At 59.3% G+C, this 57,671-nt stretch carries 46 protein-coding genes and 8 pseudogenes (1 of these 54 running past the window's edge); 29 read left to right on the forward strand and 25 right to left on the reverse strand.

All coding sequences use genetic code 11. From position 1 onward, the window contains the following. Positions 1-530: 530 nt before the first annotated feature. Complete coding sequence (locus HGP16_RS29515; RefSeq protein ID WP_168843510.1) at positions 531-1,871, forward strand: hypothetical protein; 1,341 nt, start codon at positions 531-533, stop codon at positions 1,869-1,871. Between the two features lie 444 nt (positions 1,872-2,315). On the opposite strand, the gene HGP16_RS29520 is transcribed toward HGP16_RS29515, so the two are convergent. The 7 genes from HGP16_RS29520 to HGP16_RS29550 all read right to left on the reverse strand — a co-directional run bounded on the left by HGP16_RS29520 (position 2,316) and on the right by HGP16_RS29550 (position 8,899). Next, a complete protein-coding gene (locus HGP16_RS29520) occupies positions 2,316-2,789 on the reverse strand; it encodes a MarR family winged helix-turn-helix transcriptional regulator (protein ID WP_168843511.1) in 474 nt (157 codons plus the stop codon). 161 nt (positions 2,790-2,950) lie between these two features. Beyond that, positions 2,951-4,264 carry an MFS transporter gene (locus tag HGP16_RS29525; protein ID WP_168843512.1) on the reverse strand — a complete coding sequence of 438 codons (1,314 nt, stop codon included), beginning with the start codon at positions 4,262-4,264 and terminating at the stop codon, positions 2,951-2,953. A gap of 151 nt (positions 4,265-4,415) precedes the next feature. Beyond that, positions 4,416-5,447, reverse strand: coding sequence for a leucyl aminopeptidase (locus HGP16_RS29530; RefSeq protein ID WP_168843513.1), 1,032 nt, complete (start codon positions 5,445-5,447; stop codon positions 4,416-4,418). 42 nt (positions 5,448-5,489) lie between these two features. Then, complete coding sequence (locus HGP16_RS29535; protein ID WP_168843514.1) at positions 5,490-6,131, reverse strand: N-carbamoylsarcosine amidohydrolase; 642 nt, start codon at positions 6,129-6,131, stop codon at positions 5,490-5,492. A gap of 11 nt (positions 6,132-6,142) precedes the next feature. Next, positions 6,143-6,895, reverse strand: a complete 753-nt coding sequence (locus HGP16_RS29540) for an Asp/Glu racemase (RefSeq protein ID WP_168843515.1) — start codon at positions 6,893-6,895, stop codon at positions 6,143-6,145. 70 nt (positions 6,896-6,965) lie between these two features. Then, complete coding sequence (locus HGP16_RS29545) at positions 6,966-7,766, reverse strand: alpha/beta fold hydrolase (RefSeq protein WP_168843516.1); 801 nt, start codon at positions 7,764-7,766, stop codon at positions 6,966-6,968. Next, positions 7,763-8,899, reverse strand: a complete 1,137-nt coding sequence (locus HGP16_RS29550) for an FAD-dependent monooxygenase (protein ID WP_168843517.1) — start codon at positions 8,897-8,899, stop codon at positions 7,763-7,765. The genes HGP16_RS29545 and HGP16_RS29550 overlap by 4 nt, the downstream gene beginning before the upstream one ends. 227 nt (positions 8,900-9,126) lie before the next feature. Here HGP16_RS29550 and HGP16_RS34480 point away from each other — a divergent pair, with 227 nt between their 5' ends. The 12 genes from HGP16_RS34480 to HGP16_RS29605 all read left to right on the forward strand — a co-directional run bounded on the left by HGP16_RS34480 (position 9,127) and on the right by HGP16_RS29605 (position 25,986). Next, positions 9,127-9,258: a hypothetical protein gene (locus HGP16_RS34480; protein ID WP_281408279.1), complete on the forward strand. Its 132-nt coding sequence runs from the start codon at positions 9,127-9,129 to the stop codon at positions 9,256-9,258. Further along, complete coding sequence (locus HGP16_RS29555; protein WP_168843518.1) at positions 9,255-9,779, forward strand: (2Fe-2S)-binding protein; 525 nt, start codon at positions 9,255-9,257, stop codon at positions 9,777-9,779. Before HGP16_RS34480 ends, HGP16_RS29555 begins: the two co-directional genes overlap by 4 nt. Then, positions 9,776-13,324, forward strand: coding sequence for a molybdopterin cofactor-binding domain-containing protein (locus HGP16_RS29560; RefSeq protein ID WP_168843519.1), 3,549 nt, complete (start codon positions 9,776-9,778; stop codon positions 13,322-13,324). The genes HGP16_RS29555 and HGP16_RS29560 overlap by 4 nt, the downstream gene beginning before the upstream one ends. A gap of 10 nt (positions 13,325-13,334) precedes the next feature. Beyond that, a complete protein-coding gene (locus HGP16_RS29565; RefSeq protein WP_168843520.1) occupies positions 13,335-16,022 on the forward strand; it encodes a carbohydrate-binding protein in 2,688 nt (895 codons plus the stop codon). Positions 16,023-16,027: 5 nt separating this feature from the next. Then, a complete protein-coding gene (locus HGP16_RS29570) occupies positions 16,028-18,256 on the forward strand; it encodes an MGH1-like glycoside hydrolase domain-containing protein (RefSeq protein ID WP_168843521.1) in 2,229 nt (742 codons plus the stop codon). Between the two features lie 374 nt (positions 18,257-18,630). Continuing rightward, entirely contained in the window at positions 18,631-19,707 is a 1,077-nt protein-coding gene (locus HGP16_RS29575) for a PotD/PotF family extracellular solute-binding protein (RefSeq protein ID WP_168843522.1), read from the forward strand. Further along, positions 19,697-20,611, forward strand: coding sequence for an ABC transporter permease (locus tag HGP16_RS29580; RefSeq protein ID WP_168843523.1), 915 nt, complete (start codon positions 19,697-19,699; stop codon positions 20,609-20,611). The genes HGP16_RS29575 and HGP16_RS29580 overlap by 11 nt, the downstream gene beginning before the upstream one ends. A gap of 15 nt (positions 20,612-20,626) precedes the next feature. After that, the gene (locus HGP16_RS29585) at positions 20,627-21,406 is read left to right on the forward strand and encodes an ABC transporter permease (protein WP_168843524.1); all 780 of its coding nucleotides are present in this window, start codon (positions 20,627-20,629) and stop codon (positions 21,404-21,406) included. Next, positions 21,393-22,442: an ABC transporter ATP-binding protein gene (locus HGP16_RS29590; RefSeq protein ID WP_168843525.1), complete on the forward strand. Its 1,050-nt coding sequence runs from the start codon at positions 21,393-21,395 to the stop codon at positions 22,440-22,442. The genes HGP16_RS29585 and HGP16_RS29590 overlap by 14 nt, the downstream gene beginning before the upstream one ends. Positions 22,443-22,444: 2 nt before the next feature. Beyond that, on the forward strand, positions 22,445-23,041 hold the full coding sequence (locus tag HGP16_RS29595) for a cysteine hydrolase family protein (RefSeq protein ID WP_168843526.1): 597 nt from the start codon (positions 22,445-22,447) through the stop codon (positions 23,039-23,041). Positions 23,042-23,094: 53 nt separating this feature from the next. Beyond that, positions 23,095-23,574, forward strand: a complete 480-nt coding sequence (locus HGP16_RS29600; protein ID WP_168843527.1) for a MarR family transcriptional regulator — start codon at positions 23,095-23,097, stop codon at positions 23,572-23,574. Positions 23,575-23,625: 51 nt separating this feature from the next. Then, entirely contained in the window at positions 23,626-25,986 is a 2,361-nt protein-coding gene (locus HGP16_RS29605; protein ID WP_168843528.1) for a beta-glucosidase, read from the forward strand. A gap of 112 nt (positions 25,987-26,098) precedes the next feature. Here the strand turns inward: HGP16_RS29605 and HGP16_RS29610 are convergent, their stop codons facing one another. The 3 genes from HGP16_RS29610 to HGP16_RS29620 all read right to left on the reverse strand — a co-directional run bounded on the left by HGP16_RS29610 (position 26,099) and on the right by HGP16_RS29620 (position 29,381). Then, entirely contained in the window at positions 26,099-26,812 is a 714-nt protein-coding gene (locus HGP16_RS29610; RefSeq protein WP_168843529.1) for an IS6 family transposase, read from the reverse strand. Positions 26,813-26,905: 93 nt separating this feature from the next. Continuing rightward, positions 26,906-27,529, reverse strand: a complete 624-nt coding sequence (locus HGP16_RS29615; RefSeq protein WP_168843530.1) for a response regulator transcription factor — start codon at positions 27,527-27,529, stop codon at positions 26,906-26,908. Beyond that, a complete protein-coding gene (locus HGP16_RS29620; protein ID WP_205927593.1) occupies positions 27,519-29,381 on the reverse strand; it encodes a PAS domain-containing sensor histidine kinase in 1,863 nt (620 codons plus the stop codon). The genes HGP16_RS29615 and HGP16_RS29620 overlap by 11 nt, the downstream gene beginning before the upstream one ends. Positions 29,382-29,796: 415 nt before the next feature. Here HGP16_RS29620 and HGP16_RS29625 point away from each other — a divergent pair, with 415 nt between their 5' ends. The 4 genes and pseudogenes from HGP16_RS29625 to HGP16_RS29640 all read left to right on the forward strand — a co-directional run bounded on the left by HGP16_RS29625 (position 29,797) and on the right by HGP16_RS29640 (position 32,832). Further along, the gene (locus HGP16_RS29625; protein ID WP_168843532.1) at positions 29,797-30,771 is read left to right on the forward strand and encodes an alpha/beta fold hydrolase; all 975 of its coding nucleotides are present in this window, start codon (positions 29,797-29,799) and stop codon (positions 30,769-30,771) included. A gap of 100 nt (positions 30,772-30,871) precedes the next feature. Further along, positions 30,872-31,495, forward strand: a complete 624-nt coding sequence (locus HGP16_RS29630) for a pyridoxamine 5'-phosphate oxidase family protein (protein WP_168843533.1) — start codon at positions 30,872-30,874, stop codon at positions 31,493-31,495. Positions 31,496-31,497: 2 nt separating this feature from the next. Next, positions 31,498-31,968 (forward strand): annotated as a pseudogene (locus HGP16_RS29635) (DUF1348 family protein). A 12-nt stretch (positions 31,969-31,980) separates the two neighbouring features. Then, a complete protein-coding gene (locus HGP16_RS29640) occupies positions 31,981-32,832 on the forward strand; it encodes an alpha/beta fold hydrolase (protein ID WP_168843534.1) in 852 nt (283 codons plus the stop codon). 38 nt (positions 32,833-32,870) lie between these two features. Here HGP16_RS29640 and HGP16_RS29645 read toward each other — a convergent pair. From HGP16_RS29645 to HGP16_RS29665, 5 genes and pseudogenes are all read right to left on the reverse strand, one after another. Further along, positions 32,871-33,224, reverse strand: a pseudogene (locus tag HGP16_RS29645) (alcohol dehydrogenase catalytic domain-containing protein); the annotation flags it as partial. A 31-nt stretch (positions 33,225-33,255) separates the two neighbouring features. After that, positions 33,256-34,137: an alpha/beta fold hydrolase gene (locus tag HGP16_RS29650; RefSeq protein WP_168843535.1), complete on the reverse strand. Its 882-nt coding sequence runs from the start codon at positions 34,135-34,137 to the stop codon at positions 33,256-33,258. Positions 34,138-34,187: 50 nt separating this feature from the next. Continuing rightward, on the reverse strand, positions 34,188-35,012 hold the full coding sequence (locus HGP16_RS29655; protein ID WP_168843536.1) for an oxidoreductase: 825 nt from the start codon (positions 35,010-35,012) through the stop codon (positions 34,188-34,190). Positions 35,013-35,124: 112 nt separating this feature from the next. Then, positions 35,125-36,219 carry an alkene reductase gene (locus HGP16_RS29660; RefSeq protein ID WP_168843537.1) on the reverse strand — a complete coding sequence of 365 codons (1,095 nt, stop codon included), beginning with the start codon at positions 36,217-36,219 and terminating at the stop codon, positions 35,125-35,127. A 55-nt stretch (positions 36,220-36,274) separates the two neighbouring features. Then, positions 36,275-37,063 carry an SDR family oxidoreductase gene (locus tag HGP16_RS29665; RefSeq protein ID WP_205927588.1) on the reverse strand — a complete coding sequence of 263 codons (789 nt, stop codon included), beginning with the start codon at positions 37,061-37,063 and terminating at the stop codon, positions 36,275-36,277. 111 nt (positions 37,064-37,174) lie between these two features. On the opposite strand from HGP16_RS29665, the gene HGP16_RS29670 reads away from it, so the two are divergent. Continuing rightward, on the forward strand, positions 37,175-37,723 hold the full coding sequence (locus HGP16_RS29670) for a TetR/AcrR family transcriptional regulator (protein WP_168843539.1): 549 nt from the start codon (positions 37,175-37,177) through the stop codon (positions 37,721-37,723). A 172-nt stretch (positions 37,724-37,895) separates the two neighbouring features. On the opposite strand, the pseudogene HGP16_RS29675 reads toward HGP16_RS29670, so the two are convergent. After that, positions 37,896-38,543, reverse strand: a pseudogene (locus tag HGP16_RS29675) (IS6 family transposase). A gap of 291 nt (positions 38,544-38,834) precedes the next feature. Then, positions 38,835-39,548 (reverse strand): IS6 family transposase, encoded by a 714-nt coding sequence (locus HGP16_RS29680; RefSeq protein WP_168843540.1) that lies wholly within the window; start codon positions 39,546-39,548, stop codon positions 38,835-38,837. 128 nt (positions 39,549-39,676) lie between these two features. Here HGP16_RS29680 and HGP16_RS29685 point away from each other — a divergent pair. Both HGP16_RS29685 and HGP16_RS29690 read left to right on the forward strand, forming a co-directional pair. Further along, a pseudogene (locus tag HGP16_RS29685) lies at positions 39,677-39,829 on the forward strand (IS5/IS1182 family transposase); the annotation flags it as partial. 572 nt (positions 39,830-40,401) lie between these two features. Continuing rightward, positions 40,402-41,793, forward strand: coding sequence for a S9 family peptidase (locus tag HGP16_RS29690; protein WP_168843541.1), 1,392 nt, complete (start codon positions 40,402-40,404; stop codon positions 41,791-41,793). A gap of 211 nt (positions 41,794-42,004) precedes the next feature. Here HGP16_RS29690 and HGP16_RS29695 read toward each other — a convergent pair whose 3' ends face one another. Beyond that, entirely contained in the window at positions 42,005-42,718 is a 714-nt protein-coding gene (locus HGP16_RS29695; RefSeq protein WP_168843542.1) for an IS6 family transposase, read from the reverse strand. A gap of 53 nt (positions 42,719-42,771) precedes the next feature. Here HGP16_RS29695 and HGP16_RS29700 point away from each other — a divergent pair. The 5 genes and pseudogenes from HGP16_RS29700 to HGP16_RS34820 form a co-directional block, all read left to right on the forward strand. Further along, positions 42,772-43,062, forward strand: a pseudogene (locus tag HGP16_RS29700) (proline/glycine betaine ABC transporter ATP-binding protein); the annotation flags it as partial. 25 nt (positions 43,063-43,087) lie between these two features. Continuing rightward, on the forward strand, positions 43,088-44,329 hold the full coding sequence (locus HGP16_RS29705; protein ID WP_168843543.1) for a DUF3422 domain-containing protein: 1,242 nt from the start codon (positions 43,088-43,090) through the stop codon (positions 44,327-44,329). 30 nt (positions 44,330-44,359) lie between these two features. Next, entirely contained in the window at positions 44,360-46,345 is a 1,986-nt protein-coding gene (locus HGP16_RS29710; RefSeq protein WP_168843544.1) for an FAD-dependent oxidoreductase, read from the forward strand. Between the two features lies 1 nt (position 46,346). After that, a complete protein-coding gene (locus tag HGP16_RS29715; RefSeq protein ID WP_168843596.1) occupies positions 46,347-47,360 on the forward strand; it encodes an Ldh family oxidoreductase in 1,014 nt (337 codons plus the stop codon). A gap of 107 nt (positions 47,361-47,467) precedes the next feature. Continuing rightward, a pseudogene (locus HGP16_RS34820) lies at positions 47,468-47,554 on the forward strand (Mu transposase domain-containing protein); the annotation flags it as partial. 47 nt (positions 47,555-47,601) lie between these two features. Here the strand turns inward: HGP16_RS34820 and HGP16_RS29720 are convergent. Both HGP16_RS29720 and HGP16_RS29730 read right to left on the reverse strand, forming a co-directional pair. Continuing rightward, positions 47,602-47,736: pseudogene (locus HGP16_RS29720) on the reverse strand (IS30 family transposase); the annotation flags it as partial. A gap of 181 nt (positions 47,737-47,917) precedes the next feature. Further along, positions 47,918-48,808: a LysR family transcriptional regulator gene (locus HGP16_RS29730; RefSeq protein WP_168843545.1), complete on the reverse strand. Its 891-nt coding sequence runs from the start codon at positions 48,806-48,808 to the stop codon at positions 47,918-47,920. A 218-nt stretch (positions 48,809-49,026) separates the two neighbouring features. Here HGP16_RS29730 and dctA point away from each other — a divergent pair, with 218 nt between their 5' ends. Continuing rightward, entirely contained in the window at positions 49,027-50,334 is a 1,308-nt protein-coding gene (gene dctA / locus HGP16_RS29735; protein ID WP_168843546.1) for a C4-dicarboxylate transporter DctA, read from the forward strand. Positions 50,335-50,372: 38 nt separating this feature from the next. Further along, the gene (locus HGP16_RS29740; RefSeq protein WP_168843547.1) at positions 50,373-51,536 is read left to right on the forward strand and encodes a mandelate racemase/muconate lactonizing enzyme family protein; all 1,164 of its coding nucleotides are present in this window, start codon (positions 50,373-50,375) and stop codon (positions 51,534-51,536) included. 703 nt (positions 51,537-52,239) lie between these two features. Here HGP16_RS29740 and HGP16_RS34825 read toward each other — a convergent pair. From HGP16_RS34825 to HGP16_RS29750, 3 genes and pseudogenes are all read right to left on the reverse strand, one after another. Beyond that, entirely contained in the window at positions 52,240-52,515 is a 276-nt protein-coding gene (locus tag HGP16_RS34825) for a hypothetical protein (protein ID WP_409526870.1), read from the reverse strand. 37 nt (positions 52,516-52,552) lie between these two features. Beyond that, a pseudogene (locus HGP16_RS34830) lies at positions 52,553-52,993 on the reverse strand (LLM class flavin-dependent oxidoreductase); the annotation flags it as partial. A 21-nt stretch (positions 52,994-53,014) separates the two neighbouring features. Beyond that, positions 53,015-53,935 (reverse strand): aldo/keto reductase, encoded by a 921-nt coding sequence (locus HGP16_RS29750; protein WP_168843548.1) that lies wholly within the window; start codon positions 53,933-53,935, stop codon positions 53,015-53,017. Between the two features lie 193 nt (positions 53,936-54,128). On the opposite strand from HGP16_RS29750, the gene HGP16_RS29755 reads away from it, so the two are divergent. Next, positions 54,129-55,037: an AraC family transcriptional regulator gene (locus HGP16_RS29755; protein ID WP_168843549.1), complete on the forward strand. Its 909-nt coding sequence runs from the start codon at positions 54,129-54,131 to the stop codon at positions 55,035-55,037. 360 nt (positions 55,038-55,397) lie between these two features. Beyond that, on the forward strand, positions 55,398-56,192 hold the full coding sequence (locus HGP16_RS29760; protein ID WP_246705635.1) for an MBL fold metallo-hydrolase: 795 nt from the start codon (positions 55,398-55,400) through the stop codon (positions 56,190-56,192). A gap of 376 nt (positions 56,193-56,568) precedes the next feature. On the opposite strand, the gene HGP16_RS29765 is transcribed toward HGP16_RS29760, so the two are convergent. Further along, positions 56,569-57,174 (reverse strand): TetR/AcrR family transcriptional regulator, encoded by a 606-nt coding sequence (locus HGP16_RS29765; RefSeq protein ID WP_168843551.1) that lies wholly within the window; start codon positions 57,172-57,174, stop codon positions 56,569-56,571. A 36-nt stretch (positions 57,175-57,210) separates the two neighbouring features. Next, a protein-coding gene (locus HGP16_RS29770; protein WP_168843552.1) for an NmrA/HSCARG family protein crosses the window boundary here: on the reverse strand, positions 57,211-57,671 show its end. The gene runs 640 nt beyond the window's last position; the window shows 461 of its 1,101 coding nt (coding positions 641-1,101); its start codon lies beyond the right edge, outside the window — the gene reads right to left on this strand; the stop codon is at positions 57,211-57,213.

Genomic DNA, 57,671 nt, shown 5'->3' on the forward strand with positions numbered 1-57,671 from the left:
CGGATGTGAGGTTGTATAGGCCCGAGAAACCGGGCCGGTAATTGCTATGGGCTCAGACCGCGGATCCGCTCACCAAGGAGAAATTCGATGCCACTTGAATGAACAATTGACAAAAGACCTGATGTGAAAGGATATGAACCGCTGACAGCGCCCATTGGATTTCTAAGGCACTGAATTCCATGACTTGTCGGCAATCATCGGGAAGGGTGGCACTGCGATTGATATATATGCCCCCGCTTCGCACTTCTTGTTAGATCTATACCAACGATGCGAATATCATCGACGGTAACGAAAGGCATGGAACGTGCTCCGCTTCCAACGAGCGGATGGCTCTCCGCCTCCATCGAACAGGCATTCGACAATGCGGATCCTTCGTAGGGCTTGTTCGCAGCATCGACTGGCGTAGCGGGCGTAGTCGACTGTATGGTCGCCCATGAATTGCAGCGCGCTTCCTCCTACCCTCCCTTGACTTGCAACCGGCGGAAGGACAGAAGCAGGTGGGTTTGGATTACGGTTTGGATCACAAAAAAATGACGCTCGACATCAGGGGAAGCATCAAGAATACCAAGCTCAGCTTGAACCAGTACGTGGTCTTTGAAGAACTGATCGCCAATGCGATCGACGCGTATCTCATCCGGCGAGCCAGCGACCCATCCGCGCCGGACATGAATATCATGATCGAGGTCGATTTCTTACGTGCAGACTTGCTCGACGATCGCGAACTGATGAACGTGTCATGCGGCGACAATGGATGTGGTCTTGGCGACGACCAACTCAAGGCCTTTCTTACAAAGGATACGTCCTACAAGGACGATCTCTCCATCTCTGGCATCGGAAAGTGCAAGGGTGCCGGGCGCTTCCAGTTCTTCCATCATTTCGCAGCGATGAGGATCACCAGTACGTACCGGAACGGTGACACTTTCCTGAAACGCGAGTTGCGGTATTCCGAACCGCAGAAGCAAATCGAGGCCGATGATTTTGCCACTGCCCCGGGCGCTGAAGCCGACATCGGGACCATCATCCGGCTTGAGCAATTCAAAGAGGCGGTTCGGCCGCGCATATCCCATGGTGACGCGCTCAGCACCCTCTTCTCGGCGCCGGCGCTGAAGAAACAAATGCTCGTCGCTTTCCTGCAGCGGCTCGTCGGACTCGGTGAGCAGCTAGGCAACTTCGAAATCCGGTTTACCACACGGCACTGGAAGGACGACCAGGCGAAGACCGAAGCGCTGCGGCTCGCCGACCTGCCGGCAGTCACTGCCGAGCGTCCTGTTGATGTCGAAGAGCGTGATCCTGCGTCCGGCGCCCGTCTTGGCACATGGCAAAGTTTCAACCTCTCCCACTATCAGCTCGATGCCGAGCAGTATGATCTTCCGCGCAACGCCATTGCCTTCTGCGCCAAGTCCACGCCCGTGAAGGACATCACGGGCCACTACCTTCGGACCCGCACCGAACAGAACAATCCGGTGGGCGGTTTCCATCATATTGTGCTGATCGAAGCCGATTATCTGGACGCCCGCGTCAACGAGCAGCGCGACGACTTCGATAATATACCCGACGAGATTCCGAGCGGCGATATGTTTTCGTCCGAAAAACTATCCTACGCCGACATTCATGAGGCGCTCGACCCAGTCATCGACGAGATGGTCACTCCTGCCGACTGGAAGAAGGAGGAAGTGCTCAAGGAGGCCACCCACCAGTTCGGCATCAGCGAAGCGATGCTGCAGGATACCAAGACCAGGATCGTGTACGGCGAATCCGCCCAGTCGGTCGCCGAACGCGTGTTGAGCAAATACCAGAAGACCGTCATCGACGAGACTGCCGCGATCTTCAGCCTCAAGGAGGAGATCAGCACTCTCCTTTCGTCCGAGTAGCGGGACAAATCGCCTATAGGCGTTCCTGGAGGATCTCGGTCGTGATGTCCCATCCAGCGTAGAAGATCCCCAAAACCAGCACCTCGGTCTCCTCGGCAACAAAGGCGATACTCACGCTCCTACGATAACCAATGATCCGAAGATCGGGGATGAGGTTGTCTCTCACCGTGCCGCGTTTGGGGAACGTCGCAAGCTCCTCGATAAACTGCCGGATGCCGTGACATAACTCCACGCCACCGCAGGTCCAGCCCTCTAAACGCCGGCGAGATCCCGGTACACGTCACGCAGCTCAGCCTGCGCCTGCTTATGCAGGACAATTTTATATTTCATGCCCTACTTAGCTTTCGCCAGTTGAGCCCGATACTCAGCTTCCAACTGGTCAAAAGTCTCATCCAGATGAGCCATTGGTAATCATCCGCGTTGGTGATACGACATGGCGGCATCTCAGTCCTCGCCCGGTTCATCTTCCGTGATCTTTTTCAACAGGAACAGTAGCGCGACCCGTTCGGCAGGGTTAAGCCGTCCCATCGTCTTTTCGCTGATGATATGCGCGTTCGGATACATGGAACGCAGGACCGCTTCACCCTTCGCCAGCAGCGAGATGATAACCTTGCGGCCATCCGCAGCATCCTTGGAGAGATTGATGAGACCCCGCGCCTTGAGACGCTCCACGATGCCGCGAATAGTTGCCTGATCGACCGAGGTTGCCTTCACCAGCTCGGCCTGCGAACTCGGGCCACGGTCGTGCAGCGTACAAAGGGTGACAAACTGCACAGAGGTCAGGTCGGGATCGCTAGCATTTTCCTGGAAAATCGCAAGATGCCGCTGATAGGCCTTGCGCAACAGATGTCCAACCTGCTCGGTCACCTGATAGCCCGCCCGCGGGTCCGTTTCTCCGATGTCGCTATTTTCTGCCATGCTCGCGTCGTCCGCTCCTATTGACGCTTCTAATCCTCCAAAATCCAACAAATCGCAAGCGGGCCGAACCGCAGGGTGACATGGAGGAGAGGCGGACGAGCAATCGCTTCCTGAGAGAAATCCCCGTGAACGGCATAGGGCCGACCACGGGGGCTGCTACTCTATTCGAGAGCCATGTTTCTGGATTCAGCATTGATGAAGGCTACGCTGACTGCCGCAAGCAACAGAAGACCGGAGATGACACCGAGCGCCAGACCAAAATTCGAGGTCATGACCGGCGCGACAATCGACGGCGCCAGAAGCCCCCCGAAACGCGCGACGGACCCGGACAAGCCCATACCGCTGGCGCGAAGCGTGGTCGGATAGATTTCCGGCGTGAAGGCGTAGATCGCGCCCCAGGTGCCGAGCAGCGCAAAGCTGAGCAGCAGCGTTGCGGAGATGACGATCTCGACCGACTGGCCCAGCCCATAACCCAATGTGCCGATGGCGCTCAGGATCAGGAAACCGATCAGGGTCGGCTTGCGGCCCCATTTCTCGACGCCGTAGGCCGCCAGCGCATAGCCCGGAAGCTGGGCGATCGCCAGCACGAGGAGGAACAACTGACCGCGCATGAAGCCGAAGCCATCTCCTGCCAGCCGCACCGGCAGGTAGACAAACACGCCATAGTAGGAAACCGAGATCAGCATCCATGCCAGCATCAGGAAGATGGTCCGACGCCGAAGCTCCGGCGACAGCAGCGCGGCAATCGACTTGCGCTGTGGCGCCTGCGGCGTCAGCGGTGCGATCTCGACGACGTTGCCGTTGGTGGCGGCGACACGCTGAAGAACCTTGCGTGCCTCTTCCGATTTTCCCTGTTGGTTGAGATAGAGTGGCGACTCCGGCACGTAAAAGCGCAGGACAAAACCGACAAGCGCCGGCAGACCAGTCACGAAGAAGATCGTGCGCCAGGGCTCTCCGCCCTGCGAACCGGCGACCAGTGCGAGAAGCGCCAGCGCCACAGTTCCCACAGCCCAGAAGCCTTCGAGCAGCACGAGCCAGCGACCGCGTCGGTCTGACGGAAGAAACTCGGCCATCATGGCATAGTCAACCGGAAGCGTTCCACCCACACCGAGACCTGTCAGGAAGCGCGCGACGAGCAACCAGTGCAGATCAGGAGCAAAGGCCGATGCCACACCACAGATCGCATCGAGAATGATTGCGATGAACAACACCGGCCGACGGCCGATCCGGTCGGCAAGGCGACCAAAAGTGAACGCGCCGACGAGCATGCCGAGAAAGAAAAACGTACCGGTCTGAAGCGCCTGTGGGACGGTGATGCCGAAGCATGCGGCGATTGAAGGTGCGGTGAAGCCGATTGCCAACACCTGCATGGCATCAGCGGCCCAGACAAGCCCGAAAATGACGAACAAGCGCTTCTGGAAGCTGCCGACACCGGCCGCCCTGAGACCCTGTTCCACGGTGATTGGAGTTTGCATGTTACCCCTCTTCCTTTTTATTTGGGATTGCAGTCGAAGCGGTGATCTTCGCCACCTTGGCGCAAGTGAATTGACGCACGAATTCATCCGTTCCGGTCGCGCGACCGGAACGTTGGGATTGACCGAATATGCCGGAAGCCCGGCGCTTCTATCAGTCGAACTTTGCCTGCATTTCCTTCACGGCGATTTTGCCGTTGAGCACCATCGGCTCGTCATCCAGGAACAGTGAACAACCGCGCATCGGAACATCCAGATGGCAGGCAGTGTCGTTCGGGCCGCCGAGCTCGTTGTTCGGACCGGTGGAGAACATGACGTTGCCGTAGAAGGAGCGAGCTTCCATGCCCATGCCGCCCGGGAATTCTCCCGGCACCATGCGATGCCACTTGGCGTTCTGGTTCAGACCCCAACCAACATGGCTCATGCCCATGCCGCGCGGATCGTTGAAGCCTTCCATATACGATTTGACCAGGTCGGCATCGAGCCCGCCTCTGATGTCCGTGATCCAGCCCTTTTCGATCGTGTAGGTGATGGGGTCGCGAACGTAGATGTTCTGCGGCAGCAGGATATCGCCCGGTGCAACGACGATTGTGCCGTCGACGCCATCATCGTCACCGCCGGTGAAGACGAAGCCGGACGGCCAGTGGTCCCAGCGACCGGGCTCGTCGGTGCATGCATATTCGGTGATGGCAGGATAGGTGTTGAGCTTATAGGTGACGTCGGTGCCGTGCGGCGAGGTGATCCGCATGACCTTCGCCTTGGAGAGCAGGTCGCCAGCGAACTCGACGCGCTCACGCAGTTCCTTGGTCGGCAGCATGCGGGCGAGAACCTCCGGCGGTTCGACAGCGGTCAGAATGCGCGTCCCGGCTGCCTGGATCGCCATCTGCTCCGGGCTGAAGAGCAGGAAGATGCAGTCGATCAGCATGTCGACGGCCTTGAGGGCCTCAACCGCTTCCGGCATGGAGGCAAGGCCCGTTTGGCCGACCGCCCATGCACCTGCCGGCGGCACTGGCGGCAAACGCATGTGATACATCTTGGCGCCGAGACGCAAGCCCGCCGCCATGAAGGCGTCCGCATAGTCCAGACGCTCGTTACCCTGTGTCAGGACGATAAGTTTTTCGCCCTCGTGGACGCCCGACATCTTCAGCTGATGCAGGCAGATTTCCGTGAAGCTGAATTGATCCATGCTCGTTCCCCTTGTTGGTTGAAGGCTCAGGTGCTCTTGCGGTTACGGACTGTTGGCCTTGACCTTGGCGATTTCGGTAATCGCCTCCTCCCTCGAAACGACGTCGCCATACTTGCTATCGATATCGAAGAGGTTGGCATTGTGCGGGTCCGGATGGCGGTCGCCGACGCAATCACGCACGACAATGGCCCGAAACCCGTGCTGCACGGCATCGACCGCGCTGGCGCGGATACAGCCGCTCGTCGAGCATCCTGCCATGATGACGGTATCAATGCCCTGCGCATGCAGGTGGGAAGCAAGGCTGGTGCCGAAAAAGGCGCTGGCATATTGCTTGACGATGACAAGCTCGCCGGCCGCCGGCTCCACGCCCTCGCAGAATTCGGCCAGCACATTGCCTTCGACCATGGCCTTCATGACTGGCGACTTCTTGACCCACATGCCGCCATCGGCGCAGTTTTCCGCAAGATAGAGAATGCGTGTGTGGATCACGGGGATGCCTGAAGCCCGGGCGGAGGCGATCAGCGCCGGTGTTTGTGCCACCGCTTCGACGACGCCGGGTGCATAGAGCGGCGCTCCTTCGATCGTGTATGCCTTGAGAAAATCGATAACGACGAGCGCTGGCCGCTGGCCGAAGCCGATGCGGTTGCCCCAGACACCCTGATAATTGGCTTCGGCAGTTTGCATTGTCGTCTCCCTTAGTAGGCGCCGGACAGAAGCGCGCCGGCGCCCGGCACAACGGCTTCCAGCCCGAGCGATTTCAGCATGCAATAGGTCGTGGCGACAGCGGCGGTCAGCACCGGCTTGCCGGTCATGGCTTCGACCTTCGCGATAACAGGCAGCGAAGGCATTTGGACGCAGGCCGAAAGGACGATGACATCGACACCCGTCAGATCTAGCGTCTGGACTATGGCCGGAAGATTTTCCGGGTCGTGCCGGGCGACATCGAGATTGTCGGGGATTTCCAGCGCGCGCCAGTCCAAGACCTCGAAGCCCTCTTCGCGGATATAATCGACCACGAGCTCCGTGAGCGGCTTCATATAGGGCGCAACGACGGCAATCTTCCGTGCATTCATCACCTTTAGGCCCTCGATCAGGGCACCGGCGCTGGTAACGACTGGAATGTTTGCGCCGTTTTCCTGTGCGCGCCCCGTCAGGCGCTTTTCCGACTGGCGGTGATAGCCGAGACCCATGGCCATGATGGCAACAAGGCAGGCATAACCCAGCACATCGACGCGGGCATCCGAAAGCTCGACGGCGCAGCGGTCCGATTCAGCATCCATCGCCGCCAGCTCTTCCTTGACGACCTTCTTCATCCGCATGCGGCTTGAATGGAATGTGAAGCGCTCGGGCCGGATGGACTGGCGGGCGGTCAGCATGGCCGGAATTTCGGTTTCCATCGTGGTGTTGGAACTCGGAACGATCTGGCCGATACGGTAATATTTCTGCACGGATGAAATCCTCTGCTGCATGGAAGGAGAAAACAGGCAAGCGGCGAAGCAAAATGCTCCGCCACCACAATCAGCGGGACAGGAAGTCGCCGAGCGCCAAGAAGAAGCCGTCGAAGTCATCCCAGGGGATCATGTGACCGGCGTCTGGCACGCGGGCGATCTGCAGCGAGGGATTGAGACCCTTGATCTCTTCTTCGTCGGCCGCCTGGATCACGCCGCCGCGGCCCGCGACCATCAGCATCGCAGGAACGGTCAGGGTGGCGAAATCAGGCAAGATGTCGATGTCGTGGAAATCGTTGAATGCCTTGACGATCCCAGGCGCATAGCAGGTATGGAGCCATTCGGCGCGCAGCTGTAGCTGTTCTCCGGGCCAGGTCGGGCAGAACGCCTTCATCGCCTCGGCATCCATTCCCTTCTCGGCCAGTGCGATCGAATCCGTATACCACGGCAGCTTGCTCGGATATGGGCGACGACCGGGACCGGAAACCGGCGGATCGATCAGCGCCAGTCGGCTGAAGGAACCGGGCGCGCGGTTGGACGCCCGCATCGCGATGCGCGCGCCCATGGAATGGCCGAGAATGGCGGGCTGTCTCAGTTCAAGCTCGCCGGCGAAGGCGATCACATCATCGGCCATCGCATCGAGGCCGTAGTCGAGGTCCGGGCCTGTCGACGAAAGACCACGGCCGCGGACGTCAAGAACATAAACGTCATGGCGCAGCGACAGGCTTTCGGCAACGAAACCCCAGGTGATTGCCGGCGATGTTATGCCGGGAACCAGAATGACCACCGGTCCCTTGCCGCCATAGCGCAGATAGTGCTGGCGGATGCCGTTGGCGAAGACATTCGCACCATGGAGGAACCGGCTGCTCATGCTGCATTCTCCGTGCGCAGCGGTTCGGCATAGACATCATAGCCGTAGACCCAGGACGGATCCTCCTGCGTCAGCAGGAAGGTATTGGCATTGGAGACGCTCTGCACGCGGGTTGCGCGATCACGGCGATTGGCTTCGTAAAGGCCGAACGCGGTGGCGAAATCGTTGACGCCGGTCTCCTGGAGGCAGCGCGTCAACATGGCGGCATCTTCGATGGCCATGGCCGCACCCTGCGCCATGTGCGGCTTCATCGGATGGCAGGCATCGCCCAGCAGGACAAGTCGGCCGCTGCTCCAAAGAGGCAACGGGTTGCGGTTGAACAGCGGCCACTTGGTGACCTCGTCCGTGCTTTCGATCAACGCCTGGATGATGGGGTGATAACCCTCGAACTCGGACGCCATTTCCTCGCGACTGCTGGGTACGAATGCAGTATCGAATTCCCAAGCCGGATGAGGCACGCCGGTGACGTAGTAATATTCATCGCGACGAGCCGTCGTGTAGTAAACCATCATGTGGCGGTCCGGACCCCACCACTTGACGCAATCTTCGAAGGTCAGGTTGTATTTCCGCAGCTTGTCGGAGGAAATTAGCGCACGATGGCCGACCCAGCCGCTGTAGTTTGGCTTCTCCGCACCCAGCAGCGTTTCGCGGACGCGTGAATTGATGCCGTCGGCGCCGATCACGATGTCAGCCCTTACAGACGTGCCGTCTTCGAACTCGATGAGAACATTCGTGCCATTATCGTCGATACGGGTCAGCTTCTTGCCGAAATGCAGCGTTCCCGGCTGCAGGGCGTCGCACTGGATGCCCTGAAGATCACCACGATGCACGGTGCAGTAGGTCGCGCCGTAACCTTCAAGCGGAATACGCGACAGATAGTCGCCACTGATGCCATCACGGCTGAACCAATGACTAGGCGTGCTGCTGATGCTGACAACCTTTTCGGCCACGCCGATGCGCTCGAAGATCTTGAGGACATTCGGCCCCATGTGGATGCCGGCGCCCAGCCGCGAAAAGCTCGGCGCCTGTTCATAGACGTTCACGTCGAAGCCGGCATGCTGGAGCAGCGCTCCCGCCACGGCGCCGCCGAGGCCGGCGCCAATAATCGCGATTCTTTCCTTGCTGCTGGACATGGCCGACCCTTCTCGCCGTCACCTGGACGCGTAAACTGGAATTGGAGTATGACAAATTTTGTAGCGCATACGCTGTAAATAGCAAGTACAGCATCTGCACTTTTGCAAAAATTCCTTCTGGCTTTTCCGCAAAATATGATTATCGTCGCTATTGCCGGCACATGCATACGCATGGAGAAACGGCCATATAAAGTGCATACGCTTTATAAATGGGCAAGGAACAGCAAATGCGTGACGAGATCTGCAATCGCGTCATTATGAATTGCAGGCATCAGGAAGAGGCCTTCAGCATAATGGCGTATTTGAGTATCGGCGGCCTCACTTTGGCCGGTGACCGCGCAGTGGAGCCGGGCTTTTGAAAGAGGTCGCCTCATTCAGCCTGAACGTCAACGGCACTGTCAGCGACATCGAAGCCGGCGGCGCAACGCCACTCCTTTACATCCTCAGGAACGATCTCTGCCTCAACGGCCCCAAATACGGGTGCGGTCTCGGCGAATGCGGAGCCTGCGCGGTCCTCATCGACGGCCGGCCCGTGCGCTCGTGCACCGTGCCGCTGAAGGCGATCGGCGATCGCAAGGTCACGACGCTTGAAGGCCTGGGAAAACCCGGCCATCTGCATATCGTCCAGCGCGCCTTCATCGAAGAGGCCGCGGCGCAATGTGGCTACTGCCTGAACGGCATGATCATTGCCATCGCCGGCCTGCTGGAAGCGACGGCGGAGCCTAACGAGAGCGATATTCGCGCGGCGCTCCGGCATCATCTCTGCCGCTGTGGCACGCATATGGAAATACTTGCCGCAGCACGCCGCGCCGTCGCCTATGCGAAGACCGAAAAGTCCGCGGGCTCGGGAACGGAAGACAGGATCGAGGTTTCGCCATGAGCATCCACCGCGAAACGCCGAGAGCTACCTACCTCGCCACATCAGACATCCTACTGATCGTCTCCGATGCATCCCTGGGCGATGCAGCCGAGCTCTACATCGCCATCGATAGCAACGGTCGCATCAAGGCATTCAATGGGCATGTCGATCTTGGAACCGGCATCCGCACGTCACTGGCGCAGATCGTCGCCGAGGAACTGCATGTTCCTTTCGAGCATGTGGAAATGGTGCTGGGCGCGACTTCCGCCGCCCCCAACCAGGGCGCCACCATCGCCAGCGAGACGATCCAGATCACCGCCGTGCCGCTCCGGCAGGCCGCGGCAACGGCGCGTCATCACCTCATGGCAAAGGCTGCTGCCCTGAAAGGCACGGCGGTCGAGCACCTAGTCCTTGAAGACGGCGTCATCCGCGCCGGCAACGGAGCGAACTGGAGCTTCACCTTCGGCGAAGTCGTCGCGGGAGAGCATGTGCGCCTGTCGATCGACGCCAGTGCCGAGCTGAAGCCCGCGTCTGCCTACCGCATCGTCGGCTCCTCGCGACCGCGCGTGGACATCCCGGCCAAGGCAACCGGTCAATGGACGTATGTGCATGACGTGCGCGTGCCCGGCATGCTGCATGGCCGGGTCATCCGGCCGCTCTATGCCGGCTTTGATCACGGCGAGCATGTCGGCAACAGCCTCATATCCATCGACGAAGGCTCGATCGCCCATATCGATGGTGTTGTCGGCGTCGTAGCCATCGGTGATTTCGTCGGCGTCGTCGCAACACGCGAGGAGATCGCTATCGAGGCTGCGAAGACGCTGAAGGTCTTGTGGCGGGAGCCACCGCAGCGGCCGGATTTGAACGCGCCGGAGATGGCGCTGCGAGCTAATCCCGCCACGCCGCGCAAGCTGATCGATCGCGGCAATGTCGAGATGGCGCTCGCCGGCAGCGCCGAACCCATGAACCGCACCTATATCTGGCCCTATCAGATGCATGGCTCGATCGGGCCGTCCTGCGCCGTGGCCGATTACAGCGACACAGGGCTGACCGTCTGGTCGGGCACGCAGAACCCCTTCCCCATGCGTCGCGATCTGGCACTCCTCCTCGACATGCCCGAGGACATGATCCTCGTGGAGCGCCTGGAAGCCGCCGGCTGCTATGGCCGCAACTGCGCCGACGATGTGACTGCCGATGCAGCGCTTCTGTCCCGCGCCGTGCGTGCGCCAGTGCGCGTGCAGCTCACGCGCGAGCAGGAGCATGCCTGGGAGCCAAAGGGCGCTGCCCAGATCATCGACGTGCGCGGCGGCCTCGATCTTGAGGGCGGTCCTTCGGCCTATGATTTCGAGACGCGCTATCCGTCCAATCTCGCACCGACATTATCGCTGATCCTGACCGGCAAGGTCCCGCCGGTGTCCGACGTGGTGCAGATGGGTGACCGCACGGCGATCCCACCCTATGCCTATGGCAATCTCCGGGTCACCGTCCACGACATGCCGCCGATTGCCCGGGCCTCGTGGTTCCGCGGCGTTTCCGCGATGCCGAACACCTTCGCGCATGAATGCTATATTGATGAACTTGCGGCCGCGGCCGGCGTCGATCCGATCGAATACCGGCTGCGATACCTTCACGATCCCCGTGCCGTGGACCTCGTGCACGCCCTGGCAGAGCGGGCGAACTGGGTGCCCCACACAAAATGGGGCACGCTCGGCGGCGAAGGCGACCTGCTTTACGGCCGCGGCTTCGCCTATGCCGTCTATATCCACGGGCCGTTTCCGGGTAAAGCTGCCGCCTGGGCCGCCTGGGTGGCCGATGTCGCCGTCAACACCAAGACCGGGGAGATCGCCGTAACGAAGGTGATCTGCGCACAGGATTCCGGGATGATGATCAATCCCGACGGCGTGCGGCATCAGATCCACGGCAACGTCATCCAGTCAACCAGTCGTGTGCTGAAGGAGCGCGTCGAGTTTTCCTCCACCGCCGTCACCTCGAAGGAATGGGGCGGCTATCCGCTGATCACCTTCCCCGAACTGCCCGATATCGACGTTCTGATGGTTCCAAGACAGGACGAGCCGCCGCTCGGCGTCGGTGAATCCGCTTCCGTCCCGAGTGCATCGGCCATCGCCAACGCGGTCTATGATGCCACCGGCATACGTTTCCGCGAACTGCCGTTGACACCGGAAATGGTGCTGGCGGCGCTGAAGGGCGATACGTCCACGCCGCCTCCGGCACCGCCCGCGAAAAGGAAGCGGTGGTGGAATATCGGCATCTCGGCTGCCGGAGCCGCGGCGGCAATTTCAGGGCTTGTGGCGATTGCCTCCCCATGGCGGCCCGCGATCGCCACGATCGAGCGGCCGGACGTGAATGTCTACAGCGCAGCCACGATCGAGCGCGGCCGCCTGGCCGCCGCGGCGGGCGCCTGCAATGTCTGCCATGTCGGCAATGACGGCACGCCCTTCGCCGGCGGCCGACGCTTCGACACGGCATTCGGCACGGTCTATACCACCAACATCACACCTGACGTGAAAAACGGCATCGGTGCCTGGTCCTACACCGCCTTCGAGCGGGCCATGCGTGAAGGCATCAGCCGCGATGGCCACCACCTCTATCCAGCCCATCCCTACACATCCTTCGCTGGCGCTGACGATGCGGACCTGCAGGCGCTCTATGCCTATATGATGACGCAGACGGCAGTGGCGGGAAAGGCGCCGGAGACAAAGCTGAAGTTTCCCTACAGCATCCGCATGATGATGGCAGGGTGGAATGCGCTGTTCCTGAAGTCGATGCCCATGACCTACGACCAGACGCGCAATGCCACCTGGAACAGGGGCGCCTATCTCGTCGAGACGCTCGGCCACTGTTCCGCCTGTCACACCGAACGCAATGCGCTGGGTGCTGAAAAGACCGGAAGCGCCCATCTCTCGGGCGGCTTTGCCGATGGCTGGGAGGCGCCTGCGCTCAACGCGATGGCCAAGGGTCCGGTTGGCTGGACAGAAGACGCCTTCTACGACTACCTGCGCACGGGCCATTCGCGCGACCACGGCAGCGCCGCCGGTCCGATGGCCCATGTGGTGGAGGTCATGCAGCCATTGCCGGACTCGGACATCCGCGCCATGGCAAATTATCTGGCGAGCCTGAACAAGGACAGCGACCCTTCGAAGGTCATGGCCCAGAGCCAAGCAGCGATTGCAGCTAGCGAGGCGGCAAAGGTCAGTGCGGGACTGGTTTCGCCCAAGGGCGAGCGCATCTTCAATGGCGCCTGCGCCACCTGCCATACCGGCAACACGGCCCTCTCATCGCTGGCGCTGAACAGCAATCTGCATGCCGATACGCCCGACAATCTCATCCAGGTGATCCTCAGCGGTGTCGAGGCCCCGGCTATCCTTGCGGAAACCACCGGCCGCGAAGCGCCGGAAGTCATGTCCATGCCGGCATTCCGCGATACGCTGAACGAGACGCAGCTGAAGGATCTCACCGACTACCTGCGCGTCCGTTTCGCGCCGGACAAGCCGGCCTGGAGCGATACATCGGCGGCATTGCAACGCATTGCCGCCACCGCACACTGAGGAACACACATTGCCTGAAACAGCGGCCATTGCGGATATCGAAAGTCGGGCCCTCTTTGAGCGCCCGACTGCCGCATTTCGTCCTTCAGCCTACTGGTTCTGGCATAGCATTCCCGATGAGGCGACCTGCCGGACACAGCTTGCCGATTTCCAGGCGAAGGGCATCGGCACCATCCTGATCCAGGCGCGACTCGCCCTGCCGCGCGAGCAGTACCTGTCACCGCACTATCTGTCAGCCTACAGGCTGGCCGCCGACATCGCGGCTCAACTCGGGCTCAAGCTTGGCATTTATGACGACTATAACTGGATCAGCGGCCATGCCGGTGGCAGGACCGTGGAAGGGTGTGACGAACTGCGCGAGCGTCACCTGTTCTGGTCGTCTTCGGCAGATACGCAGGGCGCGATAAGCAGGATCCGTCCGGCATTCACACTGAAGATGGGCGCCGACATCATTGCCTGGCAATATGAAGGCGGGCGCATCGAATGGTGCGAATGGACTGTCGAGGCAGCAGTGCTGCATCCCTCCGGCCCAATTGCGGCATATGATCAGATCATCGACGTGACATCGCAGGTCAGCATCACAGGCTCCGATCGTGCGTCCTGCTGCTATTCCTATGATGGCGCGGTCGCATTCGGCTGGACGCTGACGGTCTTCATGAGCGCGCGATCCGCGACATCACGGATCATCAACTATCTGCTATCGGAGGCAGCCCAGCGTTTCATCGACATTGGCCTCGCACCCATCGTCACAGCCCTTGGCAAGCGCGTGCCCGATCCCGTTGGATCTGTATTCTACGATCAGCCGGCCCCCGGCTTCTATCGCTGGGACCAGATGGCGGGAAATCTCGGCAACAGCCTGCTGTTTGCGCATGCGCTGAAAGACTGTATCCTGTCCAAGACGGGCGTGCCGTTCGCCGTCGCCCTGCTCGCGGTGGTGCGCAACGTTGGGCCGGAAACCTTGCGACTGCGTGCGTTGTTTCACGCAGCCTATTCCACCTTGATGAACGAGGCATTCTTCGGCACGCTCAGGGGCTGGGCGGAAGGAAGAGGGATCGTCCTCACGGGGCATGAGATCCTCGCTCATGTCAGCTCATGGGCACCCAATGGCGGCTTCACAAGCATCGATCCGCGCGTCGCGCCGGCGGTGGACTTCTTCGGCATCGACGCCATCAGGCACGAAACGGCCGTGGACGCAAACAATCTCACGCCACAGTTGGCTCCCAAGATGGGTGATTCCGTCGCCCGCTCGAACGGACGCAGCCGCTGCGTCGTCGAGACCTATTTCAGCGCCGAACGCACTGAAGTGCGCGCTGCCGGCCAATGGGAGGTGACGCTGGAGGCATCGCGCGCCCAGGCGATCCGGCTTGCCTGCCTTGGCACACGGCAGTTCCTCTGGCACGGCGTCTACCAGACCGATGGACTCGACAACGACCCGACGCCCTTCACCAATCCGCGCTTCGACTTCGCGCCCGGCATCAACTTCGAGCCGTGGTGGCCCTATCATGATCTTTTCGCCGAAGAGATCGCACGCGTTTCCGCCTTCATAGAGGCTGCAAAGCCGCGAGCGCCGGTTGCTATTCTCTATCCTCTATACACTGCCTTTGCCGAAGGGCCTCGCCACGGCCATGCCACCCATATCGGCGCCTGGTGCGAGCAACTGTTGGCGCAGGGCTGCGATTTCATGTTCGTGAGCGAGGCGGATATCGCAAACGCGGCTATAGAAGATAGACGGCTGCTTGCATCCGGTCTCGCGTTCGACGCGGTGGTGCTGCCTTCGGTGACGGTGCTGGAAACGGCTGTTACGCTTCAAAAGCTCGATGCCTTCACGAAGGCCGGCGGTCGGATCTGGTCTTCGGGCGAAACCGTCTCCACGGTTTGCACGGGCGAGAGAGTCTCCGGCTCGGTTGGCGTCACGTCGCACACCACAGCGATGCCCAATGCCGAAATGGTGTCCGCCCTCCTGTCGACCCTGACGCTCGACGGTCCGCAGATTTCGGGCCAAAGGCCGTGGCAATGGATCGGTCATGATGTTGACGGCTTGTGGAGGATGGTCGTTTTCAACGATAGCGCAGAAGATATCAGCTTTGACATCTTGCTCGGAGATGGCTTCGATTATGCGATATGGGACGCGGAACAAGGGTCTGTCGAAGCCTTCGCCGCCGTTCACAAGCTGACCGTAGAGTTGGAACCGCACGAAGTTCACTGCATCCGTCTCTGTCAAAACGACCAGGCAGCTGTCGCCATCGGCCATCTATCGAGCCGACCGGCGCTTGAGCGAAACCGGCTCATTGCTCTGGCAGACGGCTGGACATTCGCGCCCGGCCAAGATCAGGCCTTCTCGCCCATCTCCGTTGACCGCGGCTGGGAAGAGCAAGGCTTTCCGGCCTTCAGCGGCACGGGCATCTACCGGCTTTCCTTCACAACGGAAACCGAGGCCGACTGGATGCTGGAACTGCCAACCGTTCACACGGCGGTCACTGCTTATATCGATGGAATCGAAGCGGGACGGCGCGGCTGGCGGCCTTATCGCTTAGGGCTCGGCCGCCTTGCCGCCGGCACCCATGAACTCGAGCTTCACGTCGCCAACACGGCGGCAAACCGCTATTACGACAACACGCCCTACCTAGGCAGCGGCCCGGACCAGAGTGGGCTGACAGCCACACCCCTGCTCATACCGCTGCAAAACAGACCGGAATAAGAACGATGCTGAAACATTCTACCGTTCCCTTGATGCGCGCCTGGAACAGCTGGTCCGACAGACCGGCGGAAATGGTGTTTCTGCCGCTCGGTGTGCGCATCACGCCCGTTCTCTATTCCACGCGCAGCCGGACGACGTCAGCCATCGAGCCGCGTCGCGACACGGTGCGGCTCGGCCGCCATGCCATCGACGGATCGCTGATCGAGCTGGAAACGGAGCATAGCGGAACCATCGTCGCCTTCAGAACCGAGAAGTCCGATCCCTTCGCGGTTCGCGGAAATTGGGAGGGCAAGGCGGGTGGTGAATGGGGGCTGCGCTTTTGGCTGACCCTGGCGATTTCGGCTGACAGCGGAGAAGTGGTCACGCATGAAGCCGGTCGCAACGTCACACTCGTCAAGATCGGCACGCGCTTCGTCGCGGTCGCAACGGCGGAGGCTCCGGTGCATGTGACTGGCCATGACACGATCGACGACCTGCGCGCCGATTTCGAGGCGAACGGATATTTCTACACTGCGAGCCGGAAAAACGAGGCGCCAGTGATCGCCCTGCGCTTCAATCTGGAAATGATGCGCCGGGGAGCCTATGCCGCCGCCGTGGCCGACAGCGCCGAACTTGCGGTTCTCAAGGCACAGACCTGCCTTGCGGCCGACAACCCGAGCGCTGCTCCCACCGCCCATAATGGCACCTACGAAGGATCCCTGGACGCGATCCGCGACGTCGTCGCCTGGAACACGATCTGGGATGAGACCAACTCCCGGCCCTATACGGCTGTGACGCGCATCTGGAATCTCGGCAAATTCGCCGTCTGGTACAATGATCAGCTGTTTGCCGCTCTGCTGGCCGGTGTCTTCGACGCTGATCTCGCCCGCGAGAATATGGCAACGGCGATGGCAAGCGCCACCCCCCAGGGCAATATCGCCTGCATCGTCACCTCGAATGATGCCTGGGTGGACCGCAGCCAGCATCCAAACGGCGCGCTCGTTGCCTGGCAGCTTTACCAGCGCACCGGCGAGCGTTCGCTTCTGGCGGCAAGCTATGATGCACTGGCCCGCAATCAGCGCTGGTGGCGCGAACACCGCGATCCCGACGCCTTCGGGCTGCTGTCCTGCGGAACATCCGATGTCGGCGAAGGTCTCTACAAGGGCACGCACTTTGCCGCCCGCAACGAAACAGGCATGGATAATTCGGCCACTCATGACGAGGCCGTCTACGATCCCATCACGCGTACCCTGTCGACATTCGATCTCGGGCTGAATTGCGCGGCGGCGCTTGATGCCGAAATGCTGTCGAAGATGGCCGAGGTTCTCGGCAAGGAGGATGATGCCCGCGAATTCGCGGCCATCGCCGAACGCTGCCGCAAGCTGATCTCGGAAAACCTGTGGGATGAAAGGCGCAACATCTTCGCCAACCGGCAGCGCCAGGGCGGCTTTGTGCGGTCGCTTTCGCCGACCAGCTTCTATCCCCTGCTATGTGGCGCAGCCACGCCCGAGCAGGCCGAGAAGTTGCTCCAGCACCTCAGCGACGAAACCACCTTCGGCGGGAACTACGTCCTGCCGAACGCCACGCGTGACGATCCCGCTTTTGCTGACAATGTCTACTGGCGTGGCCGCATCTGGCCGAACGTCAACTACATGGCCTGGCTCGGGCTGCGCCGCTACGGCTTTGCAGCGGAGGCGAGTAGGCTTGCGCGGCAGAGCTACGAGCTCTTCATGAAGTCCTGGAGCATGGACCGGATCGCGGCGGAGAACTATAACGCCACGACGGGCGGAGCGATGGACCAGGGCGATACGGATCCCTTCTACATCTGGGCCGCCATGCTGCCGCTGATGGCTGTCGGGGAGATCATCGACTTCGATCCGTGGAGCGGCTGGACCCTTCACAATGCCGGCGCTGACCTTTCCGTCGGTCCGATGCTATCGCCTTCTGGAATGCTTTCGGTCTCGATCGCCGATGGCCTGCTGGAAATGAGCCTGGACGGACGCGTATCGCTTAAGACTAACCTGCAAACATCGTTCACGCAGATCACTGTCAGTGATGCACGTTTCTCCTGCACCATCACTCGGACGGGCAACGACGGGTTTGTCGCGCTTCCGAAGGTCGAGCCAGACCGCATCGTGGCAGCACATCTCGATGGCCAGGAAGTTCGGCTCGAGGCGAGTACCGATGGCGCGCGTCTTGAAATCGCAAAGGCCGCGCACGGCCGGAAACTGGATGTCTATTTTTTGACCGTGTGAATGGTATTGGCGCCTGATGGAACTTGACAGGCGCAGATCAGCCATATTACTTTGCATACAAATAAAAAGAATGCCGGAAGAGCATGAGGGTTGAACGGAATTGCCTATCGGGAGCGACACGCTCGCGATAGCAACTTCATAACGGCAATGCCTGATAGAACGGCTGCGATTTAACGCTGCGCCGAAAGGCGCTGGGTGAACCCGTACGTTCCAATTGGGTGTGACCAGTCGTCAGCCTCACGTCAATTTAGTTTTCATACAAATCATATGGCGCGCTTTTTAATAAGCGGACTGCCGATGATTTGCGTGAAGCCTGAGGTCGTCGGCCGCCGCCGCGGCCGTTGACAAGAGTAGATTTTCAAGAGGGGTTCCAAATGACTGAAATCACAAGACGCAACACGCTGAAGCTGATGTCCGGAGCGGTCATTGCCGGCGCTGCCTTCTCGGCCATGCCGCGCATGGCCTTTTCCGCCGGTAAGATCACGGTTCTAAACTGGCAGGGTTACGGCACTGACGAAGCCTGGTCGATCACGGCCTTTGCCGAGAAGACCGGCATCGAGGTCGTCCACGACTACTACAGCTCCGAGTCGGAAATGCTGACCAAGCTGCGCACCAACCCGGGCGCCTATGATCTCGTCGTTCTTAACGCTGCGCGCTGCGCGCAGGCAACCGCGGAAGACCTCCTGCAGCCGATCGATTTCAGCAAGGTTCCGAACGCTGCCACGATCGACGCAAATCTGCGCTCCAACGCCAACTTCCTGAAGGATGGCAAGGGCTATGCGGTGCCATGGGTCTGGGGAATGACTTCGCTCGCCATCCGCGACGGCATGCCTGTTCCAGACAGCTACAAGGTTCTGGCGGATCCCGCCTACAAGGGCCGTGTCGCCATGGACGACGATGCGATTATCTGCGTTGCCGCCGGCGCCTTAATGACCGGTCAGGACATGAATAACCCGAAGGACCTCGGTGCCATCCGCGACGCGTTGAAGTCCATCAAGCCGAACGTCAAGCTGCTGTGGTCGACGGAAGACCAATGGAACAAGTCCTTTGCAGCCAAGGAATTCGACCTTTCGCTCTTCTGGTCGGGCGGCTCGGTCCGTTCAAAGCGCAATTCGAAGCTGCCTGTCGATTTCGTCGTTCCCAAGGAAGGCGGCATCGGCTGGGTCGATGGTCTCGGTATTCCGGCGTCGGCTCCCAACGCCGAAGGCGCACTGGTCTTCGCAAACTGGCTGATCGACCCAACCTTCTATCTCGAATGGGCCACCAAGGTCGGCGCACCGGCATCGTCCAACTCCGCAGCACTTGCAACCCTTCCGGCCGACGACCTGAGCCGCCAGGTTCACAAGCCGGAATACCTGAAGACCATGGGCATCATGTCGGCTCTGCCGGATGACCGTCGTGAAGCCTTCAACAACCTGTGGCAGGAAGTGAAAGCCTTCTATGCAGAATGACAATCTGACATCGGCGTCAGAGCGCGGACCTTCGGGTCCGCGCGTGCGACGTCCCCTGCCGCCCTGGGTGTCGACGACGGCGCTGCTGATGCCAACCTACGGCTGGCTGACGCTTGCCGTCTTTCTCCCGCTGCTGACCATGTTGGTCTTCAGCTTCATGGCGGCAACCCCAATGGGCAAGGCGCCGATCGTCTTTACCCTGAAGCAGTATCGTGCCTTCATCGACCAGCCCTATCTGATCGGTATTGCTTTCACGTCGCTGCTTATCGGCTTCTGGACGACGTTTGCCTGCGCCGTGCTCGGCTTCCTGGCAGCCGTTGCGCTTGCTCGTTCCACCTTCGGCAAGACGCGCGAGATGCTGCTTATCCTCATCCTGCTCCCATTCTGGACGAACGGTCTTGTCCGTATCTTCTCATGGACAATGGTGCTGCGCGAAAATGGCTTCCTCGACACCATCTTCCACATGATCTTACCGGATGCTGGATCGATCGGCTTCCTCTATACGCGCTATGCAGTCGTTGTTGGCCTGGTACATGGTTATCTGCCTTACATGATCCTCACCTGTTATATCGCGCTGGTTACGATCGATGACGCGATCATCGAAGCGGCCGCCAGCCTTGGTGCGCGGTGGTGGACAATTCTCTTCAAGATTCTCGTGCCAATGGCTGCCCCCGGCCTCATCTCAGGTGCCGTATTGACCTTCATCCCGGTCATCGGGTCCTTCATGGAGCCCCGAATTCTGGGCGGTCGCGTGGGCGTCACCATGGGCACCGTCATCGAGGACCAGTTCACGCAGGCCTTCAACTGGCCGCTCGGCGCCTCGCTGTCCTTCACGCTGCTCGCCGTCGTACTTGCAATCTTCGGCACGTTCTCCGGCGTCCTGCGCGGCGGCACGGCAGCTTAAAGGAGGGAACACCGAATGAGATCGCTTGGTCGTTTCTATCTGATCGCCGTACTGGTCTTCCTCTACACGCCGATCCTCGTGATGATGGCGATGGGCTTCAACGCCTCGCCGCTCTACGAACTGCCGTTCAGCTTCTCGACCCGCTGGTACGAGGCGCTCTGGAACAACAGCATCCTGCTCACTGCCGGCATGAACAGCATCATCATCGCCGTCATTACGGCGGTTGTCGCAACCACACTTGGCACCATGGCATCTGTTGCCCTGTCGCGCAGCACGTTCCGTGGCAAGAGCTTCCTGCAAATCATGCTGCTGCCGCCGATCGCCATTCCGTGGCTGATCACCGGCACGGCGATGCTGATCTTCTTCTACTGGACCGGCATCGGCCGCGGCATGCACGCGATTATCATCGGTCACGTTGCCCTTGCCATCCCTTATGTAGTCCTGGTGGTGGGAACCGGCTTCCGGACAATCCGGGCCGATCTGGAAGAGGCGGCCATGAGCCTGGGGTCCACCCCCGTTCATGCGTTCTTCTCCGTCACCCTGCCGCTGCTTTACCCCAGCATCCTGGGCGCCGCTCTGTTTGCCTTCGCGGTCTCGCTCGACCAGTTCGTGATTTCCTATTTCCTCGCAACGCCCGGCTTCACCACGCTGCCGGTTCAGATCTACTCCTCGATCCGCAAGGGCTTTACCCCTGAAATCAACGCCATATCGACCGTACTTCTGCTCGGCTCGATGACCGTGATCCTGATTTTCGCGCGCTTCGCCAAGCCCGGAGACACCCGTGACAAACGTTAACGTCAATTCCGTCGCCAAGACCTACGGCACCACGCCGGTTCTGGCCGATATCACCACCGAGTTCCCCGAGGGCTCGTTCACCAGCCTTCTTGGGCCTTCAGGCTCCGGCAAGACGACGCTCCTGCGCATCATCGCCGGCTTCATCAAGCCTGATCTGGGTGTGGTGACCATCGGCAGCAGGGATGTCACAAACATACCAGTATGGGGCCGCAACATCGGCATGATGTTCCAGTCCTATGCGTTGTTCCCGCACATGACGATTACTCAGAACGTGGCCTTCGGCCTCGAGCGACGCGGCATCAAGGGTGCCGCCGCACGCAAAGAAGTCGATCGTGCTCTCGAAATGGTTCGCCTGCCGGGCTTTGGCAACCGGATGCCAAAGCAGCTTTCGGGCGGCCAGCAACAGCGTGTAGCGCTGGCACGCGCCATTGTCATCAAGCCGAGCGTACTGCTGCTTGACGAGCCGCTGTCCGCGCTCGACCGTAGGCTGCGGCAGGAGATGCAGGTCGAACTGCTGCGGATCCAGCGCGAGAGCGGCCTGACGACGATCTTCGTCACCCACGACCAGGAAGAAGCTTTGACGCTGTCTGACAAGGTGGCCATTCTCGACAAGGGCCGTATCGTGCAGATGGGCGCCCCCGAGACTGTCTACGAGAAGCCTCTGACGCGTTTCGCCGCGGAGTTTCTGGGCGATTCCAATTTTCTTGTCGGCACCGTCGAGAACGGTGCGGTGCGGCTTTCCGACGGTACGACAGTGCGCAGCGCAAGCCCCCTGCCCGGCAATGGGACCAAGGTCACGCTCGCAGTGCGGCCGGAGAAGATGTCGATCTCGGCGGGGAATGCCGAAGGCAACAGCCTCACGGCGCGGATCACTACGGTCATCTACGCCGGACCGGTGCTCTCCTATCTCCTGCAAACCAAAGACGGTCTGCCGCTGAAGCTCTTCGTTCAGAACCGAGACGGCACCGTCCTCAAGGAAGGTGACAGCGTGACGCTGAACTGGTCGCCGGAACACACCGTCTGCGTTGGGGATTGACGATGACGAGGGCACCGTTGTCCCATAACACATTGCATGTCGTCATCGACATGCAACGGCTCTTCGCCGAGGAAACGCCCTGGTTTACGCCAGCCCTCGCAGGCATCGTGCCGAATGTGCAGCGGCTTGCCGAGGCCAGGCTTGAAAGGACGGTCTTTGCCCGCTTTATCGTCGCGCAACGTCCCGAGGAGGCGAAAGGCCGATGGCAAGCCTATTATGAGCGCTGGAAAACGGTGACTCTGGACGAACTCGATCCGGGGATGCTGGATCTCGTTGCATCGCTGACTGCGCTCGCGCAGCTGGGGTCAATCGTCGACAAGGAAACCTTTTCGATCTTCGGAGCTCCCGGCTTTATCGATCGTCTTGATAGCGAAGGCGTCGATACGCTTGTGTTCACCGGTGTCGAGACTGATGTCTGCGTGTATGCGAGCGCATTGGACGCGGTCGATCTCGGCTACAGGGTGGTCCTCGCCAGCGACGCTCTGGCGAGCGGCGACATGATGGCACATGAGATGGTACTGACGCGTCTGGCGCCGAGGTTTTCGGAGCAGATTGAAATTTTGACAACTGAAGCCATTCTGGGTTTGTGGACTGTATGACGTTGATTTGGATTGCCAAGATTCGGCAGCAGCAAGCCCGGCTGAGAGACAAGATGGATATTCCACTCAAGGACAAGGCCCGGGGAACGAAGGGTGCAGATATGGCAGCGAAACCGAACCACACCCAATATGCACTGGGCGAGCAGATCGGCTTCTTCCTGCGCCAGGCGAACCAACGCCACGTCTCGATCTTCGCCAGCCTGATCACCGAGAAGCTGACGACCACCCAATGGGCGGCGCTCGTCAAGCTCAAGGATCTGCAGCCCTGCTCGCAAGGTAATCTCGGTCGCGAAACCGCAATGGACATGGCGACCATCAAGGGGGTCGTCGACCGCCTCGTCAAGCGTGGCCTGGTGCACACCGCGCCCGACCCCGCAGATGCACGACGCCTGGTCTTGACACTGACCGACGAAGGCGAGGCCACTGTAGACCGTAACCTCTCCATTGCGCTGGAGATTTCGCAAGAGACCCTGGGGCCGCTGACGGCTGCCGAGCGCATGATGCTGATGGAACTGCTCCAGAAGATCTGTTGACGGCATCGTACGCGGTCCGCGCCCATTCACTCAGACGGAGGAAGACACATCATGCCCGAAGCGGACGATGGGGAAATCCGAGCGCTGGTCACCTCCATGACCACGAATGAGAAAGTCGCTCTCGTCAGCGGCCAAGGCCTCTGGAGAACAGCCGCAATCGAAAGGCTAGGGATCGACTCGATTCTGATGACGGATGGTACCTACGGCGTGCGCTACTCGACAACCCAGATAGATGCCGGCACTGGCGATGAAGAAAGCCTCGCCGCATTCCTCGACCTGATTAACCAACAGGCCGACGATAAAGGCGGCATGTTTGGCACGACGCGACCAGCCACCTGCTTTCCGAACGGCAATCTCGTCGGCTGTTCCTGGGATGTGGACCTGCTGTATCGCATGGGCGAAGCGCTTGCTCTCGAATGCCGCAGCCTGGGGGTCCATCTCCTGCTCGGACCGGGTATCAACACACGACGGACGCCGCTCGCCGGCCGCGCCTATGAATATTACTCGGAGGATCCGGTCATCAACGGCGATCTTGCCGCCGCTCTGATTTCCGGCCTGCAGGACAACGGTATCGGTGCCTCGCTGAAGCATTTTGCCTGCAACAACTCGGAAATCGATCGGACAACGACCAGTTCCGATGTGGATGAACGGGCTCTGCGGGAGATCTATCTCGCAGGCTTCGAGCGGGCGATCCGCAAGAGCCCGCCCTGGACCGTGATGAGCGCCTATAATCCGGTGAACGGCGTTCAAGCGGCGGAAAGCCACTGGTTGCTCAAACACATCCTGAGGGATGAATGGGGATATGACGGGCTTGTCCTGTCTGACTGGCACGCCATCAAGGATCGGCCCGCATCGCTTAAAGCCGGTACCGATCTCGACATGCCGGAAAGCAAACCCCGCAAGGCACGGCTTCTGTTGGCTATCGAAGATGGCAAGGTGGCCGACGACGCACTCGATCGGGCCTGTGAGCGGGTTATCGGCCTCGTCCGCCGCTGTTATGCCGAGAAGCTGCCCGCAGCCCCTGTCGATCTGGATCGTCATCACGCCCTCGCCCAACAGATCGCAGCTGAGTCCATCGTGCTGCTGCGCAACGAACAGCAGACACTGCCGCTCGATGCGGCTGCTACCGGCGAGTTACTCGTGGTTGGCGATGGCGCCCTGGTCCCGACGATCCAGGGCTCGGGGTCAGCCACGACCAATCCCTATCGCGTCGACAGCCCCTTGGAGCGGATCGCAGCGCGTGCAGGAGAACATCTGAAGGTACGTCATGTGCCTTTCCCGACAGCGCAAGGCATTCCGATGGAGAGTGAGACACAAGCCGTTCTAGATGCTGCAATGACAGCGGACGCAGTCATCATCTTCACCGAGAACGAGAAGGAGGGCAACGGCGAAAGCAGTGATCGCGACACCTTGAAACTGGCGGCCGGCCACGACAGCCTGATCCGCTCGCTCACTGAGGCCGGCCGGAAAGTAATCGTCGTTCTAACGACACCGGATGCAGTCGAAATGCCGTGGCTGGGTGCCACGCAGGCCGTGCTGGCCTGCTTTTATCCTGGCCAGGGCGGCGGCGAAGCCATTGCCCGCGTTCTGTTCGGCGAACAGAACCCTTGCGGAAAACTGACGACGACGATGCCCATCCGCATCGAGGATATTCCCGGTTGGCACACCTATCCCGGTGAGAACAGCCGGCATGTCTACAGCGAAGGAATTTTCGTCGGCTATCGCTTCTATGACCTCAAGGCAGTGACGCCCCTGTTCCCCTTCGGTCATGGCCTAAGCTACACGCGTTTTTCTTACGAGAACATGGCACTCGACAGGCAGGAAATCGGCCCGTCGATGGGCTGCGGGGTGAGCGTCACCATCCGCAACACCGGCGAAGTGGCTGGCAAGGAAATCGTCCAACTCTACGTCCGTCCGGTAAAGCCCGGCCTCCGGCGGCCGATCCGGGAACTCAAGGCGTTTACCAAGGTCGAGCTTCAACCGAGCGAAGCCAAGGTTGTGACCCTGACGCTTTCCGCGCGGGATTTCCAATATTTCGATACCGCGCGCGGTGCATGGGTGCTCGATGCAGAAGCTTTCATCATCGAGGCGGCGGCTTCCTCGCGCGATATCCGCCTCGAAAGCCGACTCGCTTGCCGTTCCGAGCGCTTCCCTCCGGCAGCCCTTTCCGCGCTTTCGCCGCCAGCGCTGGTTTTCGCGAATGAACGGGCGATACCTGCGTTGACAGAATTGCTGGCGAGGAAGCTCCGCATCTCCGGCGAGGAGGCGATAGCCATCCTCGAAAAGCTCAACGGCTCTTTCCTGGGCTTCCATGATACCCTGAGCTGGTATGTCGGTGACGCGATCAACGAAGCTGATATCACCACGCTTTTCGACACGCTGAATCAGAGAACAAAAAAGATGTCCGCTTGATGCAATCCTTCTGCTCCGATGATGCCATTGAACCTCCCCGACCGGCTTTCCTCACGGATGATCCTGAAGGGTGGCGTCGCCTTAATGGAAGCCAGGATCTGAAGGGTGCTTTTCAGGCGTCAACCGACAATGCGATTTCACGCCAGGCGGCGATGGCCTGGGTGCGGAGTTGGCGATGATCGGTGGCAGAGAGATGTTTCCGATGGAGCTGAAAGAGGTTGGCGACCTGACCATGGACCGAGACGAAACGTTGACATTGTCGCGCTGACTTAAAGCACATCATTCGCCGCTCTCGGCGCCGTAGCGGCAGATGAGAATTTTCGGCACGGTTGTTCAATCCCTTGTGCGATCGATGCTCTACGCCCGGCATCAACTCGGCCTTTGCGGCGGAATACGAACGCAGCTTGTCAGTCACCAGCACCCGCGGGGTGGTACCCTGGTTCTTGAGCAGCTTGCGCATCAGACGCAACGCTGCTGCCTTGTTCCTTCTGCTTTGCAGCAGGGCATCGAGGACATAACCGTTTGCATCGACGGCGCGCCACAGCCAGTATTTCTTTCCCTTGATCGTCACCACCATCTCATCGAGCTGCCACTTGTCGGCAAAGTGGCCTCGTGAGCGGCGCCGGAGCTGATGAGCGAACTTCAAGCCGAATTTCGCCGCCCATTCCGCGACGGTCTGAAACGTGACGGTGATGCCGCGCTCAGCCAACAGATCTTCGACGTCGCGCAGGCTCAACGGGAACCGATAATACAGCCACACCGCATGGGCAATGATCTCAGCAGGAAACCGGTGGCGTCTGAAGTGGGCATGTGGGGCTTCGGTCATGACAGCCCGATTATCAAGTCGATTCAAACCAGCCGGTTAAGGCGACGCCACCCCTTGAACAGACACGAACCGGTGACCCGTAAGTCGGCAAATCTACCTATCGAGAATAGCGGCAATTCTTACCAGATCAGCGACCGACGACGCGCGCATCTTGCGCATCATATGGCCTCGATGAAGCTTCACCGTAGCCTCGGCGAGCTGCACCTCGGCGGCTATTTGTTTGTTGAGCTTTCCAGCAACGACCAGGGCCATGATTTCCTGCTCACGGTACGTGAGTTTGGAATATCGCAGGCGCAGTGCGTCTGTCTGGTTCGCCTCCTCGCGTCTTGCTTGATCGTTGGCCAAAGCACGGTTCACCGCTTCGAGCAAGTCCTGCTCGCGCACCGGTTTGGTAAGCACGTCTATGGCTCCGGCTTTCATGGCGCGAACGGCCATTGCGACATCGACATGTGCGCTGATCAGCACCACGGATCGTGGATGCTGGCCTTTCCCGAGCGCCTCCTGAAACTCTAGGCCGCTTTGACCTGGCAAACGAATATCGAGAACAATGCAGCCTGCTCGATCAGGGGCGTCCGCGGCAAGAAATTCGCTCACGGAACCATGGGTTTCGGCAGTCAGTCCCACGGATTCGAACAGTCCCTTCAGGGCATCGCGGATGCTTTCATCGTCGTCGATGACAATGACGGTCGGCTGTCCTCGTTTGCGATCATCGATCATGGTCGGCCATCCCCTCCACCGTTGGCAAAGTGAAACTGAACTCGCTGCCAGCACCGCTGTCGGGCGCAGAAACCCAGATCCGACCACCATGGGCCTCGACGATCGAACGGCAAATAGAAAGCCCCATCCCTATCCCGTCGGTTTTCGTGCTGTAGAATGCTTCGAACAGGCGATCCACTTCGCCGGCGGCGACGCCTCGACCCGTATCCGACACGCTCACGGTCACAAGGCGCGGTTCGATCAGAGCACAGTTGATACCAATACGTCTCTGTCTGGAGGAAGCGGTCATCGCTTCTGCGCTGTTCATGACCAGGTTCAGCACGACCTGCTGTATCTGCGTGCGGTCACCAAGGACTGAAATTGGGAGTTCCGGCATGACGAGATTGACCTCAATTGCCTGCTTCTGAAGCTCGCCCCTTAGCAGATCGAGAACGTCGCACACCGCAGAGGTCAGTTCGGTGCGCTCGATCTTCGCGGGGAGCTTTTGAGCCATTGCCTTGATACTGGCCACGATATCGCCGGCGCGATGGCCGTCTTTCACAACTCTCTCCGCCGCCAGCCGTGCCTGCTCCAAATCGGTGTTGCCAGGCTGCAGCCAGCGCAGGCAGGTGCCGGCATTTGTAACAATCGCCATCAATGGCTGGTTGACCTCATGGGCGATCGATACCGCGAGCTCACCCGCTGCTGTTAACCGCGTCACGTGAGCGAGGTCACTCTGGCTTTGTCGCAGCGATTCTTCTGCCCGTTTGCGGTCCTCGATATCGACGACCACACCATACCATCTGATGACATTGCCATCGGAATCCATCAGCGGGTTCTGCCGGAGATTGAACCACCGGTATTCTCCATCTGCACGTCTGATACGTGCATCGACAGGACGACCGCGTTTCGTCCGTAAAATCTCTTCCCACGAGGTACGCATCAGTTCGACGTCGTCAGGGTGAAACATGCGATAGAAGCCAAATCCGACGATCTCCTCGAAGGGCAAGCCGACGAAATCGATGAGGTTCTGGTTCCAATATTCCAAGGCTCCATCGGGCGTGCAGGACCAGGCCATGGCCGGTATCGTGTTGACGATGAGATTGAGCTTCCGCTCGCTCTCCCGCAGGGCCGCCTCGCCCTCTCGCAGCGCGTCTTCGGCGGATTGGAGGTTGTCGATGTCGATGTTGACGCCAAACCAGCGCTCTGTGCCATTGGCATCGATCAGCTTTCGGCCGGAAAAGTAGAACCATCGATAGCTGCCGTCAGCTCCCCGAATACGCCCCTTCAGGACCGTGCGGTCGGAATGGGCGAGATCCCGTTTCCAGATATCCACCATGCCTGGAACGTCATCCGGGTGGTAGAGATCAAGAAAGCCCCAGCCCAGAACCTTCTCGGCCGGCAGACCGGCATAATCCAGCCAACTCTGATTGACGAAATCGGCACTGCCGTCCGGGCGGGCCGACCAGACGAGAACCGGCAGGGAGTTGATGATCAGGCTGAGATTTTCCTCGCTGGCCGCAAGTGCCGTCTTGGTTGTCTGCAGGGCATCTTCTGCCTGCTTTCGGTCCTCGATATCCAGAACCACGCCATACCACTTCTCGACATTGCCTTCGGCGTCGAGTCGCGGCTTTTGACGAAGCGTGCACCAGCGATATTGGCCATCCTCACGCCGGATCCTGCCAACAACCTCGCGGGCGCGGCGAGACGCCATGATGGCATGCCATTCCGAAGCCAGACGCTCCATGTCGTCGGGATGGAAGATCCGGTAAAAGCCCACGCCGGAAATTGCATCCAACGGGGCGCCGATAAACTCCAGAAAGTGCTGGTTGGCAAAATCCAGCATTCCATCCGACGTCGCGGACCAGACCATCGCGGGTATCAGGTCGATAATGGGATCGGCTTCCGGTCTTCTATCCACACCATGCTCCGCGCGAAGTTTTTTGACACCCAAACCGCCGATGCCTCGATTGAAATTCTTACGGGATTTCTGTGAGTTACGTAAGAACTATTCGATATACCAAGGTCTATAGCCGCAATGCCATGGTCTAGTTGCATCGGACCTAGATCGCAATTGAGAGTGATCGTCATCCGGCCTAATCGTTAGCTGTCGGAGCTTTGATGAAGCCCGATCGGCAAAGGGGCTGCATCATTCGAACTGCATTCATCGGCATCGCAATTCGGCGTCCCGCGACCGCGTTTGTCGCGACGGCGGCGGCAATGCCCGCACACAAGCGGCCTACTTGAGACAAATATTCGTTCCATCTCTATTATTGGGAGAGACCATCATGCGTAGCTTGATTTTATGCCTGATGCTGGCAACCGCCACCATGACGCCGGCGGCAGCAGCAGATGCCGTTCCCGCAGCAACCACCACAGCGGATCGCAAGGCGCCGGTTCCGGTCCATTACAGAACCGCGAACATCGAAGGCCTCGACATCTTCTACCGGGAGGCCGGCCCCGCCGACGCTCCGGTCGTTCTGCTTCTGCATGGTTTTCCGACATCCTCACACATGTTCCGCAACCTGATTCCGCTCCTTGCGGATCGCTACCATGTCATCGCGCCGGACTACCCGGGTTACGGTCAGAGCGCTGCTCCCGATCATGACAAGTTTGCTTACACATTTGCCGGGACCACCAATATCGTCGACAAGCTGATGGATCATTTGGCTGTAAAAAGCTACGCGATGTACGTCATGGACTATGGTGCACCGGTGGGCTACCGCCTGGCACTGAAACATCCCGAGCGCGTCAGCGGGCTGATCATCCAGAACGGAAACGCCTACGACGAAGGGCTGAAGGAGTTTTGGGATCCGATTAAGACCTATTGGTCCGACGGATCGGCCAAGAGCCGCAACGCACTCAATGATCTCGTCACGCTGGAAACGACGAAGTTCCAATATACCGACGGCATGGAAGACGTGTCGCGCATCAGCCCCGATAACTGGGTTCACGATCAGGCTCTGCTGGATCGCCCGGGCAACCGCGACATCCAGCTCGACATGCTGTACGACTACCGCACCAACGTGCCGCTCTATCCCGATTTCCAGAGCTTCTTTCGTGAGCGCAAACCACCCACGCTGATCATCTGGGGCAAGAACGATTACATCTTCCCCGAGGCTGGCGCTCATCCCTATCTCAGGGACCTTCCGAATGCCGAAGTTCACATCCTGAACTCCGGTCATTTCCTGCTTGAGGAGAAACTGGACGTCGCCGCACCACTGATCAACGACTTCCTGGATCGCAACATCGCGAGCAAATGATGTCGGTGCCATGCTGACTGAAGGTGCGGTCGAGGCTCGTGTAAGCTGAGGTCGCGCCGGAACTGCAGCAGAGCAGGCACCTGAAATCCGGAGATCACCCATGCCGTACCATTTCCTGGACGTTGCAATCACTCCGAATGTGCGTCTGGCGCAGGCCGAAATGGGGGCGGATCAAATCTGGCTGGGCAATTATAATCGGGAGTCCGACAGCTTCACCGAAAGCGAGCTTGCCTTCATCGCGTCGCGTGACAGCTTCTACATGGCTTCCGTTTCGGAAACCGGCTGGCCTTATGTGCAGCATCGCGGCGGCCCACCAGGCTTCCTGAAGGTGATTGACGACAAGACGCTGGCATTCGCAGATTACAGAGGTAACCGCCAATACATCAGCACCGGAAACTACGCCGCGAACGACCGGGCCTGTCTCTTTCTCATCGATTATCCACGGCGGGCACGCCTCAAGATCTACATGCACGTCGAGAAGCTGACACTCGTCATCGACCCGGCATTGACCAATCTCGTTTTCGACGCCGGATACCGGGCCAAGGCGGAGCGGATTTTCCGCCTCCGGCTGGAGGCGTTCGACTGGAATTGCGCTCAACATATCACCCCTCGATATACCGAGCGCGAGGTCGAGCAGGCCGTCACACCCCTGCGTGAGCGCCTGGCCCAACTGGAAGCCGAGAATCTGGCGCTACGCACCCGTCTCGAAGCGATTGGAGAATAGACATGGACACCACAAGGCCACCCCTTCCACCTTTTTCCCTGTCATCGGCACCGGAAAAGGTCCGGCTCGCCGAGGATGGCTGGAACAGCCGCGACCCCGAGAAGGTGGCGCTGGCCTATACGCCCGATAGTCAATGGCGCAATCGGTCCGAATTCGTGATCGGCCGCGATGCGATTATCGACTTCCTCACGCGCAAGTGGCAGCACGAGCTTGAGTATCGGCTGATCAAGGAGCTTTGAGCATTTACCGACAATCGCATCGCGGTTCGCTTTGCCTACGAATGGCACGACGACAGCGGCAAATGGTTCCGTTCCTACGGGAACGAGAACTGGGAGTTCGAGGCCAACGGCCTGATGCGAAAGCGCTTCGCCTCCATCAACGACGTTCCGATACAAGAACAGGACCGCCGGCTTCACTGGCCGCAGGGCCGCCGCCCGGACGACCATCCCGGTCTTAGCGATTTTGGCTTCTAGGGCGGGCTGGAGATGAACCATCCGACCTATCACCGTGTTGATGTCGACGACATCAGCGTCTTCTATCGACGGGCGGGAGACCCGACGAAGCCGACCCTGCTGCTGCTTCACGGCTTCCCTTCTTCGAGCCACATGTTTCGCGATCTCATCCCTATGCTTGCCGACCGGTTTCATCTGATCGCGCCCGACATACCCGGCTTTGGTCAATCCGCTTCACCGTCGCGAGCTGAGTTTTCCTATACATTCGACAATCTTGCCAATGTCATCGCAAGGTTCATCGAGATCCTGGGCATTGAACGGTTCGCTCTTTACGCCTTCGACATTGGAGCACCGATCGGGTTCCGGATCGCGATAGAGCACCCTGAGCGCGTGACGGCGATCATTTCTCAGAATGGCAACGCCTATGAAGACGCTTCGGGAGAAGTCTGGGAGCCGATCAAGCGTTACTGGGCCGAGCCGACAAAGCCCAACCGGCAAGCGCTACGCGAGATCATGAAACCGGCGGCCATTCGCTGGCAATACGAACACGGCGTTTCGCGTTTGCCGCTCATTTCACCAGACGGCTATTCGCTGGATGCATTCTACATGGCACGCCCTGATGCCGAAGAAATCCAGCTCGACATTGCGCTCGACTACGCGAGCAACGTGGCGATGTACCCTGCCTTCCAAGCCTATTTTCGCGAACATCAGCCGCGGCTCCTAGCGATCTGGGGTGACAAGGATCCATTCTTTCTGCCGGTAGGTGCCGAGGCGTTCCGACGGGATCTGCCAGATGCCGAGGTTCGTCTCCTCGATGCTGGCCACTTCGCAGTGGAAACGCTCCCCTCAGAAATCGCCAATGCGATTGTTGTCTTCCTGACCTAAAGGGACCGTGTAACGACCCGTCTTTTCCGCGCGAGGCCGGAGAGGCTCGTCGGCTTTAGTGCCAAGTCTGCCGCATCAACCGCGATCATCTCTGCAAAGGTGCCTGCCCGGAGATCGCGCGGACGGGCATAGACCTCGTCCCCTGCCTTGAACTTACGCACATTGGCGCCGACGCGGACGACCGTGCCGGCCAGATCTTGGCCGAGGATAAAGGGTGGGCGATAGGGAACGAACAACTTGAATTCGCCGTCGCGCAACTTCGAATCGAGAAGATTGATCGCGGTCGCGTGGATACGAACCAGTACATCATTGGCACCGATTACCGGATCGGGCATCTCGGTGAGGCGCAACGCACCCTTCTTCTTGTATTTGTTGACGACGAAGGCTTTCACGGGTTTTCTCCAGTGTGAAATGATTATCAGGTCAGGCAGCCAGGAAAGCCAGGGCTTTCGGCACGAACTCGGCATGGTATTGGAAGATCCCGCCGTGGCCGGCATCCGTGTAGATCACCAGCTCGGCATTCGGCAGACGTCGTGCCAGATCCCGGCTGTTGGATGTCGGCACCATGATGTCGCTATCGCCGTTGGCGACCAGAACAGGAATATTGATCTGACTGAGATCTTGAGGTGCCTGACGCCCCCAGGCCCTTATCGCCGAAAGCTGGCGCAGGAAGGCACGGGGTGTCGGATCTTTGTCGCGATCGAGCTGACGCTCTTTCAGGCGCGCCAGAAAGTCTTTCGCTGCCCGACGTCCATTGGGAGTTGAGGTGAAGAACAGATAGGTCTTCGGGTCACGCAGCGTCAGCAGGCCTTTGAGGATCAGGGGCCAAGACACAGCTCCTACCCTGGCAATGCCTGTTCCCCCGGCAGGCCCTGTACCGGTCAGGATCAGTTTGCGCACCCGACCAGGCGCTTTCAGAGCAATATCTTGCGCGACGAAGCCGCCCAGGGAGAACCCCAACAAATCAACCGTGGCAAAGCCCAGCGTGCTGATGACAGCGATCACATCGCTGGCCATTTCATCGATCGTCACCGGGGCCAATCCGCCGGAAAGGCCGATCCCCCGGTAGTCCAATGCAATCACGCGATGGGAAGCTGCAAGCCGATCGACAATCCGCGGGTCGAAATTGTCGAGAACCGCGCCCCAATGATTGAGCAAGACCAGCGGCGTCCCGCCATGCGGACCGAGCTCGCGATAGGCACCAAGCTCGCGATAGGCAAAGCGGATATTATCCACGGTGACGAAGCGATTGCGAGCGTCGCGGTAGTGATTTGTCGATGCGGATGTAATGGATGCGTTGGTCATGATTGGCCTGCTTAGGCCCACGATCGGGCCGATGGAGTGAGAATACTGTCTCAGGCGATGTTGAACTGTTTGCGCGAGATGCGATCAAACAGAGCGCGCGGTAGAAAACGCCGGGCAAAGGAAGTTTGTCGGGCAGCCTTGCCCGAGGGGTAGCGCAAGCGCGGCTTTCTTGCCTGCGCCGCTGCGAGAATGGTCGCAGCAACATCGTCCGCCGTGTCGCCGGTCGCCATGGCCGCGTTGAACGCAACCTGGTACCGGGCGAAAGTCTGGCTGTAGGCCACAACAGGACGATCACCACGCGGTGAGTTGGCTTCGATGGACGTCTTCGTCGCCCATGGCTCTATCACCGCAACCCAAATACCGAAGCGCCGCACCTCATGGTCCAAAGATTCGCTATAACCCTCGATAGCATCCTTGCTCGCCGTGTAATAGGCGCCGAAAGGACCAGGAATGAGCTCCATGACCGAGCCGACGTTCAGGATCCGCCCACCGCCCTGATGACGCATGATCGGGAGCACCTCGTTCGTCACCCGGACGAAACCCAGGAAATTGGTATCGAGCAGCGCAAGGACCTGCTCGATCGAGCTTTCCTCTGCTGCCCCTGAAACGGCGTAGCCGGCATTGTTGACCAAGAGGTCGACGCGGCCGAGCTCCGTACGGGCCAGCGCCACGGCGGCGGTAACAGAGGCGTTCGAGGTGACGTCGCAAGCAATCATGCGGATGCCGTCGCGAACCTCGCCGGGTTCCGCCTTTCGACTGGTTCCAATCACCCGGTAACCCGCCCGGCTGAAGGCCAATGCCGCCGCCTTACCAATACCGCTATATGCCCCGGTCACGAATGCAGTCTTCTGTGCTTTTGGTGCAAAGTTTGCCATAGCTTTCTTCTCGATCTGTCCTGCGACATCAGCCGCGCAGCCTCTGGAATTGTCAGAGATTGATGATGATCGGCATCACTGAGGGCCGCACCGAAGCACGGCCCCTGATGGCTCAACTGCCAGACGTCTCGGTGAAGCGGGGATAATCGGTGTAGCCCGCAGCGCCGCCGCCATAGATCGTCGCCGGATCGATCTCAGCCAGCGGCGCACTGCTTTGCAGCCGTTCAACAAGGTCCGGATTGGCGATGAATGGACGTCCAAAGGCGATGAGATCCGCCTTGCCATCGGCAAGATGCGACGCAGCGAGGTCGAGACTATAACCATTATTGGCGATATAGGTCTTGCTGAAGCGGCGGCGCAGCGATCCGTAATCAAAGGGCGCGACGTCGCGCGGGCCGCCGGTGGCGCCTTCGACGACATGGATGTAGGCGATGCCGATAGCATCGAGCTGATCGACGATATAGTCGTACTGCGCCTGGGGATCGCTGCAGGAAATGCCGTTTGCGGGCGAGACCGGCGAAATCCGGATCCCGGTGCGCTCGGCGCCGATTTCCTGCGCCACCGCAGCGGTCACTTCGAGCATCAGACGGGCGCGATTTTCCACGGAGCCGCCATAGGCGTCCGTTCTGACATTCGCACCGTCCTTGGCGAACTGCTCCAGCAGATAGCCGTTGGCGCCGTGAACCTCGACTCCATCGAAACCGGCCTTGATGGCGTTGGCGGCGGCCTGACGGAAGTCGTTGACGATGCCTGCGAGTTCTTCGATCTCCAGCGCGCGGGGTACGGAAACATCGACGAAGGCATTGTTGACAAAGGTCTTGGTCGCGGCGCGAATTGCAGAGGGCGCCACCGGCTGACCGCCGTTTGGCTGCAGGTCGACATTGCTGATGCGACCGACATGCCAGAGTTGCAGGACGATGCGTCCGCCTTTCTCGTGGACGGCAGCCGTGACTCTGCGCCAGCCGTCGATCTGCGTCTGGGTATAGATGCCGGGCGTGTCCTGATAGCCCTGACCCTGCTGTGAGATCTGGGTTGCCTCGGTAATGATCAATCCGGCCGAGGCGCGCTGGGCGTAATACTGAGTGGTCAGGTCGCCAGGCACGAAGCCCGCCCCGGCGCGATTGCGGGTGAGCGGCGCCATGACGATCCGGTTTGAAAGCTTGATGGCGCCGAGGGCGTAGGGTTCGAAAAGTGTCTTGTCAGTCATGATTTACCTGTACTGTTGCCGCAGAAGCGGCCTTATCGGGATGGGTTGATGCTCTTCAGGCAGGGTTACGGTAACGTTCGCCAGGCAGTGCATTGCCGAAGTTGGCCATCATGGTCTTCCGGGCAAGATCGAATGCCTCCCACTGGCCGGCGTCGGGAAGGGGCGGGATAGTGACCGGCTCGCGGCGATCAAACCCGACCAGGGCCGCATCCACGAGATCGCCCACTTCCATGACGTTGCTCAGGGCGTTGACGTCGGCACCGACGTGATCCCAGATCTCGGTCCGGGTCGTGGCGGGAAGCACTGCCTGGACGTAGACGCCCTTCGGTCCAAGTTCGAGAGCAAGCCCCTGCGACAGGAACAGCACGAAAGCCTTGGTCGCGCCATAGACCGTCATGCCGAATTCCGGCGCGAGGCCAACGACCGAACCGATATTAACGATTGCCCCCTCTCCTACCTTCGCAAGACGCGGAGCAATGGCGCTCGAAAGCCGGACGAGCGCGGTCGCGTTGAGCGCCACGAGCCGGGTCATGTCGTCAACGCTTTGCTCGACGAAAGTTCCGCCGATCGCGGTTCCGGCATTGTTGACGAGAATGCCGATACGCGCGTCGTCACGCAGCCTGGTCTCGACCTTGGCAAGATCCTCAGCCTTGGTGAGATCGGCCGGAAGGATGTCGATCGTCACGCCTGTCTCTTGGCGCAGACGGGTCGCGAGCGCCTCCATACGCACCGCGTCTCGGGCGACCAGCACGAGGTCGTGTCCGCGTCGAGCGAACCGCTCGGCATAGGTTGCTCCAATGCCCGTGGAGGCGCCGGTGATCAGGACTGCAGGTATTTGAACCATTGGATTGCTCTTTTCTATTATTGATCCTATATTCATGACAATCATCATGATTATACCTAAATATGATGGCCATCATGTAAATGTCAACGGCCGTCGCGGAGAATTTTGGAAATGAAGGTCAGCCGAGAACAGATGGCGGAAAACCGTCGCCGGATCCTGGACGTCGCCAGCCGGTTGTTTAAGGATAAGGGGTTTGAAGCGGTCAGCGTTGCAGAAGTCATGAAAGCAGTCGGCTTGACCCATGGCGCTTTCTACGGACACTTCAGCTCAAAGGACGATCTCGTGGCGCAGACACTTGCGTACGCTCTTGCTGGAGACAGCGTCGGAGATGGCGACTTCAGCGGTTTCGTCCGCTCCTATCTTGCGCCTCGTCACCGTGATAACGCGTCCACTGGCTGTCCGACTGCAGGTCTCGCCGCAGCAGTTCGTCACCAGACGCCTGCAGCGAAAGCCGCCATGACCGAAGGTCTGCGCGAACAGCTCGCCCGAATTGAGAAGGCCCTCCCGAAGCAGGATTCAGCCGACACGCGCCGCGCAGCGATCGGAAGTTGGGCGGCGATGGTCGGTGCTGTTATCCTCGCCAGAGCAGTCGATGACCCTGAATTATCCGACGAGGTTCTTGATGAGACGCGCGCATGGATCGACAGCCGCGTCGGATAGGTCGCGAGGATCAGAAGTCTTCATCAAGATGCACCTGATCCGGCAGCACACGGCGTGCGACGAGGAGCCTGCACTGAGGGCTGCCTACAAGCTCTTTTGACATCCAGCAGGGCGGCCGACCGGTGGCGTCGCCTTAACGGATTTTAACCGCGGCAAGCACTCGCCGCGAATGTCAGAGCACGGTCGACAATGCGATTTCACGCCCGGTGTTGACGGCGCTGGCGCGGAGTTGGCGGTGATCTGCGGCAGTGAGATGTTTCCGATGGAGATGAAAGAGGTTGGCGACCTGGCCGTGAACCGAGACGAAACGTTGACATTGCCGCGCCGATTTGAAGCGCATCATCCGCCTCTCTCGTCGCCGCAGCGGAAGATGAGAATTTTCGGCACGATTGTTCAACCCCTTGTGCGATCGATGCTCAACGCCGGGCATCACCTCGGCTTTCGCGGCGGCATAGGAACGCAGTTTGTCGGTGACCATCACCCTCGGTATGGCTCCCTGACTTTGTGCAGGTTGCGCATCAGCCGCAGCGCAGCGCTCGTGTTCCTACGGCTTTGCAAAAGCGCATCGAGAATAAAGCCTTCGGCATCGACGGCACGCCACAGCCAGTATTTCCTGCCCTTGATCGATACGACAAGTTCATCAAGATGCCATTTGTCGGCAAAGTTGCCGCCTGATCGCCGCCGGAGTTGATAAGCGATCTTGAGGCCAAATTTCGCCACGCATCCCGACACCGTCTGAAACGACACTCGAATCCCGCGTTCGGCAAGCAGGTCTTCGACATCGCGAAGGCTCAGCGCAAATTGATAATAAAAGCCACATGGCATGGGCGATAATCTCGGCTGGAAAACGATGGCGGTGGTAATGGGTAAACCATTCTTCGGCATGCTGGTCGAATATCACCTCGATCAGCAAAATCCGTTAAGGCGACGCCACCGGCTAAGATTATAGGCCAGATACCAACGCACACACAGCGGGATCACTGATCGGTCGAAATGGCTGCCATTGCGCCTCACAAGCTCCCCCTTAAAACCAGAGAGCTTGATGCCGGATACAGGTTGGTGGCGTCGCCTTAATGGAAGCCAGGATCTGAAGGGTGGTGCTGTCGGCTTTTCAGGCGTCAACCGACAATGCGATTTCACGCCAGGTGGCGATGGCGATGGTGCGGAGTTGGCGATGATCGGTGGCAGAGAGATGTTTCCGATGAAGCTGAAAGAGGTTGGCGACCTGACCATGGACCGAGACGAAACGTTGACATTGTCGCGCTGACTTAAAGCACATCATTCGCCGCTCTCGGCGCCGTAGCGGCAGATGAGAATTTTCGGCACGGTTGTTCAATCCCTTGTGCGATCGATGCTCTACGCCCGGCATCAACTCGGCCTTCGCGGCGGAATACGAACGCAGCTTGTCAGTCACCAGCACCCGCGGGGTGGTACCCTGGTTCTTGAGCAGCCTGCGCATCAGACGCAGCGCTACTGCCTTGTTCCTTCTGCTTTGCAGCAGGGCATCGAGGACATAACCGTTTGCATCGACGGCGCGCCACAGCCAGTATTTCTTTCCCTTGATCGTCACCACCATCTCATCGAGCTGCCACTTGTCGGCAAAGTGGCCTCGTGAGCGGCGCCGGAGCTGATGAGCGAACTTCAAGCCGAATTTCGCCGCCCATTCCGCGACGGTCTGAAACGTGACGGTGATGCCGCGCTCAGCCAACAGATCTTCGACGTCGCGCAGGCTCAACGGGAACCGATAATAGAGCCACACCGCATGGGCAATGATCTCAGCAGGAAACCGGTGGCGTCTGAAGTGGGCATGTGGGGCTTCGGTCATGACAGCCCGATTATCAAGTCGATTCAAACCAGCCGGTTAAGGCGACGCCACCCACGGCGTTGGTGCACGGATCATTTAACGATCGCGGTTTAGGCGGGCTGTAATCTCAATAGCCGGTTGCCGCAGCCATGCCTTTCAAGCACAATTCTTCCCGCCGCCATCGTATAGGCAAGATGAAATTCAAGGTGACGAACTGGCCTGAATATGAGGCGGGGCTACGCGAACGCAGCAGCCTGACCCGACGGCTGACGCCGGAAGCGCTTGTTGGTTGGGCTGCGCCAGCCTCAACCGCATGCTTGGCTGTGCACGTCCAAAATCCGTTCGCCGCTCGTCAAAGGTAGCGTAGCCCACCTCATCAAAGATCGGGATCCGCGATGCTTCGAATCCGTGCACCAACGCTTCGCCAGTGCAGAACGGCTGCTGGTCGCGGGCATGCATCTGGGCAAAATCGGTTTCGCGCGCATCAGGAGAACGGCTGGAAATTACCATTCGCTTCCCAGAAATGAGCGCCATGCACCGCATGTATGACCCAAGTTCCTCAAGCCGGCCTGGTGCCTGGGGGCGTCAGACCAACTTTGATCTGTGAAAAATGGGAAAGACCTCATGGCGCGATCGACAACAAGATGCCGATCTCGTTGGTAAATTCGGGAGGCGCAACCAGCCCACCTTCCTGAAACAGGCCGGAAAACTTTAGTCTCGTAGTCCAACGTTTGGGAGCGGATCAACGGGGCACGACACTCTTGCTCTACTTGATCGAAGTCATGGCGCAAGTTGGTGCGAGTGAATAGCCTTGCTGCGGCCGCTTCTGCAGAGGCAAGGCCTATCATTCATGTGCAATTTAAAGGATGCGACCATGGTATCTCGCTTGAACGCCGCCTCTCCATTGACGCGCATGTCGCGATCGCGAGCTCCGGATAGTGATATCGATATGTACCGTCGCGCGCTGCTGATCGGCGCCGGGGCGACGGTGTTGTACGCCGGTACGTCTCCGGTGCTCGCGGCGAGCCGAGCCAGGGGACGGCAAGGCATCATCGATCGTTCATGCCGCGTGAGCGCGTCGCGTCTCGATTCCCAAGTCGCCAAAGCCTATCCCTTATTCAACAAGCCTGTGGTTTTGCCCGACTTCGATCCGCAGAAGCACGGCGCGCGCTCCGATGTCGCGCTGCACCGCCTGGTCACCGAAACGGTGGTGCCCGAGACGAGAGAACGCCTCAAGATCAGCGGTCTTCTCGCCGTGCCGGTGGGTGCCAAGGGCGAAGTGCCGCTGGTTTCGTGGCAGCACGGCACGATCCTGTCGTTCGATCAGGTGCCGTCGAACCTAACCCGCCTTGCCGATCCAGCATACGAGATGAGCGACGCGGATGACTCGCTTGAGACGCTGTTCAACGTTCAGCGCCTCGCCGGGCGGGGCTTTGCCGTCGTCGCCGCCGACTATGTGGGCAAGGGGCCCTTTCGCAAGGGGCGTGGAGAAGGGTACGCCGTCAAGGGTGTAAGCATCCAGACCTGCCTTGATGTGCTTGCCGCCGGACGTGCGGCCATGCGCTCGCTGGGGCTCGTCCCCTCGCGACTGTTCCTGCATGGCTGGTCCCAGGGCGCACTCAACACGCAGTGGCTACATCAGGCTTTGCGCGCCGAGGGCCAGTCCGTCGCGGCTACGGCTGTCGCCAGCCCGTTCAACGATCTCAACGAGGCATGGAGCTTTTGGGCCGGCAGGGAAACGTTCCCACTGCCCGAGGGTATGACCTCTTATCCCGCCATGCCCGGCTGGATTTCACTGTGTATGATCGTCGCGCTGGGGAGCTACGAGCTTCAATATGGCCTTACCGGATTGCTTCGCAGTGCCGTGCGCCCTGAATTCCAGGAGCTGGCAGCTCACTACTGGAAGACGTATGACAACAATTTCGACCAGAAGGCGCCGTTCCCGACGGGATCGAACTTGCTGGTGCCAGGATTCTTCGATCATGCGACGGATGATCGCAACAGCGCCTTCCTGCGCCACTTGGCCGCCAATCGCTCATCCTACTGGAATTACGACGCCCCCATCCGCTTCTACCACGGGCTGGCCGACGAGGCGGTTCACCCTGTCATGGTCGCCCGCGCCCTCTCGGCCGGCGGCAAATTTGCCACCGGTGTTCCGGTCGAAAACGCAAGCCACCGCGGCACGTTCCTCTCCGGTCTCTATGGCGACGCCAAGGTGCTCGGCGAGCAGAACAACATCGTGGATTGGTTCGGCTCTTTTCGTTGATGCGGTGGAAGAGCCAGACGGCGGCGCTGCGTGATCAAAACGGCGCGCCCATCCGTTGAACTCCCTGCGCGCCGATGCGTGTCCATGAGAACGGAGATATCGTGGCTAAAGCGGCATAATGGCTATTGAGGGAGATATGTGTTTCCGGTGCACCAGAGGGTGGCGTCGCCTTAATGGAAGCCAGGATCTGAAGGGTGGTGCTGTCGGCTTTTCAGGCGTCAACCGACAATGCGATTTCACGCCAGGTGGCGATGGCGATGGTGCGGAGTTGGCGATGATCGGTGGCAGAGAGATGTTTCCGATGAAGCTGAAAGAGGTTGGCGACCTGACCATGGACCGAGACGAAACGTTGACATTGTCGCGCTGACTTAAAGCACATCATTCGCCGCTCTCTTCGGCGCACAGCCAGATGAGAATTTTCGGCACGGTTGTTCAATCCCTTGTGCGATCGATGCTCTACGCCCGGCATCAACTCGGCCTTCGCGGCGGAATACGAACGCAGCTTGTCAGTCACCAGCACCCGCGGGGTGGTACCCTGGTTCTTGAGCAGCTTGCGCATCAGACGCAACGCTGCTGCCTTGTTCCTTCTGCTTTGCAGCAGGGTATCGAGGACATAACCGTTTGCATCGACGGCGCGCCACAGCCAGTATTTCTTTCCCTTGATCGTCACCACCATCTCATCGAGCTGCCACTTGTCGGCAAAGTGGCCTCGTGAGCGGCGCCGGAGCTGATGAGCGAACTTTAAGCCGAATTTCGCCGCCCATTCCGCGACGGTCTGAAACGTGACGGTGATGCCGCGCTCAGCCAACAGATCTTCGACGTCGCGCAGGCTCAGCGGGAACCGATAATACAGCCACACCGCATGGGCAATGATCTCAGCAGGAAACCGGTGGCGTCTGAAGTGGGCATGTGGGGCTTCGGTCATGACAGCCCGATTATCAAGTCGATTCAAACCAGCCGGTTAAGGCGACGCCACCCTATATCGCCAACTTCGTCAAGGAGGTCAATCGCGGCAGGGTCATCCATGTCGAAGCCGTCATGACGCCGCTGCACTCTGGTGCGACGCTGGTTGGGCTGGCAATTGTGGCGGGAACGACGGTTGAAGAGGCCGTCCGGATGCTGGCATCTGCACCGGAAGGTGATGCTCGAGTGATTTCGCCGTCAGGAGAAATTTTGGGACTCGTCACCTTCCGTCAACTTGCGGGCGCGATGGTCAATTCAAAAGATGCCTCGGACCGAAACCCGAGTTCGTTAGCGGCGGCACTTTAACACCGCAAGAGAGGAGCTCCCCAATATGCCCCTCGGCGCCGAACATCCATCGCGCAGGGAACTCCATCAGGAGCTCCACGCAAGACCTTCACTCTACTTCGATGGCGACACCGACGTTTGGCACGTCGCCATCGTTTCGGAGAATGCAGCTCCGCATATCCCATCGGAACTGCTGGAACTCGATGATGTTGCAGTCACGGCTCAGGGAAGCCACGGCATAGGAAAATGTGGCGACGGCCGGCTGAAATGGGAGGCGAATACCGAGTTTGTGACGTTGACCTACGTCTCGCCGGCATCGATCGACCTGCCGACCGCAATGCCGAAGTCGTTTTACGACTGCGTTCGCTTCGTAGAAGGCAAGGTGATCGCTGCCGTGCGCGTCCTAGTGCGGGACGAAAAGGAGGCACCGCGCCCAAAACCCGGGGTCGACTATGTCGCATCGAAAGTGGGGGGCGGCGACGCGGAAGTCTATTCGAGCTTTCGTCTCGATGAGGGCGGATTCGTCGAATTTCGCGTCTATAACCGCAACCTCAATGCCTACCGCACCGGTCGCATGGTGAGGCGGCTGCTGGAAATTGAAACCTACCGGATGATGGCGCTGCTCGGCATGCCGGTGGCGCGCGAGACGGTCAAGCGACTTTCGGATTTTGACAGGCGTCTCACCGTTCTGATCGAGCACATGCAGAGGGAAGTAAAGGTAGACAAGACGCTCCTGTCGGAAGTGACGAAACTATCTTCCGACGTCTTGAAGCTGACGGCAAAGGCAAAACAGCGCTTCGGAGCCACAAAGGCCTACGCCGAAATTGTCGCAAGCAGAATGATTGAGCTGCGCGAAGAACGAGTGGAAGAAAGACAGCGCATCTGTACTTTTATCGACCGACGCTTTCAGCCCGCTGTTCGCTTCGTGCACGCAACGGAGCGGCGCCTTTCCGAAGTGGGCGAGCGTGTCAGCCTTGCAGGTGACCTCCTTAGGACCACCGTTCAGGTACAGCTTGAAGACCAAAACGCCTCACTCCTCAGTTCGATGGAAGAGCGTGCGCGCGTGCAAGTTCACATACAGCAAGCCGTCGAGGGCTTCTCGGTCATCGCGATCACCTACTACGCCATCAGCCTGACAAAGGTGTGCCTGGAGGCCGCCGGCGAACTTGGCTTCGATGTCCATCTGGCAAAGGCGGGCCTCCTCTTTACCGTTCCCCTGGCAGTCTTCGCGATCTGGGCGGGCATTCGGCATGTCCGAAAGGGCATCGCAGCGCACAGCGCATCGTAATTATCGATACTCACCTCGGCAGCAAACACCATGTCAAGCAAGTTTCCTCGCCTGTTCACGCCTCTAAAGATCGGGTCCCACACCCTTCGAAACCGAATTGTCTTCGGTGCGCACACATCAAACCTTGCCTTGGAGGGTTTGCCGACCGAACGCCATGCGGCTTATTATGCCGAACGGGCGATCGGCGGCGCTGCCATGATTGTCGTCGAGCCGATGCCAGTGCATGCGTCCGCGGTCCTGACGCATCACAACTTCCGCCATTCGGACGACGCCGTCATACCGCATTTCGCAAAGGTCGTCCGGGCGATCAAAGATAACGGCGCCGTTGCCATCCAGCAGCTCTATCACGTCGGCGCGCATGGCGACTCCGATAACTCCTTCCATCCTCATTGGTCGCCTTCCGGCTTGCCGAGCTATCACGATAGCGACGGCTCACATCCGATGACTGAAAAGGAGATATGGGAAACCATCGATGGCTTCGTTCAGGCTGCACGGCGATGTCGCGAGGCGGGCTTTAATGGAGTGGAGGTCTGGGCGGCCTATCTCGGGATGATCGATCAGTTCTGGACGCCCTGGAGCAACCGCCGGGACGACCAATGGGGAGGGTCGCTGGAAAATCGCACACGGATGTCTCGGGAAATACTCTCCAGAATCCGTGAGACCTGCGGAGCTAACTTCATTATCGGCATCGCCGTCAGCGACGAGCCTGACGTCAAGGCTGCCCTCTCGCGCGAGGAGCTTGCCGAGATCATCAAACTCCATGACGAGCTCGGTCTGATAGACTACGTCACCTGCGGTTCGGGTGGCTATCTCGACTTCTACAAGCTGATGCCGACCTTCATCTATCCTGAAAAGCTTGGGGCCGATCTGGCATCGACTCTGAAAAAGGTGGTGAAGAAAGCCGTCGTCACCGCAGAAAGCCACATCCGAACACCTGAGAATGCAGAGACGGTGCTTGGAGAGGGCGCCTGCGACCTTGTTTCGATTGTGCGCGGGCAGATCGCCGATCCTCATTTGGCACGGAAAGCGGGAGAAGGCCGCTCCGAAGACATTCGTGGCTGCATTTCGTGCAACCAGATGTGCTGGGGCCGCCGATCACGTGACTACTGGATAAGCTGTCTGATCAATCCCTCCGCCGGCCGCGAGTCCGAATGGAACGGTGATCGCTTCACAAAAACGGACGCCCCCAAAAGGGTTCTTGTCATCGGCGGAGGCCCGGCTGGGCTGGAGGCGGCCAGAGTGGCCGCAGAGCGAGGCCATAAAGTCGTACTCGCCGAAGCATCAAGCCGTCTGGGCGGCAACTTCCTGCTGGCGGGGCTTCAGCCGCGAAGGGCGCAGATACTTGATCTCCTGGCTTGGTACGAGCGCCAGCTCGAAAGCCTCCGCGTCGAAGTCCGGCTTAACACCTACGTGGAGCCAGAGGAGATCAATGCGGCCGAGCTAGATGTGGTCGTTGTGGCTACCGGATCCTATTCGCCGGAAACCGGCTTCCAGAAGGCGCTGCCGACCGTAGAGGCCTTGCCCGGTATCGAGAAGGGCGGCGCCTTTACCGTAGAAGGCGTGATGGCAAAACAAATCAGACCCGGAAAACACGTGCTTCTTCTCGACGAAGGCGGCGGCTGGCGGGGGTGCGGCACGGCATGGAAGCTAGCCGAAGAAGGTCATCGGGTCACCATCGTCACCCCGGATCCCTTTGTCGGCAAAGAGCTTCAGCGAACGGCAGCCGACGTTCCTATGCGGCAGGCGCTACGCAAACTCGGCGTCCAGTGGATCGTCGAATCGAGCGTGGTCGAGTGGGATGGGAACGGCGCAACGCTCGTGGATCACAACACCGGGGAACATCGCTTTATCGAGGCGGATACGCTGGTCATGGCGACGACAAATCTTCCCGCGGATTGGCTGATGCCGGGTCTGTCGGCTTTGGGTGTCACCATTCGGCAGATCGGTGATTGCTCCGCGCCGCGCCAAGCTCCCTACGCATTTTACGAAGGTCGAAAGACAGGATTGGAGATTTGATATGGCAGAAGAGGTCGTGCTCGGCAAGCCGGAGGCCGAAGAGCTCGCAATGCGCGCGTGCCTGGCTGCCGGCGCCAACCGTCCAAGCGCTCGCTCTCTCGTAGACGCCACATTGTCTGCCGCGGCTTTTGGTCCCGCGACACTGGGATTTCCGCATTTCGTCGATTACCTCAATGGCTTCGCCGAAGGCCGGATCAAGGGCGACCCTCAACCAAGCCTCGAACAGAGTCTCCCCGCATTCATGGTTTCGGATGCCGACGGCGGGATTGCCCAGCTCGGCTTCGACCTTGCCTTTGCGGAGCTGGTTGAAACCACCCGCAGCTTAGGCGTCGCGGTGTTTACGCAGACCAACAGCTACACCGCAGGAGAGCTCGGATACTACGTTCGAAGGCTGGCCGGGGAAGGTCTTATCGGGCTTGCGGCAACAAACGCGAACGCAATGGTGGCAGCCACGCCCGGCGGTGCAGCCGTCTACAGCACGAACCCAATGGCATTCGGTTTTCCGCTCGGAGATCAGACGTCGCCGTTGATCATCGACCAAGCTTCCAGCGCAACGGCCTTCGTCAACATTGTTCAAGCGGCCGAACAGGGCCAGCCAATCCCGGAGGGCTGGGCTGTCGACCAAAACGGTGAGTCGACACAAGACCCCAAGAAGGCACTAACTGGGGCGTTGCTGCCATTCGGCGGCCGCAAGGGAGGAAACGTCGCATTGTTCGTGGAGATGCTCTCCGCGGGACTATCCGGAGGGCCTTGGTCGCTGGACACTCCTGACTTCAGATCGGGCAATGCGTCCCCCGCTGTCGGTCTGAGCCTAATTGCGATCATGCCGGGTCTCGGAGACGAGCGCATTCGGCGCGCCCACGCTCAAACCGTTCGTCTTCACGATCACGGCGTCTTCATTCCCGGTGTCACCGGAATTCCTTTCCCGCCTTCCCCCACGACGGAGCTTAAAATTCCGCGCAGCGTTTTTGAATCCATCAGTCAATTTGCGGCACTGCAGACAAAGCGCAAATAGGCGAAAATAAGTCGGAACTTCCTGGCCAATACTTCCGCGCAAATTGTCGCGAACCATCATACCTAATGGCGCGCAAACGCACTATTTAGATCGATACACAACTGGCACCGTTCAAACCCGTTCTGAAGCTGGAGCGCCGGGTGTCCCGAGAGGGTATGGTCAGCGTTGGCGGCAACACCTATAGTGTTCCGGATGGAGAAGCTAACCCAAGTGCATCATGCCTGTTTAGCCGGATAGGGGATCACCTATCCTCTTGCAAATGCGCCATAAACACCTCGGTCGGTGTCCTGTATCCGAGACATTTGCGTGGTTGATCGTTGATATGGCGCGTGAGGTGGAGAAGGTCGCGTTGCGACACAACTGCCAGATCTGTGGTCACAATCCTCGCAATAGAGTCCACCCAACCGTCCAACAGCGAGCTCGACGCGGCCCAAACGCTTGTGGCCGCGCCCTGTTGTGGCGTTTTGAAACCATTTTCCGGATCGATGACGGCCCAAGATTGGTCATGATCTGCCCCGGACGCAGTGAGAAGGCCCAGCATCACGATCAGTTTATTTCTAAACGAGCTCCCAAAACGCCTCCGCAATAGCGGTCATCCGCTTTCGAGGGCGGATAAGAACGATCTTCACGCTAACGGCCCATTCATCCGACGCAGCCTTCGTCAGCCGGCCTTTTGGCCCCAGTTCGTCCGCAGCAAGGCTTTCGGGTATCCAGGCCACTCCCTTCCCATCGACTGCCAACGCTTTTAGCACCATCGCAAGATGGGACGTAAAGACAGTTTTGAGATGAAGCTCGCCGAGTCTGGACGACAGGTTCGAGGCAAGGATACGCCCCATGCCGGACTTCTCCTCGAATGCAATCTCGGCAACCGGAGCCTCCTGCGTACCGGGCAGATGATGAAGCGCACCACCTTTCCCATCCTTGCCGCAGACGGGAATCAGCCGATCTGTCGACAGCTCGACATGTTTGAAGTCCGCCGCGTCCAGGCGAATTTTGCTGTTCTCGTGGTAATGGCACAGGAGAAACTGGGCACGCCCCTCCAGCATGATCTTCTCGCATTCGTTCATATTGTCGGACAACAGTCGAACAGGCATGGTCGAGGTGACATGCCCGAGGCCTTGTATCCAGCCTGGGAAGAACACGAATGACAGCGCGTGGGTCGCGGCGAAGGTCACTGTCGAAGAATCCGCCCGTGTACGATCCAGGTCTTGCCTCACCCGTTCCAGTCGGTTGGCAACATCGTTGGCCGCATCCAGCACGATTTCTCCCGCTGCCGTCAGCTTCAGGCGGTGCGTGGATCGATCTACCAATTCCAACCCGCACCATTCTTCCAGGGCTCGAATACGACGGCCAAACGCTGGCTGCGTGACGTTGCGATTTTCGGCCGCACGGGAAAAATTCAGTGTTTCGGCCAGAGCCTGAAGGTCGGCCAGCCAAACAGTCTCCATCCTATCATACCTCGGTGAGCCATGCCGCCACCGCACCGAGATACATCCAGTTCCCCCACGAAATCAAGATGAATGCTGGCGCCCGCGAGCAATGTTCAGTTTTCGCCATGCCAAAACGGCACCAATAGAGCCCGTATCGGCATTGGACGAGGAGCCTCCCTTATCCTTATGACATGACCTTGTGCGGAGGAACGCATCTAAACAGGGAGGATAGACCAATGGCTAGACGTCTGTTGAGTCAGCTTTACATACAGGTGTTGATCGGCATCGGGGTCGGTATCATCCTCGGGCTTTTTACCCCCGATATCGCCACGAAATTGCAGCCTTTGGCCGACGGCTTCATCAAACTGATCAAGATGCTGCTTGCGCCGGTCATCTTCGGCACTGTCGTCCTCGGCATCGCCAAGATGGGCGACATCAAGGAGGTCGGAAAGATCGGCGCACGGTCTCTGATTTACTTCGAGGTCGTTTCGACGATCGCGCTCGTCATCGGGCTGATCGTCGTCAACATCATGCAGCCCGGCGTCGGCATGAACATCGACGCTAGCAAGATCGACGCCAGCACGATCTCAACTTACCAGCAGACCGCCCAGCAACAGGGCGGCGTCATCGAGTTCTTCATGAACGTGATCCCAACGACGATGGTCGATGCATTTGCCAAGGGCGCGATCCTTCAGGTCATCCTGATCGCCGTGCTGATGGGCTGCGCACTTGTCCAGCTCGGCAAGAAAGCCAATCCCGTCATCGACGTCTTCGACTCTCTTCTCCAGGCTCTGTTCCGGATCGTCGGCATGATCATGCGCCTGGCGCCGATCGGCGCCGGTGCAGGCGTAGCCTATACGATCGGGAAATACGGCGTCGGCTCGCTCTGGGCTCTCGGGCACCTGATGTTGGGCGTCTACCTGACGTCGGCGCTGTTCGTGATCGTTGTCCTCGGATCGATCGCCCGTTGGTCGGGGTTTCCGTTGCTGCATTTCTTCCGGTACTTCAAGGACGAAATCTTGATCGTTCTTGCGACCTGTTCGACGGAAGCCGTACTGCCGCGCATGATGGCGAAGCTGGAGAAGCTCGGCTGCAAGAAATCCGTCGTCGGACTGGTGCTGCCGACCGGATACACATTCAACGCCGACGGCACCAGCATCTACCTGACGATGGCCGCCGTCTTCGTCGCCCAGGCGACCAACACGCCGCTCGGGATCGAAGGCCAGCTTGTCATCCTGGGCGTTCTGCTGCTGACCTCGAAGGGGTCGGCAGGCGTCGCGGGAGCGGGTTTCGTCACCCTCGCGGCAACTCTCTCCAGCTTCCATGCCATTCCGGTCGCCGGTCTCGTCCTGCTGCTTGGCGTCGACCGTTTCATGAACGAGGCCCGCGCCGTTGTAAACCTGATCGGCAACGGCATCGCCACCATCGCAATCGCAAAATGGGAAGGCGCTCTCGACCAGGAGACGGTCGCCACTGTCATCGCCGAGCAGCGTGGCGAACGTCCCCGAAGCATCACCGCATCACCCGCCGAACTGGCGCCCTGATAACAAACAAATCGAACAAGTACCGAACGGAGAATGCTATGCGTATCCTTGATGTTTGCGAAGTTACGAAGCCAATCGCTTCGCCCATCCGTAACGCCTACATCGACTTCAGCAAAATGACGGCCAGCCTGGTTGCCGTCGTCACCGACGTCGTCCGGGACGGTCGCCGTGTTGTCGGCTACGGCTTCAACTCGAACGGTCGTTATGGCCAGGGCGGCTTGATCCGTGAGCGCTTCAAGGACCGCATCCTCGAAGCCTCCCCGGAAAGCCTGATGAACGACGCGGGCACCAATCTCGATCCGCACAAAATCTGGGCGACGATGATGATGAACGAGAAGCCTGGCGGGCATGGTGAGCGGTCGGTCGCCGTCGGCACCCTCGACATGGCGATCTGGGATGCGGCTGCCAAGATCGAGGGCAAGCCGCTCTTTCGCATGCTGGCCGACATGAAGGGACGTGCGGCCAATCCGAAGGTCTTCGTCTATGCGGCTGGCGGTTACTATTATCCGGGTAAGGACAACAGTGCGCTTCGCAAAGAGATGCGCAGCTATCTCGACCGTGGCTACAATGTCGTGAAAATGAAAATCGGCGGGGCGTCAATCGATGAAGATCGTGGTCGTATCGAAGCTGTCCTCGAAGAAATCGGGTCGCAGGCACGACTAGCAGTGGATGCCAACGGCCGTTTCGATCTTGAGACCGGCATCGCTTATGCCAAGATGCTGCGGGACTACCCCCTCTTCTGGTACGAGGAAATCGGCGATCCGCTAGACTACGCTCTGCAGGCGGCGATTTCCGAGTTCTACGACGCCCCTATGGCAACCGGCGAGAACCTTTTCTCCCACCAAGATGCCCGCAACCTGCTCCGCTACGGCGGTATGCGAGCCGATCGCGACTATCTGCAGTTTGACTGCGCCTTGTCCTACGGCCTCGTGGAATACCTTCGGACTCTCGATGTCCTGCGCCAATTCGGCTGGTCACCATCACGCTGCATTCCGCATGGCGGCCACCAGATGTCCCTCAACATTGCGGCAGGGCTCGGTCTCGGAGGCAATGAAAGCTATCCGGACCTGTTCCAACCCTATGGCGGCTTCCCGGATGGCGTAACGGTCATCGACGGACACATCACCATGCCGGAGCTCCCGGGCATCGGCTTCGAGGGCAAATCCGACCTTATCAAGGTCATGCGCGAACTCGCCGAGTAAGATCAACGAAGCGGGCGAAGAACTTTCACCCGCTTCAACTCACACTTTATGAATGCCCGCTAACACCTGCCCGCTGAAATCCCTGGACGCTGTTGTAGCACTGGAGAAATATCTTGATTAGGCGATGTCATGTCTGGATGTATATGGATCTCGCCCGATTGCAACGGGTTGGCGAGATCGGGATGTTAGGTCACGACTGCTGACGTATATTCGGCTTCTCGATGCAGCGCGAATACCGTCGCTGCGAGCCTCGATGGGTTTTCGCACGCTCCCCCCTAAATGGCGCCGAGACATTGGCCGAAGCCATGTCGATCCAGACATCAGGTTTGAGAAGCGACGGGAGTGACCGTTTTCCATCTTCTGCCATTTGCTGCAATTGTCAGGCGTATAATCTCGAATGAGCGCACGCGCGCTTCGTGATCGTGAATGATGCCGGCAACGATCAATTCGTCGGGTTGATGCAATGTTGACGATCTCGCGAAGTCGTTTTTCGACTGTTTGAGGAGATCCGATCGCCGAGAACGACAGCATGTCCTCGACCTTTGCCTTCACCGCGGCGGGAATAGTTGCATCTGCGTTCCGTTCGGGTGACGGGATTTCCGCTAACTGACCCATCAGGGCCCGCGAAAAGTACAGCAGGTGCGACGACCGCAGGTGAGCGGCTTCCTCGTCCGTTTCGGCTCCCACACATTCGTCGCCAGCATCAGATGCGGCTTTCGCAGCTGTTTGGAAGGGCGGAACTGACTGCGATAGGTGTGAATCGCCTGGTCGAGCAACGCGGGTGGAAGTGCGACGCGAAGCTGTAAGGCAATCCGAGATGGGCTGCGAGTTGTGCGCCATAGAGGCTCGATCCGAGAATCCAGACCGGCACATGGGTGCCTTCCGCGGTTATCGCGCGGACGGACCGCCTCTCCCCGGCATCGGCGAAATAGCCGATCAGTTCCTGCACATCCTGCGGAAAATTGCCGTCCGTTGTCATGTGGCGACGAAGCGCGCGCCGTCGCGACATCCGAACCAGACGCGCGTCCGAAGCCCAGGTCGATGCGATCAGTGCAGATGGTCGTAAGCGTGCCGAACTGTTCGGCAACGACTAGCGGAGCATGGTTCGGAAGCATGATGCCACCGGCGCCGACACGAATGGTGCTGGTTCGCGCCGCGACTTGACCGATGAGGACCGCGGTTGCCGCCGTCGCGACTGCCGACATATTGTGATGTTCGGCAATCCAGAAGCAGTGATATCCGGAGGCCTCCGCGGCCTTCGCCAGCTCGAACGTGTTCGCGATCGCGTCGGCGCCGTCGTTCCTTCGGACACCGGAGAAGTGTCCACGACTGAAAAATATTGCATTGCGCCTCCGTTCATCGGTCACAGCGTGGCTTCCGCAGGCGGTTCGTTCTCGGACTTTCCTGCTGCAGCGGGTGATGGATGGCCCACCCCGGAAACCCGCGGCGGTGCTCATTGTTGACGGTTAAGGCGCAGATCACCCCAGCTTGGTGGGATCGACACCAGGCCATGCGACACCGTCGCCCCGATCCATGGTCGCGATCAGCGCCATGTCCGCGTCATCGATGGCAAATCCGAAGAGATCGAGATTCTGACGCAGCCGATCCGCGTTGAGGCTCTTGGGCAGAACGGCATAACCCTTCTGCACACCCCACCTCAGCAGCACTTGCGCTTCGCTAACGCCATATTTCTTCGCCATGGCCTTGAACGGCGAGGCTTCGTCGGCGCTGTCGGCCTTCATCTGGTCGGTCTTGGAGCTATCCTGCCCTTCGCGCCAGGTCGAAAGTGGGACGAGCGAGCTGTAAGCGATCGTCGCGATGCCGTTTTTAGCAAGATAGGAGACAAGTGCCGGCTTTTGCGACCAGGGATGCAGTTCGATCTGGTCGGCGTCCGGCAAGGGCAAGTCTGCCGCCCTGATCTCTTCGAGATGGGTTTCGAGGTAGTTGCTGACGCCGATGGCGCGAACCTTGCCCTGGGCCTTCAGGTCGACCAGAGCCTTCCATTGATTGAGCCGCTCGTCGCCTCCGGAGGGAGCGTGAATCAGATAAAGATCGATATAGTCGTGGCCCAAAGCTGCAAGGCTGGCTTCGAACGCGGCGATCGTGCCGTCATAGGTCTTCGGCGGATCGCCCCAGGCCGCATTCCCCGGCCAGACCTTGGTCGTTACGAAAAGATCCGCGCGGGAGATGCCCGTCGCCGCCATGCCGGCCTTGACACCCTCGCCGACACCCGCCTCGTTGTGGTAGCCTTCTGCCGTGTCGATATGGCGATATCCGGCGATGATGGCTGACTCCACAGCGCCATCCGCTTCGTCCGGCTTGATGAGGAAGGTGCCAAAGCCGACCGTCGGCAGCTCGATATTATCGCCAAGCTGCAGTGCCTGTTGAACGTCGCTCATGTGATGTCTCCTGCTTGATCGCCCGTCATTTGTGGCACGGGCGTCGTTTAATCATGTCAGGAAGCTAGTTGCGAGCGCTGCAGATCGCTTGCCTCATTTTTCGAAAGATTTGCCTGATCTTCCAAACTTATCGAATTTTGTGTGAATTAGGTCTTTCGTCCTGTTAGAGTTTCGGTGGCGATCGGAGTGGAAGATGAAAATCGAGGACCTTGTCCCGTTGGCGGAGCGCCTCGCCATTTTGGCAAATGAAACCTGGCGCTGCGCCTCGCTCGTGAATGACAGCGAAAACAGTGATCTCCCCGGCCTGGTGGTTGTGCGCAAGACACATCCCAGCCAGGTCGAGGCGTCCATTTACAACCCGGTGCTTGGTCTGGTTCTGCAGGGATCGGCAGAGGTTTCCGCTGGCGCCCAGTCCGTGTCTTTCACACCGGGGGATCTGCTGTTGGTCAGCCATGAATTGCCGGTCGCAACCCGAATCCGCCATGCCTCGCTTCTCGCCCCCTATCTCGCTGTGTTTGTGTCAATCGATCTGGGCATTATTCGCAGCCTTGCCGAACAGGCGGGCGACAGCGAAGTGGAAAACAAGAATGCACGGTCTCTGGAGATGAGCACCGCCGAGCCGGCGCTTATAGACGCGTTGGGCCGCTATCTTTCGTTGTCGGGAAGCTCTGTTGAAGCGGACGTGCTCATCCCACTCATTCGTCGGGAGGTCCATTTTCGGATGTTGGTAGCTCCTCACGGCGGGATGCTGCGCAACCTCCTTTCTCCGGGTGGCAATGCCAGTAAGATTGCCGGTGCGATCAAGATCATCCGCGCGAACTTTCGAAAACCGTTGGCATTAGGAGAGCTTGCGAGCGCAGTGGGGATGAGCCAGTCATCCTTTCACGCCCATTTCAAATCGATCACTGGGGCAACCCCGCTTCAATACCAGAAAGACCTGCGCATGATCGAGGCAAGGCGGATTTTATCCGAGGGTAGCCACACCGTCGCTGCGGCAGCGTTCATCGTCGGTTATGAAAGCGCCAGCCAATTTAGCCGCGAATACGCCCGTAAATTTGGCGCATCGCCCAGACACGATCTGGGGCAGATGGATACAAGTTGAGTAGGAACTCCGGCTGCATTATCCGTCACAGCGCGCTGACTTCAGAGAGAGTGCAACGTGCTCGTTGAGGATTCTCGACGATTGGATTGAGCGCCGACATCGTTCAGCGCTCACCCTTCGCAAAGGGACGCCCCGGCTGGAGGGTCTCCACTCCGGGACGGGCCGGGTGCGACATTGATCACATAACGTGTTGCAGGGTGCCAGAACGTCCTCAGGTGTTGTCGGACCTGAAGCAACAGCGGAAAATGTCGTCGCCGGGAAGCCAGATGCACCAGGCTGTCGGACTATTCAATCTGGATGCTGGAATACGCATGGGTGCCTGACGCACCGACGAGTTCGCTGGTTTATGGTCGACATAACATGGGGAATGAGAAGCTTCCCTATTGCTACACGCTTCTAAGGGGCAACGGCCAGACTATTCTCCTTGACTGTGGTCTCAACAATGCATCGCATGGAAAAGAGTTCGTGGAGCGGTTCAACGTCCAGAACTGGTTTCCCCCGCGCGAGGTGCTGGCCGAAGTCGGTTGCACGCCGGAAGAAATCGACCACGTCATCCTGACCCACGCGCATTTCGATCACATGGGTGGGCTGGAGCTCTTCCCCAAAGCGACATTCTATATCCAGCAGCAAGAACTAGTCTCTTGGGTCTCGATCATGGCACTCCATCGGCGTTTTCGCTGGCTACTGACTGCGACCGACACCGGCGACATGCTGCAGGCTGTTCAGCTTGCACGAGAAGGTCGAATGCGCGGCCTGGACGGCGATGTCGATAATCTGTTCCCAGGTATCGATCTTAGGGTCGCTCGTGACACACATACTGCAGCGTCTCAGTACATCGTCATCCGAAACGACGGGAAGGCGCAAAGCGACGACGTATTCGTCTATACGGGTGACCTCCTATACCGCCACGACAATATGCATGGCGGTAACCCCAACGATCCGGTCTACGTGCCGGTTGGGCTCGCTTTCGGGAGCCAGACCAACCTTGTCTTCGCTACCCACGAAATCATGAAGACCGCGGGCTTCGATATTCGCCGCATCCTCACTCCGCATGAGCCGGCGATGACCAATATATACCCAAGCCGAACGACGGAAAACGGGCACTACATCGTCGAGGTCGCTCTCGGCGAGGGCCAGAAATCCGTTGTCAATTAGCCTCCCAAGGCGCCGAATCTGCGGGGATGGTCATTCAAGTGCCTCCCCGCAGATGCTATTTGCGGATGACCAGTTGTCTCTCGACTCGCCAAGCGATTAAACAGACATTGCCCCGCTGGCCCAAAGCCCTGGTCCTCAAGCGTGAGCATGACAGTGGCGACCGGGAAGACCATCCTCAGGACAGAATACAGGCGGCTCGTAGGAGAGAGAGGCTGAACGTGAGTTTGCCGGCTGCATGCGCGGTTTTCAGTCGCCAGCATAGGAGCAACCCCTGTCTCGGCGCCGTGCTGTGGCGGGGTCCGAGGCGGATGCACTTGCGGCCTTGCAGTTTGATAATGAGCATAGACGAGGATTTCCCTAGCCGTTCCCGGATGGGCTAATGTTCGATCCTTAGGGCGCGCAACACAAACGCGGTTTGCAAACGCAGTGCGCTACCGGCTTTCTGATTACCCTGCAAACGCTGCTCGACAAGGACCGGATGGATGAATGACATCATGGCTTCGACGACGGCCTGAGCAGTGCCTGCTCGATCCAACACTATTCTAGAGGAATTTGGTACGTCCCTAAGGATGTGCTCAACCGCTTCTCTTAACCTCTGAACATACTGGCGCGTTTCGGGCCAGTCCTCCAGATGGGCGGCTACGGAGAGCGCATGGACGTTTGGCGCGTGCGTGGCATCGTCCCGCACGCGCTTGTGGAGGTGTTCAAGAAGGGTCACCAGCTTAGCAGACGGTAGACTGAACGTTTCCGAGATCGCAAGCGCGGCTGACAGGGACTGATTAGCCTGCCGTGCATAGACGCCTCGATCAATCGCGGCCCTGGTGGGGAAAAATCGATAGACGTTGGCGCGGCTCATACCCAGCTTTTCGGCAATATCCTCGACATTCGTCTTCTTCCGCCCGATACGGCGGATAAGCGCTTCGGCCTGGTCAAGAATAAGATCTATGGTCTCACGTTCGTCAATTTTTTCCACCTCTTTCATCCGATGTACCCTCTTCCTGTAGGGATCGCAGGTGGATCAGAGGCCGCCAAGGCGACCTCGCTGTCGGTCTTCGCTGCTTTTGAGAACCGAAAAGCTGTCCTTCAGCGCTTCCGGCTGAAGCTTCTCCCAGAGGGACAATGTGTTGTTGAGACGCGCGAGATCCTCATGTCGCTTCAGCCACTCCTCCGCAGATTTCAGCCTGTTTGGATGGATTTCATCGAGCAGTTGGTAATCGCGCGTGACGACATCGTGCTTCCACATGTTCCAGAATCCGGTGAAATTTTGCCGGAAACTCATCGTGCTTCTGTCGGCGGGATCCGCGCTGTAGCCGGCCGGCCGGTCTGCCGCGTTCTTGAGAGGCCCACTAAAATACTGATCAATGTCGGTGTCGATATAGCGTGCTGGATGTCCCGTCACACGCTCGAATGCGGCGGCGAGTTCGTCGTATCGCACATGCTCGATGGCAACCTCAAGGTCCATTCCGACAGACCGCTGAG

It is taken from the genome of Rhizobium sp. P40RR-XXII, assembly GCF_012641405.1.
GTDB lineage: Bacteria > Pseudomonadota > Alphaproteobacteria > Rhizobiales > Rhizobiaceae > Rhizobium.

Excerpts from the sequence above, each read along its gene's own strand:
- HGP16_RS29515 (WP_168843510.1), top strand. The coding sequence starts at position 531 with ATGACGCTCGACATCAGGGGAAGCATCAAGAATACCAAGCTCAGCTTG.
- HGP16_RS29520 (WP_168843511.1), bottom strand. The coding sequence starts at position 2,789 with ATGGCAGAAAATAGCGACATCGGAGAAACGGACCCGCGGGCGGGCTAT.
- HGP16_RS29525 (WP_168843512.1), bottom strand. The coding sequence starts at position 4,264 with ATGCAAACTCCAATCACCGTGGAACAGGGTCTCAGGGCGGCCGGTGTC.
- HGP16_RS29530 (WP_168843513.1), bottom strand. The coding sequence starts at position 5,447 with ATGGATCAATTCAGCTTCACGGAAATCTGCCTGCATCAGCTGAAGATG.
- HGP16_RS29535 (WP_168843514.1), bottom strand. The coding sequence starts at position 6,131 with ATGCAAACTGCCGAAGCCAATTATCAGGGTGTCTGGGGCAACCGCATC.
- HGP16_RS29545 (WP_168843516.1), bottom strand. The coding sequence starts at position 7,766 with ATGAGCAGCCGGTTCCTCCATGGTGCGAATGTCTTCGCCAACGGCATC.
- HGP16_RS29550 (WP_168843517.1), bottom strand. The coding sequence starts at position 8,899 with ATGTCCAGCAGCAAGGAAAGAATCGCGATTATTGGCGCCGGCCTCGGC.
- HGP16_RS34480 (WP_281408279.1), top strand. The coding sequence starts at position 9,127 with ATGCGTGACGAGATCTGCAATCGCGTCATTATGAATTGCAGGCATCAG.
- HGP16_RS29560 (WP_168843519.1), top strand. The coding sequence starts at position 9,776 with ATGAGCATCCACCGCGAAACGCCGAGAGCTACCTACCTCGCCACATCA.
- HGP16_RS29570 (WP_168843521.1), top strand. The coding sequence starts at position 16,028 with ATGCTGAAACATTCTACCGTTCCCTTGATGCGCGCCTGGAACAGCTGG.
- HGP16_RS29575 (WP_168843522.1), top strand. The coding sequence starts at position 18,631 with ATGACTGAAATCACAAGACGCAACACGCTGAAGCTGATGTCCGGAGCG.
- HGP16_RS29580 (WP_168843523.1), top strand. The coding sequence starts at position 19,697 with ATGCAGAATGACAATCTGACATCGGCGTCAGAGCGCGGACCTTCGGGT.
- HGP16_RS29585 (WP_168843524.1), top strand. The coding sequence starts at position 20,627 with ATGAGATCGCTTGGTCGTTTCTATCTGATCGCCGTACTGGTCTTCCTC.
- HGP16_RS29595 (WP_168843526.1), top strand. The coding sequence starts at position 22,445 with ATGACGAGGGCACCGTTGTCCCATAACACATTGCATGTCGTCATCGAC.
- HGP16_RS29600 (WP_168843527.1), top strand. The coding sequence starts at position 23,095 with ATGGATATTCCACTCAAGGACAAGGCCCGGGGAACGAAGGGTGCAGAT.
- HGP16_RS29605 (WP_168843528.1), top strand. The coding sequence starts at position 23,626 with ATGCCCGAAGCGGACGATGGGGAAATCCGAGCGCTGGTCACCTCCATG.
- HGP16_RS29610 (WP_168843529.1), bottom strand. The coding sequence starts at position 26,812 with ATGACCGAAGCCCCACATGCCCACTTCAGACGCCACCGGTTTCCTGCT.
- HGP16_RS29615 (WP_168843530.1), bottom strand. The coding sequence starts at position 27,529 with ATGATCGATGATCGCAAACGAGGACAGCCGACCGTCATTGTCATCGAC.
- HGP16_RS29620 (WP_205927593.1), bottom strand. The coding sequence starts at position 29,381 with ATGGTCTGGTCCGCGACGTCGGATGGAATGCTGGATTTTGCCAACCAG.
- HGP16_RS29625 (WP_168843532.1), top strand. The coding sequence starts at position 29,797 with ATGCGTAGCTTGATTTTATGCCTGATGCTGGCAACCGCCACCATGACG.
- HGP16_RS29630 (WP_168843533.1), top strand. The coding sequence starts at position 30,872 with ATGCCGTACCATTTCCTGGACGTTGCAATCACTCCGAATGTGCGTCTG.
- HGP16_RS29640 (WP_168843534.1), top strand. The coding sequence starts at position 31,981 with ATGAACCATCCGACCTATCACCGTGTTGATGTCGACGACATCAGCGTC.
- HGP16_RS29650 (WP_168843535.1), bottom strand. The coding sequence starts at position 34,137 with ATGACCAACGCATCCATTACATCCGCATCGACAAATCACTACCGCGAC.
- HGP16_RS29655 (WP_168843536.1), bottom strand. The coding sequence starts at position 35,012 with ATGGCAAACTTTGCACCAAAAGCACAGAAGACTGCATTCGTGACCGGG.
- HGP16_RS29660 (WP_168843537.1), bottom strand. The coding sequence starts at position 36,219 with ATGACTGACAAGACACTTTTCGAACCCTACGCCCTCGGCGCCATCAAG.
- HGP16_RS29665 (WP_205927588.1), bottom strand. The coding sequence starts at position 37,063 with ATGGTTCAAATACCTGCAGTCCTGATCACCGGCGCCTCCACGGGCATT.
- HGP16_RS29670 (WP_168843539.1), top strand. The coding sequence starts at position 37,175 with ATGAAGGTCAGCCGAGAACAGATGGCGGAAAACCGTCGCCGGATCCTG.
- HGP16_RS29680 (WP_168843540.1), bottom strand. The coding sequence starts at position 39,548 with ATGACCGAAGCCCCACATGCCCACTTCAGACGCCACCGGTTTCCTGCT.
- HGP16_RS29690 (WP_168843541.1), top strand. The coding sequence starts at position 40,402 with ATGGTATCTCGCTTGAACGCCGCCTCTCCATTGACGCGCATGTCGCGA.
- HGP16_RS29695 (WP_168843542.1), bottom strand. The coding sequence starts at position 42,718 with ATGACCGAAGCCCCACATGCCCACTTCAGACGCCACCGGTTTCCTGCT.
- HGP16_RS29705 (WP_168843543.1), top strand. The coding sequence starts at position 43,088 with ATGCCCCTCGGCGCCGAACATCCATCGCGCAGGGAACTCCATCAGGAG.
- HGP16_RS29710 (WP_168843544.1), top strand. The coding sequence starts at position 44,360 with ATGTCAAGCAAGTTTCCTCGCCTGTTCACGCCTCTAAAGATCGGGTCC.
- HGP16_RS29715 (WP_168843596.1), top strand. The coding sequence starts at position 46,347 with ATGGCAGAAGAGGTCGTGCTCGGCAAGCCGGAGGCCGAAGAGCTCGCA.
- HGP16_RS29730 (WP_168843545.1), bottom strand. The coding sequence starts at position 48,808 with ATGGAGACTGTTTGGCTGGCCGACCTTCAGGCTCTGGCCGAAACACTG.
- dctA (WP_168843546.1), top strand. The coding sequence starts at position 49,027 with ATGGCTAGACGTCTGTTGAGTCAGCTTTACATACAGGTGTTGATCGGC.
- HGP16_RS29740 (WP_168843547.1), top strand. The coding sequence starts at position 50,373 with ATGCGTATCCTTGATGTTTGCGAAGTTACGAAGCCAATCGCTTCGCCC.
- HGP16_RS34825 (WP_409526870.1), bottom strand. The coding sequence starts at position 52,515 with ATGACAACGGACGGCAATTTTCCGCAGGATGTGCAGGAACTGATCGGC.
- HGP16_RS29750 (WP_168843548.1), bottom strand. The coding sequence starts at position 53,935 with ATGAGCGACGTTCAACAGGCACTGCAGCTTGGCGATAATATCGAGCTG.
- HGP16_RS29755 (WP_168843549.1), top strand. The coding sequence starts at position 54,129 with ATGAAAATCGAGGACCTTGTCCCGTTGGCGGAGCGCCTCGCCATTTTG.
- HGP16_RS29760 (WP_246705635.1), top strand. The coding sequence starts at position 55,398 with ATGGGGAATGAGAAGCTTCCCTATTGCTACACGCTTCTAAGGGGCAAC.
- HGP16_RS29765 (WP_168843551.1), bottom strand. The coding sequence starts at position 57,174 with ATGAAAGAGGTGGAAAAAATTGACGAACGTGAGACCATAGATCTTATT.